Annotated in this window: 53 protein-coding genes and 4 tRNA genes (2 of these 57 running past the window's edge); 14 read left to right on the top strand and 43 right to left on the bottom strand. The window is 47.2% G+C overall.

All coding sequences use genetic code 11. The features are described 5' to 3' along the window. The 8 genes from AAA946_RS06290 to AAA946_RS06255 form a co-directional block, all read right to left on the bottom strand. Positions 1 to 329, bottom strand: partial view of a BCCT family transporter gene (locus AAA946_RS06290; RefSeq protein WP_338164095.1) — the 5' portion only. The gene continues 1,243 nt to the left of window position 1, outside the view; the window shows 329 of its 1,572 coding nt (coding positions 1-329); its start codon is at positions 327 to 329; its stop codon lies beyond the left edge, outside the window. A 330-nt stretch (positions 330 to 659) separates the two neighbouring features. Further along, a complete protein-coding gene (locus AAA946_RS06285) occupies positions 660 to 1,136 on the bottom strand; it encodes a MarR family winged helix-turn-helix transcriptional regulator (protein ID WP_338164094.1) in 477 nt (158 codons plus the stop codon). Positions 1,137 to 1,243: 107 nt separating this feature from the next. Continuing rightward, complete coding sequence (locus AAA946_RS06280; protein WP_338164093.1) at positions 1,244 to 1,879, bottom strand: response regulator transcription factor; 636 nt, start codon at positions 1,877 to 1,879, stop codon at positions 1,244 to 1,246. Further along, the gene (locus tag AAA946_RS06275; protein WP_338164092.1) at positions 1,879 to 3,228 is read right to left on the bottom strand and encodes a cache domain-containing protein; all 1,350 of its coding nucleotides are present in this window, start codon (positions 3,226 to 3,228) and stop codon (positions 1,879 to 1,881) included. The genes AAA946_RS06280 and AAA946_RS06275 overlap by 1 nt, the downstream gene beginning before the upstream one ends. Positions 3,229 to 3,350: 122 nt before the next feature. After that, positions 3,351 to 4,634 carry a TRAP transporter large permease gene (locus AAA946_RS06270; RefSeq protein ID WP_338164091.1) on the bottom strand — a complete coding sequence of 428 codons (1,284 nt, stop codon included), beginning with the start codon at positions 4,632 to 4,634 and terminating at the stop codon, positions 3,351 to 3,353. A gap of 10 nt (positions 4,635 to 4,644) precedes the next feature. Continuing rightward, positions 4,645 to 5,187 (bottom strand): TRAP transporter small permease subunit, encoded by a 543-nt coding sequence (locus AAA946_RS06265; RefSeq protein WP_338164090.1) that lies wholly within the window; start codon positions 5,185 to 5,187, stop codon positions 4,645 to 4,647. Positions 5,188 to 5,292: 105 nt separating this feature from the next. Next, a complete protein-coding gene (locus AAA946_RS06260; RefSeq protein WP_338164089.1) occupies positions 5,293 to 6,387 on the bottom strand; it encodes a TRAP transporter substrate-binding protein in 1,095 nt (364 codons plus the stop codon). Between the two features lie 390 nt (positions 6,388 to 6,777). After that, a complete protein-coding gene (locus AAA946_RS06255; protein WP_112461504.1) occupies positions 6,778 to 7,140 on the bottom strand; it encodes a MarR family transcriptional regulator in 363 nt (120 codons plus the stop codon). 210 nt (positions 7,141 to 7,350) lie between these two features. Between AAA946_RS06255 and AAA946_RS06250 the strand changes: the two genes are divergently transcribed. Further along, a complete protein-coding gene (locus AAA946_RS06250) occupies positions 7,351 to 8,022 on the top strand; it encodes a DUF2982 domain-containing protein (protein WP_338164088.1) in 672 nt (223 codons plus the stop codon). On the opposite strand, the gene AAA946_RS06245 is transcribed toward AAA946_RS06250, so the two are convergent. The 8 genes from AAA946_RS06245 to AAA946_RS06210 all read right to left on the bottom strand — a co-directional run bounded on the left by AAA946_RS06245 (position 8,019) and on the right by AAA946_RS06210 (position 16,605). Further along, complete coding sequence (locus AAA946_RS06245; RefSeq protein WP_338164087.1) at positions 8,019 to 8,672, bottom strand: MBL fold metallo-hydrolase; 654 nt, start codon at positions 8,670 to 8,672, stop codon at positions 8,019 to 8,021. The genes AAA946_RS06250 and AAA946_RS06245 overlap by 4 nt on opposite strands. A 178-nt stretch (positions 8,673 to 8,850) precedes the next feature. Next, positions 8,851 to 10,506 (bottom strand): L,D-transpeptidase family protein, encoded by a 1,656-nt coding sequence (locus tag AAA946_RS06240; protein WP_338164086.1) that lies wholly within the window; start codon positions 10,504 to 10,506, stop codon positions 8,851 to 8,853. Positions 10,507 to 10,594: 88 nt separating this feature from the next. Continuing rightward, a complete protein-coding gene (locus AAA946_RS06235; protein ID WP_338164085.1) occupies positions 10,595 to 11,716 on the bottom strand; it encodes a DUF1513 domain-containing protein in 1,122 nt (373 codons plus the stop codon). Further along, on the bottom strand, positions 11,697 to 12,728 hold the full coding sequence (locus tag AAA946_RS06230) for an imelysin family protein (protein ID WP_338164084.1): 1,032 nt from the start codon (positions 12,726 to 12,728) through the stop codon (positions 11,697 to 11,699). The genes AAA946_RS06235 and AAA946_RS06230 overlap by 20 nt, the downstream gene beginning before the upstream one ends. A 9-nt stretch (positions 12,729 to 12,737) precedes the next feature. Beyond that, positions 12,738 to 14,135, bottom strand: a complete 1,398-nt coding sequence (locus AAA946_RS06225; RefSeq protein ID WP_338164083.1) for a di-heme oxidoreductase family protein — start codon at positions 14,133 to 14,135, stop codon at positions 12,738 to 12,740. A gap of 64 nt (positions 14,136 to 14,199) precedes the next feature. After that, positions 14,200 to 15,459, bottom strand: coding sequence for an imelysin family protein (locus AAA946_RS06220; protein ID WP_338164082.1), 1,260 nt, complete (start codon positions 15,457 to 15,459; stop codon positions 14,200 to 14,202). A 160-nt stretch (positions 15,460 to 15,619) separates the two neighbouring features. Beyond that, entirely contained in the window at positions 15,620 to 16,216 is a 597-nt protein-coding gene (locus AAA946_RS06215) for a GTP cyclohydrolase II (RefSeq protein WP_338165780.1), read from the bottom strand. Between the two features lie 215 nt (positions 16,217 to 16,431). Continuing rightward, positions 16,432 to 16,605 carry a hypothetical protein gene (locus AAA946_RS06210; RefSeq protein WP_338164081.1) on the bottom strand — a complete coding sequence of 58 codons (174 nt, stop codon included), beginning with the start codon at positions 16,603 to 16,605 and terminating at the stop codon, positions 16,432 to 16,434. A gap of 226 nt (positions 16,606 to 16,831) precedes the next feature. On the opposite strand from AAA946_RS06210, the gene AAA946_RS06205 reads away from it, so the two are divergent. Both AAA946_RS06205 and dbpA read left to right on the top strand, forming a co-directional pair. Beyond that, positions 16,832 to 17,302, top strand: coding sequence for a WbuC family cupin fold metalloprotein (locus tag AAA946_RS06205; RefSeq protein WP_338164080.1), 471 nt, complete (start codon positions 16,832 to 16,834; stop codon positions 17,300 to 17,302). Between the two features lie 120 nt (positions 17,303 to 17,422). Beyond that, on the top strand, positions 17,423 to 18,805 hold the full coding sequence (dbpA, locus tag AAA946_RS06200; RefSeq protein ID WP_338164079.1) for an ATP-dependent RNA helicase DbpA: 1,383 nt from the start codon (positions 17,423 to 17,425) through the stop codon (positions 18,803 to 18,805). A 77-nt stretch (positions 18,806 to 18,882) separates the two neighbouring features. On the opposite strand, the gene AAA946_RS06195 is transcribed toward dbpA, so the two are convergent. The 5 genes from AAA946_RS06195 to ltnD form a co-directional block, all read right to left on the bottom strand. After that, complete coding sequence (locus AAA946_RS06195) at positions 18,883 to 20,337, bottom strand: GntP family permease (protein ID WP_338164078.1); 1,455 nt, start codon at positions 20,335 to 20,337, stop codon at positions 18,883 to 18,885. 107 nt (positions 20,338 to 20,444) lie between these two features. Beyond that, positions 20,445 to 21,224 carry a 2-oxo-tetronate isomerase gene (otnI, locus tag AAA946_RS06190; protein ID WP_338164077.1) on the bottom strand — a complete coding sequence of 260 codons (780 nt, stop codon included), beginning with the start codon at positions 21,222 to 21,224 and terminating at the stop codon, positions 20,445 to 20,447. Beyond that, positions 21,224 to 21,871 (bottom strand): 3-oxo-tetronate 4-phosphate decarboxylase, encoded by a 648-nt coding sequence (gene otnC / locus AAA946_RS06185; RefSeq protein WP_338164076.1) that lies wholly within the window; start codon positions 21,869 to 21,871, stop codon positions 21,224 to 21,226. Before otnC ends, otnI begins: the two co-directional genes overlap by 1 nt. Continuing rightward, positions 21,868 to 23,139: a 3-oxo-tetronate kinase gene (otnK, locus tag AAA946_RS06180; RefSeq protein ID WP_338164075.1), complete on the bottom strand. Its 1,272-nt coding sequence runs from the start codon at positions 23,137 to 23,139 to the stop codon at positions 21,868 to 21,870. Before otnK ends, otnC begins: the two co-directional genes overlap by 4 nt. Positions 23,140 to 23,141: 2 nt before the next feature. Beyond that, on the bottom strand, positions 23,142 to 24,050 hold the full coding sequence (ltnD, locus tag AAA946_RS06175) for an L-threonate dehydrogenase (RefSeq protein ID WP_338164074.1): 909 nt from the start codon (positions 24,048 to 24,050) through the stop codon (positions 23,142 to 23,144). Between the two features lie 272 nt (positions 24,051 to 24,322). On the opposite strand from ltnD, the gene AAA946_RS06170 reads away from it, so the two are divergent. After that, positions 24,323 to 25,108 (top strand): DeoR/GlpR family DNA-binding transcription regulator, encoded by a 786-nt coding sequence (locus AAA946_RS06170; protein WP_338164073.1) that lies wholly within the window; start codon positions 24,323 to 24,325, stop codon positions 25,106 to 25,108. Positions 25,109 to 25,154: 46 nt separating this feature from the next. Here the strand turns inward: AAA946_RS06170 and AAA946_RS06165 are convergent, their stop codons facing one another. The 6 genes from AAA946_RS06165 to AAA946_RS06140 all read right to left on the bottom strand — a co-directional run bounded on the left by AAA946_RS06165 (position 25,155) and on the right by AAA946_RS06140 (position 31,432). Continuing rightward, the gene (locus AAA946_RS06165; protein WP_338164072.1) at positions 25,155 to 25,718 is read right to left on the bottom strand and encodes a ferredoxin-type protein NapF; all 564 of its coding nucleotides are present in this window, start codon (positions 25,716 to 25,718) and stop codon (positions 25,155 to 25,157) included. Positions 25,719 to 25,747: 29 nt separating this feature from the next. Then, positions 25,748 to 26,356 carry a TorD/DmsD family molecular chaperone gene (locus AAA946_RS06160; protein WP_338164071.1) on the bottom strand — a complete coding sequence of 203 codons (609 nt, stop codon included), beginning with the start codon at positions 26,354 to 26,356 and terminating at the stop codon, positions 25,748 to 25,750. A gap of 81 nt (positions 26,357 to 26,437) precedes the next feature. Next, on the bottom strand, positions 26,438 to 27,280 hold the full coding sequence (locus AAA946_RS06155; protein ID WP_338164070.1) for a DmsC/YnfH family molybdoenzyme membrane anchor subunit: 843 nt from the start codon (positions 27,278 to 27,280) through the stop codon (positions 26,438 to 26,440). A 1-nt stretch (position 27,281) separates the two neighbouring features. After that, entirely contained in the window at positions 27,282 to 27,896 is a 615-nt protein-coding gene (locus AAA946_RS06150; RefSeq protein ID WP_338164069.1) for a DMSO/selenate family reductase complex B subunit, read from the bottom strand. Between the two features lie 10 nt (positions 27,897 to 27,906). Continuing rightward, positions 27,907 to 30,354 (bottom strand): DmsA/YnfE/YnfF family dimethyl sulfoxide reductase, encoded by a 2,448-nt coding sequence (locus AAA946_RS06145; RefSeq protein ID WP_338164068.1) that lies wholly within the window; start codon positions 30,352 to 30,354, stop codon positions 27,907 to 27,909. A 265-nt stretch (positions 30,355 to 30,619) separates the two neighbouring features. After that, entirely contained in the window at positions 30,620 to 31,432 is an 813-nt protein-coding gene (locus tag AAA946_RS06140) for a LysR family transcriptional regulator (protein ID WP_338164067.1), read from the bottom strand. A 106-nt stretch (positions 31,433 to 31,538) separates the two neighbouring features. On the opposite strand from AAA946_RS06140, the gene AAA946_RS06135 reads away from it, so the two are divergent. Both AAA946_RS06135 and AAA946_RS06130 read left to right on the top strand, forming a co-directional pair. Further along, positions 31,539 to 32,192: a glutathione S-transferase family protein gene (locus AAA946_RS06135; protein WP_338164066.1), complete on the top strand. Its 654-nt coding sequence runs from the start codon at positions 31,539 to 31,541 to the stop codon at positions 32,190 to 32,192. Between the two features lie 64 nt (positions 32,193 to 32,256). Continuing rightward, positions 32,257 to 33,186 carry a DUF808 domain-containing protein gene (locus AAA946_RS06130; protein WP_338164065.1) on the top strand — a complete coding sequence of 310 codons (930 nt, stop codon included), beginning with the start codon at positions 32,257 to 32,259 and terminating at the stop codon, positions 33,184 to 33,186. Between the two features lie 77 nt (positions 33,187 to 33,263). On the opposite strand, the gene AAA946_RS06125 is transcribed toward AAA946_RS06130, so the two are convergent. After that, complete coding sequence (locus AAA946_RS06125) at positions 33,264 to 34,478, bottom strand: phosphoribosyltransferase family protein (RefSeq protein WP_338164064.1); 1,215 nt, start codon at positions 34,476 to 34,478, stop codon at positions 33,264 to 33,266. 1,395 nt (positions 34,479 to 35,873) lie between these two features. On the opposite strand from AAA946_RS06125, the gene AAA946_RS06120 reads away from it, so the two are divergent. Further along, positions 35,874 to 36,809 (top strand): hypothetical protein, encoded by a 936-nt coding sequence (locus AAA946_RS06120; protein ID WP_338164063.1) that lies wholly within the window; start codon positions 35,874 to 35,876, stop codon positions 36,807 to 36,809. A gap of 672 nt (positions 36,810 to 37,481) precedes the next feature. Here the strand turns inward: AAA946_RS06120 and AAA946_RS06115 are convergent. Then, positions 37,482 to 37,697 carry a TIGR02450 family Trp-rich protein gene (locus AAA946_RS06115; RefSeq protein WP_338165779.1) on the bottom strand — a complete coding sequence of 72 codons (216 nt, stop codon included), beginning with the start codon at positions 37,695 to 37,697 and terminating at the stop codon, positions 37,482 to 37,484. Between the two features lie 208 nt (positions 37,698 to 37,905). Here AAA946_RS06115 and AAA946_RS06110 point away from each other — a divergent pair, with 208 nt between their 5' ends. Genes AAA946_RS06110 through AAA946_RS06085 form a run of 6 tightly spaced genes read left to right on the top strand, consistent with a single transcriptional unit; the run spans position 37,906 to position 43,781 of the window. Next, positions 37,906 to 38,610, top strand: coding sequence for an ABC transporter ATP-binding protein (locus AAA946_RS06110; RefSeq protein ID WP_338164062.1), 705 nt, complete (start codon positions 37,906 to 37,908; stop codon positions 38,608 to 38,610). Continuing rightward, on the top strand, positions 38,607 to 39,845 hold the full coding sequence (locus tag AAA946_RS06105) for an ABC transporter permease (protein WP_338164061.1): 1,239 nt from the start codon (positions 38,607 to 38,609) through the stop codon (positions 39,843 to 39,845). Before AAA946_RS06110 ends, AAA946_RS06105 begins: the two co-directional genes overlap by 4 nt. Then, positions 39,838 to 40,623 (top strand): outer membrane lipoprotein-sorting protein, encoded by a 786-nt coding sequence (locus AAA946_RS06100; RefSeq protein ID WP_338164060.1) that lies wholly within the window; start codon positions 39,838 to 39,840, stop codon positions 40,621 to 40,623. Before AAA946_RS06105 ends, AAA946_RS06100 begins: the two co-directional genes overlap by 8 nt. Further along, positions 40,620 to 41,960 (top strand): hypothetical protein, encoded by a 1,341-nt coding sequence (locus tag AAA946_RS06095; protein WP_338164059.1) that lies wholly within the window; start codon positions 40,620 to 40,622, stop codon positions 41,958 to 41,960. Before AAA946_RS06100 ends, AAA946_RS06095 begins: the two co-directional genes overlap by 4 nt. Next, positions 41,960 to 42,997 (top strand): sensor histidine kinase, encoded by a 1,038-nt coding sequence (locus AAA946_RS06090; protein WP_338164058.1) that lies wholly within the window; start codon positions 41,960 to 41,962, stop codon positions 42,995 to 42,997. The genes AAA946_RS06095 and AAA946_RS06090 overlap by 1 nt, the downstream gene beginning before the upstream one ends. A 13-nt stretch (positions 42,998 to 43,010) precedes the next feature. Continuing rightward, entirely contained in the window at positions 43,011 to 43,781 is a 771-nt protein-coding gene (locus AAA946_RS06085) for a LytR/AlgR family response regulator transcription factor (RefSeq protein WP_338164057.1), read from the top strand. A gap of 6 nt (positions 43,782 to 43,787) precedes the next feature. Here AAA946_RS06085 and AAA946_RS06080 read toward each other — a convergent pair whose 3' ends face one another. Further along, on the bottom strand, positions 43,788 to 44,672 hold the full coding sequence (locus tag AAA946_RS06080; RefSeq protein ID WP_338164056.1) for a LysR family transcriptional regulator: 885 nt from the start codon (positions 44,670 to 44,672) through the stop codon (positions 43,788 to 43,790). A 133-nt stretch (positions 44,673 to 44,805) separates the two neighbouring features. Here AAA946_RS06080 and AAA946_RS06075 point away from each other — a divergent pair, with 133 nt between their 5' ends. Then, the gene (locus AAA946_RS06075; protein ID WP_338164055.1) at positions 44,806 to 45,477 is read left to right on the top strand and encodes a type 1 glutamine amidotransferase domain-containing protein; all 672 of its coding nucleotides are present in this window, start codon (positions 44,806 to 44,808) and stop codon (positions 45,475 to 45,477) included. Positions 45,478 to 45,545: 68 nt separating this feature from the next. On the opposite strand, the gene AAA946_RS06070 is transcribed toward AAA946_RS06075, so the two are convergent. From AAA946_RS06070 to uvrC, 13 genes are all read right to left on the bottom strand, one after another. Beyond that, complete coding sequence (locus AAA946_RS06070; RefSeq protein WP_338164054.1) at positions 45,546 to 46,493, bottom strand: DUF3179 domain-containing protein; 948 nt, start codon at positions 46,491 to 46,493, stop codon at positions 45,546 to 45,548. A gap of 64 nt (positions 46,494 to 46,557) precedes the next feature. Next, positions 46,558 to 47,007 carry a DUF1499 domain-containing protein gene (locus AAA946_RS06065; RefSeq protein ID WP_338164053.1) on the bottom strand — a complete coding sequence of 150 codons (450 nt, stop codon included), beginning with the start codon at positions 47,005 to 47,007 and terminating at the stop codon, positions 46,558 to 46,560. A gap of 124 nt (positions 47,008 to 47,131) precedes the next feature. Further along, entirely contained in the window at positions 47,132 to 47,686 is a 555-nt protein-coding gene (locus AAA946_RS06060) for a DUF1439 domain-containing protein (RefSeq protein ID WP_338164052.1), read from the bottom strand. A 123-nt stretch (positions 47,687 to 47,809) separates the two neighbouring features. Beyond that, positions 47,810 to 48,943 carry a carboxynorspermidine decarboxylase gene (nspC, locus tag AAA946_RS06055; protein ID WP_338164051.1) on the bottom strand — a complete coding sequence of 378 codons (1,134 nt, stop codon included), beginning with the start codon at positions 48,941 to 48,943 and terminating at the stop codon, positions 47,810 to 47,812. Positions 48,944 to 48,997: 54 nt separating this feature from the next. Then, a complete protein-coding gene (locus AAA946_RS06050) occupies positions 48,998 to 50,242 on the bottom strand; it encodes a carboxynorspermidine synthase (protein ID WP_338164050.1) in 1,245 nt (414 codons plus the stop codon). Between the two features lie 21 nt (positions 50,243 to 50,263). Beyond that, positions 50,264 to 53,161: a pyridoxal phosphate-dependent class III aminotransferase gene (locus AAA946_RS06045; RefSeq protein ID WP_338164049.1), complete on the bottom strand. Its 2,898-nt coding sequence runs from the start codon at positions 53,159 to 53,161 to the stop codon at positions 50,264 to 50,266. Between the two features lie 500 nt (positions 53,162 to 53,661). Continuing rightward, a complete protein-coding gene (locus AAA946_RS06040; RefSeq protein WP_338164048.1) occupies positions 53,662 to 54,384 on the bottom strand; it encodes a riboflavin synthase subunit alpha in 723 nt (240 codons plus the stop codon). A gap of 246 nt (positions 54,385 to 54,630) precedes the next feature. Continuing rightward, positions 54,631 to 54,706 (bottom strand) — tRNA-Gly (locus AAA946_RS06035). A gap of 27 nt (positions 54,707 to 54,733) precedes the next feature. Then, positions 54,734 to 54,820 (bottom strand) — tRNA-Leu (locus tag AAA946_RS06030). Positions 54,821 to 54,885: 65 nt separating this feature from the next. Beyond that, positions 54,886 to 54,961, bottom strand: a tRNA-Gly gene (locus AAA946_RS06025). Between the two features lie 18 nt (positions 54,962 to 54,979). Continuing rightward, positions 54,980 to 55,053, bottom strand: a tRNA-Cys gene (locus AAA946_RS06020). 357 nt (positions 55,054 to 55,410) lie between these two features. After that, a complete protein-coding gene (pgsA, locus tag AAA946_RS06015) occupies positions 55,411 to 55,965 on the bottom strand; it encodes a CDP-diacylglycerol--glycerol-3-phosphate 3-phosphatidyltransferase (RefSeq protein WP_338164047.1) in 555 nt (184 codons plus the stop codon). A gap of 48 nt (positions 55,966 to 56,013) precedes the next feature. Continuing rightward, positions 56,014 to 57,671: the 3' portion of an excinuclease ABC subunit UvrC gene (uvrC, locus tag AAA946_RS06010; protein WP_338164046.1), read on the bottom strand. 178 nt of this gene lie beyond the right edge of the window; 1,658 of the gene's 1,836 nt are visible here — the last part of the coding sequence; its start codon lies beyond the right edge, outside the window; the stop codon is at positions 56,014 to 56,016.

The raw sequence follows: 57,671 nt of genomic DNA, 5'->3' as shown, positions 1-57,671 counted from the left end.
AATGAGTAATCGGCAACCGCATCGGTACCGCCCAAGCGGATCTTACCAAACGGAGTTAATATCAAACCTAAGCAGAAAATAACGAAAATGTTACCTGACCACATAAATAGCCAGTCAAATTTATTGATGATGCTCCACTTAATACCATCGAGTGCGGTCTTTGCTGTTTCAGCATCAACAATCACGGTCAGTACTAGAAGCAGTGCGATAAAACCTGCACTAATTCCGAAAACAGGGTTGTGAACATCAAACCCCCATTTTTGGACATTATCCTGTCCAATGGTGTAGTCAGTACTATCAATACTGTACTTATCAATACCCTTTGTCATTAATCCTCTCTATGACCAAATTGCTTCCAACTCAAAGCATTTAATGTTCCATATTACGGCGATATTGGCATACAAAAATCGCTGAGAACACGCATTAATTTACTTTTCGGCGCACTACTCTACCAAATTATAAGTGTAATTTCACAATATGTGATTTTTATGGCGATATTTTAGGCACCGACACTTGAACATAAAAAAGGTTAGTGCTCAAAAGAGTCTCAAATAAAACGGGGACACGTGGCGTTAGCGAAGCGCTAACTGGCGAGCGTAAAGTGAGGAAAAACTAGGCTCGGTAAAACGATAGAAATATCGGCCGAACCTAGTAAAAAATCAGTTTTTTGAAATATTGCTATCAAGCTGCAGAACGGGAGCTGCATCAAGATCATCAGCATTCATCATTAGGGAAATACGTTGAATCGACGACAACAGTAACGTCTGCTCCCAGCTTTCCAGCGCTTGAAACTTTTGTACAAAGTTATCTTGCAAAGGTGGGGGCGAATTTTTCAATACTTCTTCGCCTTTTTCAGTCAACACCGCATGAACTTTTCGCTTATCTTGCTGACTGCGAACACGCATCACATATTCCTGGGCTTCCAAACGATCAATAATCGTCGTAGCGGTCGCTTGGCTAATATTAGTGGAGTTCGACAACTCACGAATGGTCACATCCCCCATATCTCGGATCGTATTCATGAGGATCAGTTGCGGCCCTGTCAAACCACACTGCTTCTTAAGCTTTTTTGAATGTAAGTCGATGGCCCGAATGATTTGGCGTAGCGCCACTAGAACTTCTTCATGTTTTTCCAAAATCAAATCCAAACTTTCTCTAATATTGCGGGCACTTTATAACAGAAGTTACACCTAGATGCGTTGGAAATTTGGTAAAAATCCGTAGCGGTCACAGCATTAGCCAACTAAGAGAGCCCCTTCTCTAACGCATACTTTGCCAGTTCCGCCGTCGAATGCAGGTCCAACTTGTGCTTAATATTCTGGCGATGTGTTTCTACCGTTCGATAAGAAATATTCAACATTTGAGCGATTTTTTTACTGCTGCACCCTTGTGCCACCAGCTTTAACACTGACTCTTCACGGCGGCTAAGAGGGTTGGATTTCACTGCGGTTGGGGTAATGTCTTGCGAGAATAAAGTTTGAGTGACGGATTCACAAAAATACGTCGACCCTTGATGAACGGTTTTAATCGCTTGCACCATTTTCTCAGCTGAAATTTCTTTGAGCATGTAACCCACAGCCCCCGCCTGCATTACCTTCATAATGTATTCACGATTATCGTGCATGGTAAGCATTAACACCCGAACGCTCGGCAACTCAGTTTTTAGGACCTCCGTTGCTTCTATGCCATTCATTATCGGCATACTCACGTCCATCAGCACCACATCGGGCATCGACTGTTTGATAACTTCAACCGCTTCCATGCCATTGCTGGCAGTCGCCACCACATGAATGTCTGGTTCGCGCTCTAAACGCGCCATAAAACCTTCGAGCACCACTTGATGATCATCGACAATAACAACACTAATTAGGTCGCCCATCACACCGCTCCTTCTACCTTCAACAACACGGTTATTTCCGTTCCTTTACCGTATTCACTAATCAGCTCAAACTCAGCACCAATAAATTCCACTCGCTCACGCATGTTGCGTAGCCCAATCCCGCGGCTATTCATCGCACTGTTCACATTGAAACCGACACCATTGTCGGACACCATCAATTGCAGCACATCACCAAATTGCTTCAGAAATACCGTCACTTCCGTCGCACTGGCATGCTTCTCAATATTATTTAACGATTCCTGTACTACTCGATACAGTGTAGTTGCCACTTCCGATTTCAGTTTGGGCGTATTAGCATCCAGCACTAAGTTAGTGTCGGCCATCGAATAGTTTTTAAAGTCTTGCAGCAAAGTCGTAATAGCCGCTTCAAGTCCAATGTCATCTAACGCACTTGGCCTTAGGTGGTGGGATATTCGTCTGACTTCCATAATCGCTTCAGACAACGATGTCTGCGATTGCTTGAGATGATCCATAGAGCGCTCATCAACGCTGCCCGTGTCCATCAATTCTAAGTGGCACTTGCTCGACACCAACAGTTGATTGACACCATCATGCAGCTCACGAGCGAGATGTTTACGCTCATCCTCCTGAAACATCACTGTCTTATGAGCGAGCTCCTTGAGGTTTTTGTCCGCCAATTTATGCTCATGCCAATTGATCGCCAGTGTTAACACAATAATCACCGCCACCGTAACAGCAAAAATGGTGACAATGGAAAACATGGTGGTTTCAATATTTTTGTCGATGGCCGCACGAAGCACCGCCACTTCTTGAGCGACATCTTCAATGTAAAGTCCCGTGCCGATCATCCATTCCCATTTGTCGAGCCAGGCCGCATAGCTAAGCTTGGTCACCGTCTCCCCGCTCGATGGCTTTTGCCACAAGTATTGGTGGAAGCCGCCTCCAGCCTGAGCCTGAAACAGCAACGCTTCAATAAGATAATCACCATCTTGGTCTTGCAGTTTAAGTAGGTCGCGGCCGACCAACTCTGGAAGTATGGGGTGTACGAGGTTGGTGCCATTTTTATCATAGGCAAAGAAATAACCGTCGGTGCCGTAGCGGAGACGGTTTAAAATCGCTTTCACCTCATACTGCGCTTCTTGCTCCGATAAGGTAGGGTCAAGGTAGGCTTGACCAATCGCATCAAACGCCAGCTCAACACTGTCTTTCAATGCCGCTTCTTTGGTGCGAATCAAACTCTCGCGAAAAATGCTGATTTCCTTTTCACCCAACGCTTTCGCTTGATAAAGAGTTATCCAACTGACGCTTGCGGTCACAATAACCAGCGGTATCAAGGTCAATAGGATAAGCTTGGCTTTTAACGGCATAGAAATCCTTTACTACATTCGCCTTTGCACTTACGAGGAAAGCTGCACTAAGTGCAGCTTTATTTACCTTACCAACGAGTGGCTATGAAATGAAACGCAATGCCGAGCTTACGCTAAGGCGATCACATTCCATAGAATTCTGGGAACATGAGTATCGAGGCCAGCACCGCTATTTGAATCGCAATGAACGGCATCACCCCTCGATAAATATCTCGAGTGGTCACCCCATTTGGTGCTACCCCTTTAAGATAAAACAAGCTAAACCCAAATGGCGGAGTTAAGAACGAGGTTTGCAAGTTCATTGCAATCAAGATGGCGAACCAGGTCATATTGATGCCAAGTAGCTCAGCAACCGGAGCGATCATAGGCACAATGATGAAACAGATTTCTACGAAGTCGATAAAGAAGCCAAGGATCAAGATGACAAGCATCGTGATGATCAGGAAGCCCCATTTTTCGCCCGGCAGTTCAAGCATCCACTCTTCCACCAGCATATCACCGCCGGTGTATGTGAACGCCATTGAGAACGCCGTCGCACCCAGCAATATCGCAAACACCATCGCCGTAACTTTGACCGTCTCTTTCGACGCATCGTAGAGCATGCCCCAGCTAAACTGACGATAAAGCAGTGACAACACAATCGCGCCTGCACCGCCCAATGCCGCTGATTCGGTCGGCGTTGCAATACCAGCAAAGATAGAGCCCAACACCACCACAATTAACGCCAAAGGTGGAATGATGGCTTTCAGTGCCGTCTTCACTTCCTCAGAGCGCGAGATAGATTCATCACGTGGAATGGGTTGAGCGCTCTCTGGGTTAAGCTTGGCGAAAATAAGAATGTAGATGACATAAGCGCCAACCAGCACGAAGCCAGGCCACAACGCTGCTTGGAACAGGTCACCAACAGGCACACCTAATACATCTCCAAGCAAGATAAGTACGATAGATGGAGGAATAATTTGTCCAAGTGTACCCGAAGCGCAAATGGTGCCGCAGGCAAGCCCTTTGTCGTAGTTGTACTTCAGCATAACGGGTAGAGAGATAAGTCCCATCGCCACTACCGATGCGCCTACTACCCCTGTGGATGCCGCTAACAATGCGCCCACTAAAACCGTTGAAATCGCAATACCACCACGAACGCCACCAAACAAACGCCCCATCGACTCCAAAAGCTGCTCAGCCAAGCGTGTTTTTTGAAGCACCAAGCCCATGAAGACAAACAGCGGCACCGCCATCAGTACCGTATTCTCCATGATGGATTGAATTCGATATGGCATAAAGGCAAACATCTCCATGCCTTCTGCCCAAACACCAAAAATTAATGCAATGCCGCCAAAGGTAAAGGCAACTGGAAAACCGAGTAGTAGCGCGAATAAGGCTACAAAAAACATCACAATACCGATCATGAGACTGTCCTTATTCTTTAGCGTCGGAAGGTTTTGCGTACATTAAATGCGGATTAAAAAGCTTGTTCAAAGAATGAAGCACCAATCCACAGCCGGCGATGGCCATAAACAAAAATGACAGTGGGATCATCGCCTTGATAATCCAGCGATACGGCAGACCACCCGGGTCGCCCGAGGTCTCGCCAAGCGCAAAACTCTCTTTGGCAAAATCGATACCGTACCAAGCAACCAAAAGGCAAAATGGGAATAGGAAAATAAAGGTGCCTAATAGGTCAATAATCGCCTGTGCTTTGATAGATAGACGCTCATAAAACACGTCGACTCGAACATGCCCGCCCGCTTTGATGGCGTAAGGTACGCCTAGCAAGAACACGGCTGAAAACAGGTGCCATTCCATCTCTTGGAAGGCAATCGAAACATCATTAAATACGTAGCGCATGACAACGTCATAAACCACGTTTGCTAAAAGAAGAAGAAAAAGAATACTTGATAGCCAGCCGAGCGCATCGGCTACCTTGTTAAACAGTCTTTCAATATAAATTAAACTACGCATACAACTTTCCGCCTATCCGCCATGATTCGTTAATAGTTATGATTTGGGCGTATGACAATGGGTATAAAAAAGTGGCGCAGGAGCTACGCCACTTGAGTGGGGGGGTTAGTCGTCGAACTTGTTAAGGTACGCTTTCGACGCAATATCAGTCCAAGAACGCACTTGCTCTAGGTAAGCCGATTGTGATGCTTGGATCTCTTTCGCCAATTCATCTTTTTCAGCGTGCTGCTTAAGCAGTTTGTCGTTGGCATCGCGAAGTGCATCCATTACCTCTTTCGGGAAGTCTTTCACTTTCACGTCTGGGTAATCCGTTTGGATAGTCGCCCAGTTCTTACCACTTTCATGAGTCGATTGGATGTACATATCGTACGCGGCTGTCTTCATTGCAATTTGCAGAATCGCTTTTAGATCATCAGGCAGCTTATTCCAAGTACGTTTGTTAACTAGGAATTGAAGCTCTGTTGCTGGCTCATGCCAACCTGTGTAGTAGTATGGCGCAATCTTGTGGAAGCCCATGCGAAGGTCAAGCGAAGGACCTACCCACTCTAGCGCGTCAATCGTGCGACGCTCTAATGATGTATACAGCTCACCCGATGCGATGTTCGTAGGCTTAGCTCCTACCTCTGCTAGGATTTCACCCGCAAAGCCAGGGATACGCATTTTCAGGCCTTGTAAGTCTTCAACACTGTTGATTTCCTTTTGGAACCAACCGCCCATCTGAACGTCAGTGTTACCGCCAGGGAAAGACAGCAAGTTATGCGGGTCGTACACTTTTTCCATTAACTGCATACCACCGCCGTGATAGAACCATGCGTATTGCTCAGGTGCCGTCATACCGAAAGGCATAGTCGTAAAGTAGAGCGTATTTGGCACCTTGCCTTTCCAGTAGTAAGACGCAGAGTGGCCCATGTCGTACTGACCAGATTTCACCATATCAAACACACCGAATGGCGCCTTGTGTTTGTTAGATGAATCGATACGAATTTGCAGACGACCGTTAGACATTTCCTCGGCCATTTTCGCCATGTTCTTCGTTGCATCACCAAAAATTGGGAAATTTGGCCCCCAAGTTTCTGCAAGTTTTAGGCGATAGACTTTATCGTCAGCGCTGGCATTACCGGCAACAAACGCCAGGCAGGTTGCCGCTACGATGGCCGTGCTCTTCATGACACGTGATACTGATTTCTTGATTAGACTCATTATTCAGTTCCTTGAGTAGGTTCCTTTTTGAAGTCAGTAACTGACTCCAAGCTTCACATTCCAAGTAACTATGAATGGAAAACCGAGCAAGGTGTATTAGTGAGAGCACGCAGTGATAAGGTTATAAATACGAAAAGTTCGACCTTGGTATTACGTAGAAATACGTAGGCCATGCCCTCATTATTTGTACTAATTATTAGGAATCAGACTGTTACCATTAAGTTAGACGAAACCATAACGAGATAAACACGTACGCATTTATTATCAGCAGGTTATTACACCATGGCTACTTTTGTGATATGTGTCGCTAACATTTACCAATATCAGCAAATGGCACGATCAAAAAAACCCCTCGAAAGGGGTCTTTTTGAAATTGGGTAAAGTGAACGCTTATAGCGCTTTGTAGATCACTTTGTTGCCCGCTAGCTGCTCTTTAGCTACCAAACCTTCTTCAAGAAGTTTCTTAAGAGCGCCAGTTGCCCAAGAGGCTGCTTTCGCATCTTCTTGGCCAGCAGCCAAGCCGATACCTTTCGGGTTGATGCCTTCAGCATTGTTAGCAACGATGTCTAGCACTTGTTGCTGTTTAGGAGTTAGGGCTACATCAACTTTTTTTGTCGCAGTTGCGGTTTCAACTACAGGTGCTTTCGCTACAACAGGCTTTGCTGTTTTTGTTGCAGCGGCTGTGTTGGCAACTACCGCTTTAATACGCTTTTGCAATTTTGCTTGCACTTTGCGCTTATGAGCAAGTCTCATCGAGTTTTCTCTCCAATTCACTGCATCAAGACAGTGGTCAAAATTTGAAGCGCGTTTTATACCAAAATTTTGAATGCTTTTGTAGGGTCTTGACACAAACTCGAGACAAAAATGCCGCTCTGAGCCAACAATGACTATTATTTAATCAATAAACTTTGTGGTTGTTTCATCAGTATAAAGTAAGGTAAAAACTCATTGATGGCATCGATTATGGACACATTACATCTTAGCAATCACCACTACACTTGGGATTCACCTACCGTTAAGGTATTGGCGGCGATAGGTGCATTGGTCTGTTTTTGTTTCCTTTTGCTTTCACCATCATGGGAGCATGCTTGGCTGTTTATTGCCATCTTTACTGGCGTGTCGGGCTTTGCTTACTTGATGTTGCAGCAGAGCCGAGTGACCTTTACATTAACCAGCACACACCTCCAACAACACCTGTTCAAAGGCGGCTGGGTGTTGCGCTGGGCAAATGTCGACAGCATAGGGATCTGCACGCAGCATCAAGAAGGCTGGCATAAACCCCTTCCTTGGATTGGCATTCGCATCAAAGACTATGGCCCCTACCTCGATGCCATTTGCCCACGTATCGCCACCAACATCTTACTGAGCCAGCGCGCGCTGCTCTATATCGGCGCACAACAAACTTCGCCGAAACAAGAGTTCGAAGACATTGTGCTCGACTCTGAACCATTCGTGGACGAACGCGGGATAGAGTACAAAGGATTGTTGGCAATGCTCGCCAATCGTATGAAACATCAAAGAGAGTTTTACGGGTACGATGTATTTATCGCTGAAGCGGATTTAGATAGAGCGGCAGAAGACTTTGTGGGGTTGGCTCGCCGCTACCAAGCAGCGGCAAGCCGGAGTGAGGTTTAGTAAAGAGGCATCTCGTCAGCAACGTACGGATTAGACACACGCTCACGACCGAACGTCGACTCTGGACCATGGCCAGGTACAAATTTCACATCATTACCCAGTGGCCATAGCTTGGTTTTGATCGAGTTGATCAGTGTTGCATGATCACCTTGTGGGAAATCCGTACGACCAATACTGCCATTGAACAGCACATCACCGACAAACGCGACCTTAGTTTCTTCATTAAACAAGCAAACATGACCAGGAGTATGACCCGGCGTGTGATAGACGCTTAACGATTGATTGCCAAACGTCACTACATCGCCTTCATCTAGCCATTGAGTTGGCTCAAACGCTTCCGTTAACGGCCAACCGAACATTTGGCTCTGGCCTTCTAAACCCTGTAGCCAGAAGTTATCCGCTTTGTGCGGGCCGATAATGTCCACTTTTAGCGACTCAGACATCTCTACCGTTCCACCAACATGATCAAGGTGACCGTGAGTCAGGACCAGCTTTTCAACCGATACACCAAGCTGTTCAACCAGAGCCAGCAACTGTTTCACGTCACCACCTGGATCAACCACAATACCTTTCATGGTTTCATCACACCATACGATAGAGCAGTTTTGCGCGAAGGTGGTAACCGGTACGATTTGATACTTAAGACTCATGATAAACCCTATATTTTGTAAACTGAGGCGACTATGACATCGTCACACAAGAATGACAAGTCTCTGCCTTGAGGCGAGGTACCAAAATTAGAGTCTGAGAGAGGCCAAAACTAATAAAGCCACTGTGAGCGAGTCTAAACAGTGGCTTTATCTTTTACTTGGCGAAGAAGTGGTTTAATTATCGATTGCTTGACAGAGCAGCCTCTTCAACCTGATTCCGTTTATCATCATAGCGGTAAACATCACCGCGGAAATGTGCTTTGCCATCCACCAGCCAAGCGGTTTGATAAATGATGTGAACAGGAATCCGCTCCTTAAAGGCCACAGCTTTGTTAGGAACTACCGATGCCACCTCTTCTAAACTCTTGCCCTGTACTTCAAGTAGCACTTCGGCAAACTGATCTGCATTCTCAACCCTGACGCATCCTGAGCTGAACGCTCGCAAACTTTCATCGAACAAATGTTTGCTAGGCGTGTCGTGTAAGAAGATGGCTTGTGCATTGGGCGTATTGAATTTGTACTGACCTAGTGCATTCAACTCCCCTGCTTTTTGGCGCATTCGGTATGGGAACTGTCTAGCGTTAACTTCACTCCAGTTGATCATGGTCGGATCAATGCGATTTTGGCTGCTCCACCCTTCTAATATTTCAAACCGCTGAGAAAACAGATAGGTCGGATCTTGCTTCACTTTTGGAATGATGTCTTTCACCATGATCTTCCATGGCACATTCCAAGTTGGATTCAGAATCAACGAGTCCATTTTGGTCTCAAGCAACGGCGTTTGACGACTGGTCCTGCCGACAATCACCCGCGATTCAAAGCGGGTCTCACCTTCATCCCAATACCTAAGCTGAAAATTGGGTACGTTAACCACAATGATATTCTGACGTTGCTCTGGCCATAATCTAGACCGTTCAGAGTTAAGCGCTAAGATCCTTAGTTTGTCCTCTGCCGATTTATTTAACCATTCAATGGTGTTAGGCCCAATAATACCGTCATCATTGAGCCCGTAGAGGCGCTGAAATTCACGTACCGAAAAGTCCAATGACTCATCAAATAGGTTGTCATCACGAACAGTCACCGCGATATCCGATGCTTGTAGCCGTTCTACTAATAAAAGATACTGCTGAGGCATCAAAACATCACCAAGTCGCAGCAGGCCCGCTTGCTCATACATAGGCACATCCAACTGAGACTGCACCACCAAGTCAATATAGGCGTTTTCAAAACCGGGCTGCTTAAGCATGGGGGACGCTAAACTCTGAACATACTTTGCCTCTGTACTCGCATCAAATGCCGACACCATCAAATCCACTTCAGTTGCAGAAGGCCTTGGCATCACATCACTCATATCCGAAGTGAAATACCACTCCTTACCCTTATCTGCCGCCGCAGCGACATAACTCATATAGAGTAGAAAAGTATCAGTGGTGAGTCTGTCATAAAGAATATGGTCTTGCTGCTGAAACGCAGCCTGCATCAGCGCCACACGACGCTCAAAAACAGGGCTAAAGCCCGCCAGTCGAACGACATCAAGCTGCAAATTGACTTGAGCGTTAAGCTCGACATCGGCCCACAATGTCGCACGCTCCAGACGGGAATAAACGTACTCAACAAGCTGCGGATAAAGAAAGTCTGGCTCTTGAACTTGCGTTGCCTCCAAACCACCAGAGGGTTGTGCCACGCTTGGTTGCAAAATGGGCTCGATGTGTTTTACCGAATAAGAGGTGAGCTCGCTCGAATCAGAGACGAGCTGATCTGGTGCCGCTGTAACAGCGACTGAGCTAGACAATGCCGAGACCAAGATACTCGGCAAAATGAACCAGTTTTGCATCTACCCACCTCCTCAGACAGAGTCTTAAGTATGGCAGAAATCACACTTTGAAAAGTGCTAATTTATTTTAAACCAATTAGCGTCTCATTTATGTGATAGCACTCCAATGGTTATCCCATTGAATCCCCGAGACAAAGGCGTGTTTAGTTAGATCAGCTTTTATTTTTACGATTTTTCCAGCGCCCGAACTAACATGAAATTCACCATTCCTCACGACAACACCGGATGCATCTGGTAACACGTTGATCTCCAATAGTTCTCGTGAGGCTTTATCCCAAATACCGTAACAGTTGCCTCTTGGAGACGTGGCTAGGATATGCGTTCTAGTCGCGGCAATACTCGCGATATAATGGTTAAATCGCGCCCACTGTTCAGGCTCTCCACCAAGCTCAATCAATGGCTCTCCACTACGATGCATCGCCACCAGCGGCACATAGTCATCAGGTTCACCGCGATATTGTTGACCACATAACACCGTTTGCTCACTATCATGAGCAAGATGACGAATACTCTTGTGGTGATCAGACAAGGTCACTTGATCGAGTAATTCACCAGACTCCGACAGATAACTAAGGCTTGGGGTCATCGTCTCGAGATTCATCGGTGTTCTACCTTGCGTATGAACACCGCCTACTCCTAAGACTAACCGGCCATCCGACATAGTTATGATCTCATGGGGACCGATACCAAACCCAGAAAACTCATCCACTTTTTTGTAACCCAGTTCTACATCGTATACGCCGATAATACCTTGACTCGTCGAGCGCTCGCCCTCCGTTGCATACAACCAACGACCATCGTTCGAGTATACGCCGTGTCCATAAAAATGGCGTTCTGGTGCCGCAGGAATAAGCGTATCTACCTCCCCTGACAAATAATCAAACACCATGGCATAATTTCCAGGACGACGCGCAAACATCACCGCATGAGGTTGATTCGGTGCGATGGCAATACCATGTCCCCTAGCCGGTAGAGGGATGTGACGTTGCGATTGCCCGCCCTGTGAATACACCACCGCTTCGAATTGCCCTTGGTGGCGAATCGCCCCACCAATCAGTACTTGGGGTGTATCTTCACTGTCCAAATGAGACACGTGTTTTGCGCTGCTACCTTTGGCTGCACAAGCCGCCAGCAATGAGGGTGTGAGCGTCCCCATTGCCAATGCTTTAGCAAAATTGCGCTTTGAAATATCAATCGCCATCGGTCGCATTAAACCCTATTACCACACCCAGTTTTATCGAGGCTTCTTCGTTAATGAGATACTTGAGTTGTTCCAACTTGTTAAACTGCGCCAATGCTGAACGATACCCTTCTTTGGTCTGAAGCATGTCGAACAAGCTTGACGCCTCTGGCCAAGTTTCCAACGTATCCTCAAACTGGTGAGTAATATCGTCGGCAAGCGTGGCTTCACCTCTGGTCCTCAAAATGGCATCCAATCCATTTCCCTTCGCCAAGTACAATGACTGCATGGCGACGATGTTTTGTTTTAAGTTAGACAGCGAATATTGTGCTCGCCACGATTCTGAAAAGTACGGGCGTGGCGAACCTATTTTGGCAAGCGGGCGCGATAGCTTTTTCATACTGTAATCAAGCTGATTAGACAGCAACGCCAAGTACTCTGCATGCCAGTCTTTCGTGTCTAACTCGGTCCAAGGGTTCACATTCCATGCTGTGAAAACTGTGTTTGAGCGGTCTACCAAGGAGTCCGAGACAGCGACAAGCAATGAGCACTCTTGCTTGTTACCTTGACTGATGGTTGACGCATTGTCGTAGAGCAACCATTCCACGGAACCCAGACCTTGCACCGTGACACTTTGAGCTTGAATAGCGGCTATATCCCAATGCTCTATCTTGGTGGCTGCCGCCATTTTTCTACCCGTGGTGTTTTTCTTATCGGGCCAAAACTGAATATTCCAATTTTGTTCCAGCGCTTCAGCAGGGCCTCGCTCCTGCCCCTGAAGGTGCATCCAGCTTTCCATCCCTTGTTGCCACGCTGTTTTGACATCCTCTAAGGAACGATTCGCGTTGCAGTACTGAACGGCGTGAGATCGTAGTTCTCGCATGGCAAGATTAAAGCGCTGAGCTGCGTCAAACTGGATCTCATAAACACTCTGGCTTTGGTGGTTTGTCGACTGAGCTCGGCGAGTCTCAACGCTGGTCGATGATTGGCACCCGGCCAAAAGCACCATTGCAGCAATGGCTATTGTTTTCTGATGGTACATAGCGCTCCCCTACAGCGAATTTAAGAACGCAAGCAGTGCTTCACGCTCTTTCTTGCTCATTGCTAGCACCTGATTTCTTGAAGCTTTCGCTTCACCACCATGCCATAAAATCGCTTCGGTCAGATTACGGGCGCGACCATCGTGTAGGAAATAAGTGTGACCGTTAACTTCTTGGGTATAACCAATCCCCCACAGCGGCGGCGTGCGCCAATGTGAACCGGATGCCGCATATTCTGGACGACCATCAGCCAATCCCTCTCCCATATCGTGGAGCAAGAGGTCTGTGTAAGGATGAATAGTCTGATTCGATAACGCGGGTAAGCCCTCTCGCTTTGCGGTTTGAATATTGGTTCGATGACAATTTTCACAACCCACTTTCTTAAACAGCGCTTCTCCCTCTAGCACACTCGGCTCGTTAATGTCGCGTCGCTGAGGAACCGCTAAGTGCTGGGTATAGAACTCTACAAAGTTAAGGATCTTATCGCTCACTTCAGGATGACCGCCACTTAGGCTTTCCGTACAGAGAGCCTGCCTGTCTGTGCAGTTTTCTTGGGTAAACAGCGAACTCGTTAAACCCACATCACCGTTAAAAGCGGCGGCATTTTGCTGCATCAAGTTTGGCTGACCCGCTTTCCAGCCAAATCGGCCTAGACTCATCTCATTGGCTTGAACATCCAATACATAGTTAGGAATACCAGCGACGGACGTCGCATCTTGCTGTTGCTGCTGAGCAAATTCGAGAATGGTCGACTCTGGTATAGATTCAAGCAGCCCCAGACCTATCATGGGTGGCGCGACGCGTGCAGACATCATCACTTCCGGATGCATCTCACCATACGCCAATTCAACAATGTTCAAATTTGGTTTACGAAGCATAACGATGCTGCCATCTTCGAATCGAACCGCGACCTCATCGTAAGTAATGTGTATTTGACCTTCAGGTTCCATATCCGGAAGCGCAAAATCTTGCAGTTGTCCACCATATGTCGGCTCGGGAATAACGCCGGAGATTTTCTCCGCTTTTTTCTGCTCTTCAGTCACAGCAGGAATGCTAAGGCGAACTAGCATAGACACCGCATGTTGGTCGTTTGCCTCTGGCGGGTGACCGCGGCCATCTTTAATATGACAGTTCTGGCAACCATTGGTATTGAACAGTGGACCTAAGCCATCACGTGCATCCGTTGATGCCGGTGCTTGAACCCAAGGGTTTCTGAAAAAACTGTTACCGACACTGAAATCGAGGCGCTTGCTCATTGGCAAATTCGCCGCAGGCATGGAATAGGCGTTGGCGCCCTCTTTTTTAACCGTCGTTTTGCCACCAGAAAGTCGCGTCGGCTCAGATTGTGCGAAAGCAGAAAGGGAAATTAGGGTTAAAAGTGTAACCCAGACAGTATTTGATCTAGACATACAGCACTCACAAATAGAACAACAAAGGGGGCAGATGCCCCCATTTCATAGATTTTTATTATGGTTAGAACTCGTGGTCAGCCGTGTCTGGGCTTAGGCTGTCGATACCGACAATGCCAGCAGCACGCTCAATTGAGCCTGTTTGCGCGACAAGAGCAACAATAGTTTCATTGACAAGTTTGTTGCCTTGCGGGTTGCTTGAAGCAATCAGTTGGTCAAAGTATTGATTGTCTTTTTCGGCAGAAGTCACCAGTTTACGAACTTGAGCGCGAGCCAAGTCAAATTGTTTTTGGATTTCTTTCGCCGCAGTTTTGTCTTTTTGTTCAACAAGATTCGCGATACTTGGACCATCTACCAAAGTACCGTCTGCACGAACATACGTGCCCGTGTAAACGTTGTAGATGCCTTGCTCGTTGTAGTAGTGAGAGTTATGCGTATTGTCCGAGAAGCAATCGTGCTCATCCTCTGTCGAATTCGCTTCTAACGCCACCTTCATTCGCTCACCCGCCAGTTCACCGAGTGAAAGTGAGCCCATACCAAATAGCATCTTACGCAGGCCATTATCTGCTTTATCCGCAAGAAGCTCAGCACGATAATTCCCTTTTTCAGATGCGGACCACTGCTTCTCCATCCACTCTAGGTCTTGAATGAGAAGCGCAGACGCCGCTTTTAAGTACTCAGCACGACGCTCACAGTTGCCGTTAGTACAGCCTTCACCAATAACATAGTCCGTGTAAGGGCGCTCACCCGCACCAGCATTGGTACCGTTCAGATCTTGCCCCCACAAGAGAAATTCGATTGCGTGGTAACCTGAGGCGACGTTGGCCTCAGAGCCACCCACTTCATTAAGATCAGCAATCGCTTTGGGTGTGATGTTTGAGACATCCAAAGTAGTAGCGCCAATCTTTAGCGTTTGGTTAGCAACGATATTGGCCTGTGCGCCTTCATTGCCGAGCTCATATTGGTAGTCGGTGCTGACATAATCAATCAGCCCCTCATCTAATGGCCAAGCGTTAAGCTGACCTTCCCAATCATCAACAATCGCGTTACCAAAGCGAAACACTTCTGTTTGCTGATAAGGCACACGTGAAGCAAGCCAAGCTTGTTTAACATCAGCAAGGCCTTTTTCCGATGGAGAAGCTAAAAATGTGTTAATTGATGTGTCCAGCTCTTGAGCGGTAATACGAGCATCGGCAAACACAGCATGCGCAAGATCGGCATAATGTTCGACAACTTGATCTTTAGTCACTGCTGAAAAAGCAGAGGTAGACGTGATAAGAAACGAGGCGGCAATTGCGCCCTTCACTGCGGTTGTTACATTCATGAAAGCATCCTTGTTGAGCTTAATTCTTATTATTTAGTGCGAATTATTATCATTAGCACTATCAACCGCGATAATACCTAGTTACAATTTATTTTCAAGGACGAATACAAAAAAACCTCACAAATGTGAGGTTTTAGTTTCATGGATTTAACAACTGGGCTTACAGTTCTAGGCGATGCTTACCGTGCGAAACCTTAGCCTTCAAGTAACTCTCGTTACCATCTTTAACGTGAGCACTGGTGTTGACGACATCTTCGATGTTAATACCATGCTCGCGCAGCTCGCGGATCTTCTTCGGATTATTAGTCACCAGGCGGATGGAGTGTACGTCCAACGCCTTGAGCATTTGCGCCGCTTCAGTGAAGTCGCGTAAATCATCGCCGAAGCCGAGATGATTGTTCGCTTCGTATGTGTTCATGCCTTCAGACTGCAACTTGTATGCGTCTAACTTGTTGTACAAGCCAATACCACGACCTTCTTGGCGTAAGTATAAAATGATGCCGCCTTCACGCCCCATCTTTTGGATGGTCTCCTCAAGCTGTTCACCACAGTCGCAGCGAGACGAGTGAAATACATCTCCCGTCAAACATTCAGAGTGCATTCTCACTAAAGGTTGTGCTTGGCCTTTGTCTGCTGCTTTAAAGATAATAGCAACGTGTTCTTTGTCAGTCTCTAAGCCGCGAAAAGAGAGCATTTCCGCGTCAATATCGCTTTTAGCACCGACTTTTAATTGTATTCTGGCACGTACTTCCGCCATCGTATTTCCTACTAGATTTTCTGAGGCTATCAGTGAGCTTATCTCAGCCATAGTCTGTTTCTCCAATATGGGAACTATGGGGGCTAATACCGCACTTTTCAACAATAAGATCACCATTAAAAATGTTATATTATAACAATTGATAAGTTTGTAAAACGAAAAAAGCCCCGAGTGAATCACTCAGGGCTTCGAAATCTTTGGAGTTAGTGCGCTGATTATGCTTGCTTTTGCTTCCATACTGCAAGTTGTACCCAGACATTTTCCAGTTCAGCTAACTCTTCTTTTGTTAACAGAGACATGGTTTGCGAGGTATTTGATGCGCTAGCACCATTTGAAGATTGAAGGTGCGCGTAAAAGTCTTTTTTTAATTGGCTGATCACTGCTTCCACTGCTGTTCCACCTTACGATTAGACACTCCGATGCTTAGTCATCATACCACTCTGATCAGATCGTACAGCTTTTTTGAGCATCTATGGAACTACGGTCACATTTCAGCTTGGATTTTCGTGGTTTTTTCTAAAACTTTACGCTACTCGGACGATAGCGCTATTTTTGTACTGAACTTTTTTGATGGCGCTGTACAATATCAGCACACCAACTAATAAAGTAAAAGCAATGTTGAAAATCATCAGTAACCAAGACTTCGACACGTTTTCTGAAAACGCGAAACAAGCTCCGCGCAAGCGTAGCCACCATAACCTACATGAACAATTGGACGCAGGTGTACAACGCCTATTCATCTCAACTGAGCCAGACACTTACATGCGCCCGCACCGTCACAGTGAAGAGCACAAGTGGGAGCTGTTTTTGGTACTTAAAGGTCAGCTCGACCTGCTTATTTTCGATGACGAAGGCAACGTAACTCAGCGTCACAGTCTATCTCCAGAAACCAACCGCGCTATCGAAATCCCACCAGGTACTTGGCACGGCTATGCATGCATGGAGTCTGGTACTGTCGGTCTAGAAATCAAAGAAGGCGCGTACATCCCAACGCCTCAAGAAGATTTCGCACCTTGGTCTCCTGCTGAAGGTGAAGACGGCGCTGATGCGTACCGTGACTGGATGAGAACGGCGCAACCTGCGTAAGCCTCAACCCTAACCTAACCACTTCGCTGGTTAAATGTCCTCAGTCAGCCATGTTTTTGCTGGTAACATCGACCATAATGTTGATAATACTCGCTCCCTAACGCTGACTGAGGATACCTCGTGACCACTCCGGCATTTTCCACACTAAATCTACCTACTGAATTACTGGGCACTTTGGATAGCCTTGGCTACACCAAAATGACTCCAATTCAAGCAGACTCACTACCAAAAATCCTTGATGGCAAAGACATCATCGGTCAAGGAAAAACCGGTTCAGGTAAAACGGCGGCATTCTCACTTGGCCTTCTTGCAAACCTCAAGGTAAAACGCTTTCGCGTACAATCATTGGTCCTTTGCCCAACGCGTGAGCTCGCTGATCAGGTTGCAAAAGAAATCCGTACCCTAGCGCGTGGTATCCACAACATTAAAGTGCTAACGCTTTGTGGCGGTATGCCAATGGGGCCACAAATCGGCTCTTTGGAGCACGGCGCGCACATTCTTGTCGGCACGCCAGGTCGTATCCTTGATCACCTTGAGAAAGGTCGCATCAACCTAGAAGAGCTCAATACATTGGTATTGGATGAAGCCGATCGCATGCTGGAAATGGGCTTTAAAGACGCGCTTGATGCCATCATCGATGAAGCGCCACGCGATCGTCAAACGCTACTGTTTAGCGCGACGTTCCCTGAGCAAATTCAAACTATTGCATCAACGGTGATGAAGCAGCCGGAGATTGTGAAAGTTGAGAGCAAGCACGATCACTCAAGCATCAAGCAGTTCTTCTATCAAACTGATACCACAGAAGAGCGTGACAATGCGTTAGAGAATCTATTACTGACACACCAACCAGAGTCTGCGGTTGTGTTCTGTAACACCAAAAAAGAAGTGCAGAACGTGGCGGACGAGCTTCACCATCGTGGCTTTAGTGTGATTGATATTCATGGTGACCTTGAGCAGCGCGACCGAGACCAGGCGCTGGTTCAGTTTGCCAACAAGAGTGTCTCTATCCTTGTCGCAACCGATGTTGCTGCACGCGGCCTAGATGTCGACAACCTAGACGCTGTATTCAACTACGAGCTATCACGCGACCCTGAAGTGCATGTGCACCGTATCGGTCGTACTGGTCGTGCCGGTAACAAAGGCTTGGCATTTAGCTTCTATAGCGAGAAAGAGTTCTATCGTGTGGCGCGTATCGATGAGTACTTAGATATGCCTATTGAACCAAGCACGCTGCCACCAGCCTCTTCAAATCGTCCTTATCAGTCAAAGATGACCACGATTCAGATCCAAGGTGGTAAGAAGCAGAAACTGCGTCCTGGCGATATCCTTGGCGCGTTGACGGGTGACAAAACTCTGTCAGGCAACCAAATTGGTAAGATCAACATGTTCCCAATGAGCGCGTATGTTGCAGTGGAAACATCAATTGCTAAGAAAGCGCTAGGTAAAATCACCAACGGTAAGATGAAGGGGCGTAACTTCCGCGCTCGTATTATTCGCGCTTAACCATGCCAATTGCCCAACACAATAAAGGCCCTCAAAAGTGAACACTCTTGAGGGCCTTTTTCATCGTGTTTGAACTGTTAACTCACGGCTTCTACTTGAGCCTGCTGCTTTTCTTTCGACTTCACCCAAACAATCACTGCCGCTAAAACTGCGATAGGTACTAGTGGGTCGATCATCGTGCCCCCTTTACCAAATACCAAGTTCAGCATCATGATAATCGAAGCACCAATCGCCCAAGCAACCGTCGAAGATACAGACCAAATTTTCAATTGATCAGTAAGCTCCGTGATACCAAGCGTACGGTTGATGATATGGAAGTATGAGTCGTTTAAATGAGAGAAACCGACAGGGCCAACTGCACACGCTAGTGCAACAAAGACCGGATCCAGACCAAGTGTTTCTACCAGCGGTAAGGTCATGGTAGCCGCAACCATCATCGATGCTGTCGCCGAACCTTGAATCAGACGAAGCATTGAAGCAATCGCAAGTGGAACCAGCAAAGGAGGAATACCACTGCTCGCAATAGCTTCAGCAACTTGTGGACCAGCACCAGACGCTTTTAGCACTGATCCCATTGCACCGCCACAGCCAGTAACGACCAAGATTAAGCCCGTGGTTGCTAGCGCATCATCCATTGAGCCAACCATGTCTTTTCTTTCAATGTGACGTGTTAGACCGTAAAGCGCCATAAGCACACCAATACCTACTGCCACAACAGGATTACCTAGCAGCGACAACACCGTATGCAAGGATGAATCGCCTTTGCCCACCAAGGTGTTGATCAAGATAAATGCAATTGGTAACAGAATAGGACCGAACGATAGGAAGTTGCTCGGTAGATCTTTGTCTTGCGCTGCTTCAACTTTCTCTAGGTTTGCCCAATCCGCTTGATTAGTGATCCAGCCTTCTCCATTTGGTACGCGATAGTATTCATTACCCACACGGCGAATGTAGATCATAGACAGTAGCATCATTGGAATGGATACCATAAGACCCCAGAGCATGTACTCACCAAGATCAACACCAAGAATCCCCGCAACGGCCACAGGTCCTGGCGTTGGCGGAACCAAAGCGTGAGTAATTAGCAAACCAAGCGCTAGGGTAACGCCTAGCCCAACCGCAGATTTTCCCGTGTCTTTGGAAATAGCGCGAACCAACGAGTGTAGAATCACATAAGCTGAGTCACAAAACACGGGAATGGCCACTAATACCCCAGTGAAACCCAGTGCTAAATCTTCACGTCCTTTGCCACAGATTTTCACAAAGGTCTTCGCCATACGAACCGCTGCACCAGAGCGCTCAAAACAGGCACCCATAATGACACCAAAGGCGATAATGAGGCCGATTCCTCCCAACACGCCACCAAAGCCTGCTTTAATCGCGTTAATGAGCTCGGTGGGTGCCATACCGGCAAATAACCCCATAATGATACTGGCAATGACCATCGCTAGAGCGACTGGAATTCGCGTTTTCACTATCATTACCATCATGGCAATGATACCAATCACAATGCCTATCAATGCTCCATCCATTTTTTATTCCTTTTCTATCTTTCTTTGTTGTGTAGGGCAGCGCAATGACTGCGCTTCTCTATGCAGTGACATCAAGATAAATGCCACTGATTCTTATAATTAAATCGTTATTTCAAGTAGCGATGAACCCAGCTCAGACCGGCTTCAGTTTCTTCTCGAGGGTGATATTCACAGCCAACCCAACCGCTGTAGCCAGATGCATCTAACACCTCAAACAGGTGTGAATAACATATCTCGCCTTCACTCGGCTCATGCCTATCGGGTATCGATGCGATTTGTACATGTCCAGTAAAAGCGGCTAAATCTTTAATCAGGTTGGTTAAATCACCATCCATGATCTGTGCATGGTACAAGTCAAGCTGCAGTTTAACGTTTGGCCTATCCACCAAACGTATAAGCTCTACCGCCTCTCGCTGATGAGCAATGAAATAACCTGGCACATCACGAACGTTCAGTGGCTCAATCATCACTTGGATACCATGGTCAGCAAGCAGGTCAGCCGCAAAACGAATATTGGCGACAAAGGTGTCTACATGCTGCTGTCGTGAAAACCTTGGGTCAACAATGCCCGACATGGCATGCAGCTTTTTGCACCCCAATGCCTTGGCGTACAGCAGCGCAGTTTCTACACTGTTTTTGAACTCTTGCTCACGACCAGGAATCGCAGCAAAACCGCGTTCTCCTGCGCCCCAGTCGCCAGGCGGCAAGTTGAACAATGCTTGCTCTAGCCCATACTGTTGCAATTCTGTCTGTAACGCTTCGGGTTCAAAATCGTAGGGAAATAAAAACTCAACGGCTTTAAACCCAGCCTGATGTGCTTTTTTAAAGCGCTCCATAAACGGCACTTCGGTGAACAACATACTGAGATTGGCGGCAAACTTTGGCATTATTTTCGACTCCCTTTAAGATCATCCACTTCTTCAGCGGTCAAATAACGAACACTGTGATCGTTTAACAAAAATGCAAGCTTTGCGGTCTCTTCCAACTCTTCGGCGTTATCCACTGCATCCTCAAGATCAATACCTGTGACGACTGGGCCATGATTAGCCAGCAAGAACGCACGATAATCTGCCGCACGCTTTGCCAACTCCTCTGCGATCCTAGGGTCGCCTGGGCGTAGATAAGGAATCACCGGCAACTCACCAATTCGCATGACGAAATAGGGCGTAAACGCCTTTATTGCATTTTGATTGTCAATGTCTTGCAAACATGACAAGGCGGTTAAATAAGTAGAGTGCAAATGCACTATCGCGTTGCAAGTGGGGTTGTTGCGATAGATCGCGAGATGAAAAGCGGCCTCTTTCGACGGTTTCTCACCCGATAAATGGCGCCCATCAATATCCACGACAGACAGTTCACTTGCCACCAAACGGCCAAAGGACGATCCCGTTGGCGTTGTCAAAAAATGGCCATTCGGCAGTTTGAGAGATAGGTTTCCAGCGCCACCGGTGGCATATCCCCTCTCAAACATTGAACGGGCTAGAGAGACCATCTGATCACGCAATTGCTGCTCGGTTTTGCGCTCTTGGCTCATGATTTCACCACCTCGCAAAAAAACGATTGAGCGCCAATAAAGAAGCCTTCATCACCAAAATTTCCAGATTTGAGCGCCAAAGAGAGCTCGCCATCGATAGACTTCACCCAAGGCACACCAGGGGCGATTTGCGGGCCGATGTGGAACCCTGATACGGCTAGGCTTTGTGTCACCACGCCCGAGGTTTCTCCACCTGCAACGATAAAATTCTTCACCCCTAATCGCTGTAAGCGAATCGCAAGCTCACTAAAGAACTGCTCTACCGCTTGGCTGGATCGCTCAACGCCGTAGCGCTGCTGAATACCCTTCAGTGCATCAATATCTGCAGTCGCATAAACAAGCGGCGCAACATCGGATTCAAGGGCTGTCATCACCCAATCAACAGCTTGCTCAAGGTAATTGTCGTCACTTAGGCAAGCATCGACATCGATAGCAAAATGAGGAGCAACCTTTTTGTAGGCTGAAACCTGCGCATTCGTCATGGTCGAACACGAGCCTGACAGAACAACTGTCGGTGCCTTTTGAGGATAACCCGCTTGTTTAGCATCACTTTGGTCCACCAAGTGCTTTGCCCAATTCTTGGCAAGACCTGCCGCAAGTCCCGATCCCCCCGTTATCAGCTTCAGCGATTTAGCGGCCTCACCAAGTACGGTTAGGTGAGCATCGTTCAGCGCATCAACAACGGCATATTGCACGCCTTGCTGTTTCAGTTGCTCAAGACGTTCAACCACGGCTTGCGTGCCTTTTTCGATAACTGGGTAGTTGACTAAACCTGCCTGTCCCTTAGATTGTGCATTCATCAATCTAACCACATTAGCGTCCGTCATTGGGGTCACTGGATGGTGACGCATGCCTGAATCACTCAGCAGTTCTTCGAACACGAACAAATGACCGTTGTAGACTGTTCGGCCATTCACCGGCAATGCCGGGCAGACAATCGTGAAATCCTCATCAAGCTCTGCAAGCAACGCATCGGTCACAGGACCAATGTTGCCTTTCACAGTGCTATCAAACGTCGAACAATACTTAAAGTAGTACTGTTGACACCCTTGAGATTGCAGCCAGCGCAATGCCTGTAATGAACATTCCACGGCCTCATTAACGTCGCACGAACGAGATTTAAGGCTAATCACCACCGCATCAGCATCAACCTCGGTTAAATCGTGCGGCACACCATTGAGTTGAACGGTGCGTAAACCGTTCTCGACCAGAAAGCTTGCGATGTCCGTCGCGCCTGTAAAATCATCGGCAATAACACCTAATAACATAACTAGCTCTCCACCTTGTTAACGCCAGGTAGCTCAATGCCATCAAATATTTTGATCACAGCGCTGTCATCTTCCTGTCCGTAGCCAGCATTGCTTGCGCTAACAAACATATTGAGAGCCGTGCTTGACAATGGCAGTGGAAACTTAAGGTCTTTCGCAGTGTCAGCCACCAAGTTGAGATCTTTAACAAAAATATCAACCATGGATTTAGGGCTGTAATCGCCATCAACCACATGCTGCATGCGGTTCTCAAACATCCATGAGTTGCCCGCAGCATTGGTGACCACGTCATACATCAAATCTAGAGGTATGTTGGCGCGCGCAGCCAAGGCCATTGCTTCTGCACCTACTGCAATATGAACACCTGCCAACAGTTGGTGAATGATCTTCACGGTCGCGCCGAGCCCAATAGCCTCGCCAATGTTATACACTTTGGCCGCCGTCGCATTTAATACCGGAGACAGTGCTTCGAAAGTCGATAAGCTGCCCGCAGCCATCACCGTCATCTCACCCGCCAGCGCTTTCGCTGCACCGCCCGACACAGGAGCGTCAAGCATCACCAATCCATGCTCATCCAGCTTTGCTTCAATCTGTTTAGCATCTTCAGCAGAAATAGTTGCAGAAACCATAATGGGAGTGTTTGGGCGAAGTGCCGCTGCTAATCCTGAGTCAAACAGTACCGTATTCACTTGCTTGGCGTTGACGACTAACACCAACACCGAGTCAAGTTCACTTGCAAACTCAACTGAATTTGTCGATACCGCCTTGGCGCCATAGTTACCAAGCTCTTCCAAAGCCTGACTATTGAGATCAAAACCATAAACATCTAACCCTGCTCGAATACAGGATTTAGCGGCCCCCATGCCCATGGAGCCTAAGCCAATAACACCAACCGATTGAATTTCCTTCATAATTACTGAGCCTTTTGGGTAAGTTTCAATGTCGAATAATTGTTAATTCTTGTTCATGGGTGTAACTATATGTGAAAACTCAGCAAACAGCCCTGTTTAACATCACATTTTTAACAAAACTTCACAATATTTACCAGAAAAAGCCAAGGAAGAGAGAGATAAGCCCCGTGAATAGCTCGATTGCATATTGAGCTAACATTAATTCACACATATTCACATAAAAACTAAATACTGTTATGATAGAAACAACGTAACGTATTGAAGGAAAAGACATGATCCCCGCTGAACGCCAACGAACCATATTGTCCTTGCTCTCGCATCAACAGGTCATTAGCATCACAGAGCTCGTCGAGCAGTTAAACGTGTCTCATATGACGATCCGTAGGGACATTATGAAGCTTGAGTCTTCAGGAAAAGTCATTTCAGTATCGGGTGGGGTGCAACTGACACAAAGTCTTCACAGTGAACTGTCTCACGATGCAAAGGCAGAGCAGCATGCCAATGAAAAAGCGTTAATTGGTAATATCGCTGCGGCATTGATCCCTCATCAAGCAACGGTCTATTTAGATGCAGGGACCACATCTCTTGAAGTGGCTCACCAGATTGCTAGCCGTGAAGACATCTTGGTCATCACTAATGACTTTGCTGTGACCAATTACCTGATAAGCTTCGGGAAATGTGAGATCTACCATACTGGTGGCAAGGTCGATCGGGAAAACCATTCCAGCATTGGGGTCAAGGTGGCAGAGTTTCTTTCCGGCATGAATATTGATATTGCGTTTGTGTCCACTTCATCGTGGAATCTAAAAGGCTTATCGACACCAAGTGAAGATAAAGTCTCAGTGAAGCAAGCCATCACTCGCTCCGCACAAGCCAGCTACCTGATTTCCGATTCTTCCAAGTACGGACGAGTAGCCAGCTTCCATGCACTGGATCTTGGACGCCTTGATGGGGTAATTACCGACGCCCACCTACCAGATTGGGTGGAACAAGAGATAATCGATAAGGGTTTGCGAATTTATACTTCGTTACCAGAGTTTCAAAAATCGCCTGTTTAAAAAGTCATTGCCATGTGAACAAAACAAGTCATTACTGACTTTAACGTTACAATCGCAATGTGATGGATGAAAATGGGCAGCCCTGCTTACAACGTCCGCATCCATCGCACTTGCTTTCACTGACGGTAGGTAAACTCAAGTCTTCCAGTTCTATGGCGTTTTGAGGACATGCTTCCTCACACAGATAACAATCACCAAACAGTGCGTTTTGACAGCTTTCTGAGAAGCTCGGTCGCAAGCCATTATCCAGTACACTTCCATGCAACGCGCCAGTCGGGCAGCTTTTACCGCACTCACCGCACTGACTGCAATACCCATAATCCATCGTTAACTGCGCTAATCCACCTTCAATAGTAATGACCTGTTCAGGGCAAGCCTTTTGACATTCACCGCAACCATCACAAATTTGCTGAAACAGCACTTCGTCTATCGCTTGTGGCGGTCTAGGTAGCACTCTAACTACCTTTTCAGCATTCAACTTTGAAGCAAGGGAGTCATCAGTCTCAGCCGGATTACGAGTCGCGCCATTTGTCAGAGCGCGAAACAAGCCACGTCGGCTTATCGTCTTGTGCTCTATATAGGCTTTTACGTATTGCTCATCACGACTCATAATTTTCTCACCATTGATAGGCATATTTTTTAACGATATAACTTCACAGCATTTGGCGTAATATCAAGCACATCCTGTACCACTTCACACCATAAAGAAACCAAGCCTGCCAACTGTTTGTAACTGTTGGTTGTCGCATGCTGTTGTACCAATTCAAAGTAGCGATAACACCAAGTTAGCAAGTGCTCGGTCAACAACGTTTTTACCGTTTCAACATCTTGCTGTTGCTCGATAAGTTGGCTAACCGCAAACAACATCAAACCAATTTGGTCTTCTGGCTCGCGCATGCCGGTATCAAGCTCAATGCCGTACTCACGCAAAAACTGGCGATACGCAACGGTACTGTCACCAAAGATCACTTCTTCTTTGTCGGTGTACACAGAGCCCCAAGGCGGCGCCAACATCACTTCTCCTCCTTCAAACAGTAAGAAGAAGTCCTGGTTTAGTGCGTCTGGCAGTTCGGTTTGAGCTGTTTTACACCAGGCTTGAATGTCGCTGTTCTCCAGCGCTTCATCTTCCGACAAAGCTTTGATCAAAGCTTGGTTGTTGCTATCAGTAAGCGGGAAATACAAGAGTGAGCCAAACACTTTGGCCATGGTCTGTAGACTTTGAAGATCAATAACGTCTGATTGTGACATGAACTGAGATTACCAAGTTATTCTAAACAATAAAGTTGAGTGTAATAGAGGGCAGGCACAAGCGCCTACCCTCCTCACTCATTACATGCCCGCAGTCATATGAAGACCGAAGAACACGCTGCGACCAATAAGCTCTGCTACCATAACCATTGCAAAACCCACCACCGCGATTGGCATAGAGCGTGATTCAGAGCGCATTGCCCAAACCCAAGCCGCAATACCCGCAAACACCAGCACAAAACGTAGGTTTTGAATTTCGGCCATGTTTGGCACAAGCTCAGCTGCTGATACTATTGCTGAATGGATGCTAGGCAGTGAGCCCATCATAGAGATCGTCGTCATCACAAGCGCTAGGCCCGCAACAGACGCCACAATCGCCGTGATCTGACCAAGCTTAGGACACTCAAGTTTCGCACCACGCATCAGAATAAGTGACAGCATCACGCCGCACACCACTGCTGTGAGTGCAAAAGATTGACCGGTAAACGGCGTATCCCAAGTTGGAACGGTATCAATGATGTACACGTTGGTCATTGCGTACATAAATACCACGCCAATCACCATTGCTGCTACCAACAAGCCTTTGCGAATCGCTTCGCTGCCTTTGTCGATAACAGACAATAGCCAATAGATGCCACCCAAACCAAAGAACATTGAGCCAAACAAAATCTCGCGCGATAGCCACGAGGTTCCCACTTGATTCAACGCGTTAATTGCACGCATTGGGCTACCCAAGTGCATAGTCGAGGCCATAAAGCCTAGTCCCATGAATACCCAGATAAAGAACATGTTACGAGTGATGCCCGTTTTCACGTGCGCATCTGCTTTTCCAAACAATGTGATTAGACCCATCACAATAAACGCACCTACCGCGGTTTGTGCAAGTACAGTGAAGAAAATCAAAGGCCATTCATGCCATCCCATCTTAGACCTCCTTAGGGTTTGCTAGGTGACCAGTCGTGTCATTAGTTGGACGCGCATGACGGTTTGGCTTGATCACAATATTAGGTTTCGTCAGTGACGAAGACGGAAGCGGTGCCACATCGGCATTAGTGCCGTATTTCGCACGAAGCTCAGCAATTGGACCAAACTCCAGCGCTCGAAGCGGGCATGAGCCGACACAGATAGGCTCAAAACCGTCTGCTACGCGCTCAAAACAGCCGTCACATTTGGTCATGTGGCCTTTTTCTTTGCTGTACTGAGGCGCGCCGTAAGGGCACGCATTGGCACAATGTTTACAGCCGATACATACCTTTTCATCAACAACGACAAAACCATCTTCACGCTTGTGCATTGCACCCGATGGACACACCTTAGCACACGCTGGCTCATCACAATGGTTACACGCAATAGAGGTGTAGTAAGCAAACACGTCCTGACGATAGGTACCATTCTCTTCTACCCAGTTACCACCAGCGTATTCATACACACGGCGAAAACTGCGGTCGACACCCAAATCTTTAAAGTCTTTGCAAGATAACTGGCAGGTTTTACAGCCAGTGCACTTACTCGAGTCGATATAAAAACCGTATTGTTTCATGAGTTAGTCCTTACGCCTTCTTAACCAGTTGAACTTCGACAAGGTTTGTGTGTTGCGGGTTGCCCTTCGCCAATGGACTTGGCTTTTGAGACGTCAACACGTTGATTGAACCATTGTGGTCCACCTTATTACCATCTGGTGCGTACCAAGCGCCCTCACCCAGTGCCACTACACCCGGCATCATTCGAGGCGTCACTTTTGCGTTGATTCGAACTTCACCACGATCGTTATAGATCTTGATGCGGTCGCCATTCTTAATGCCACGACGCTCAGCATCTATCGGGTTGATCCACATCTCTTGGCGCGCGGCTTGTTTGATCACATCAACGTTGCCGTAAGTCGAGTGACAGCGAGCTTTAAAGTGGAAACCTGTCAATTGAAGCGGGTACTTGTTACGTAGAGGCGAGTCCCAGCCTTCAGACGTACTCACATAGATAGGTAGCGGGTGAATCACATCGCCTTCAGGCAGTTCCCACTCCGCAGCGAGTCTTGCTAGTTCTTCAGAGTAAATCTCAACCTTGCCAGACGGTGTCGTCAGCGGGTTGTTCTCTGGATCTTCACGGAATGCTTGGTAAGCCACATAGTGCCCATTCGGGTCACTACGCTTAACGATGCCTTGCTTGCGAACCGTTTCAAAATCTGGAAGTGTTGGGTCTAGCTTCAAAGTTTCCGCGTATAAATGACGCAGCCAGCCTTCTTGATCTCGACCTTCAGTAAACTCTTTACCTACACCCATACGCTCAGCCAGATCCGAACAGATTTGGTAAATGCTGCGCGCTTCGAACTGAGGCTCAATCGCTTTGTCTGCAAAGATGAAGTAAGGCATGTTCGCCGCTTTGCCATCCATACAGAAGTCCGCCTGCTCTGACGTGGTCAGGTCTGGTAGGATGATGTCCGCATATTTCGCCGAAGACGTCATATGGTTATCAATCACTACAATCATCTCGCACGCTTTGTCATCTTGTAGGATGTCGTTAGTACGGTTGATATCAGAGTGCTGGTTGATAATGCAGTTACCTGCGTAGTTCCAGATGAACTTAATTGGCACGTCAAGCTTATCTTTACCGCGCACACCGTCACGCGTTGCCGTCATTTCTGGGCCGCGCACAATCGCATCTGTCCAAAGGAACATAGAGATAGACGTTTGAATTGGGTTTTCAAGGGTCGGGAAACGAACAAACGGAATGTTGTAATCCGATTCACGAGCGCCAGAGCCGCCGCCATGAATACCTAAGTTACCCGTTAACAGTGCCAGCATAGCAATAGCGCGCGAGGCAATCTCACCGTTTTGAGTACGTTGTAGACCCCAACCTTGATAGATAGCACACGGCTTGGTTGAGCCGATTTCGCGAGCCGTCTGGATAATGATATCAACAGGAATACCAGTAATAGGCGCAGCCCATTCAGGAGTCTTCTCGATGCCATCTTCGCCAAGGCCAAGAATGTAAGACTTATAGTCGCTGTTTGCTGGTGCCGAGGCTGGTAAGGTCTTCTCGTCGTAGCCAACGCAGTATTTGTCTAAGAAAGCTTGGTCAACCAAGTCTTCTTTGATCATCACATGCGCCATCGCAGAGATAAAGGCCGCATCCGTACCGGGTTTAATTGGGATCCACTGATCTTCGTGACCCGCCGCTGTATCGTTGTAACGCGGATCGATCATGATCATGCGGGCGTTCGATTTCGCTTTGCTCTCAATTAAGTGGTGGATCAAACCGCCACCAGACATGCGCGTTTCAGCAGGGTTATTACCGAACTGAACAATCAGCTTGCTGTTCTCAGTATCAGAGAAAGAGTTACCGTTAGCCCAGCCACCGTAGGTGTAGCTCAGGCCTTTCGCAATCTGTGCTGTCGAGTAGTCACCGTAGTGGTTCAAGTAACCGCCAGTTAGGTTCATCAAACGAGCGATCAAAGACTTACCTGGAGGCCAAGACTTAGTGACCGTGCCGCCAAGCGTACCCGTACCATAGTTCAAGTAGATCGCTTCGTTACCGTATTCTTTTTTGATGTGATCTAGGCTATTGACGATCTCAGTGTAAGCTTCATCCCAAGAGATGCGCTTAAACTTACCTTCACCACGCTTACCAATACGCTTCATTGGGTATTTCAGACGGTCCGGATTGTAAACACGGCGACGCATTGAGCGACCACGCAAACACGCACGGACTTGCACATCTTTGTTGGCGTAGTTATCGGTACCGGTATTGTCGGCATCGACCCATTTGATCTCGCCATCGACTACGTGCATGCGCAGTGGGCATCGACTACCACAGTTAACAGTACAAGCGCTCCAAACAACCTTTTCATCACTTGGTGCTGATTGGGTTTCTGCGTGTGCAGATTTGAAGGGGAGAGAGATGGCACTTGTCGCTGCCGCGAGACCACCGATGGCCGACGAGGATTTGATGAATCCTCGACGCGTCAACGACGGCGTCAATAATTGCTTCAGTTTATCGTTCATATAGACATGCTCAGTTATAGTTATGCATCATCACGGGCATGTTACAAACGAAAAAACTGGAAACAGTTGACGAAAATCAACTCTACTACTTAATAGGTAATTTCTGACAAAAACTTGTCATTTAGTAGAATATTTTTAGAACAGACGTTTATAAAAACAAATAAATTATCACATTCACGTTCAACCACAGGATATATTGAGAATTATTCCAAGCATGTAATACGAATAAATCGTATTACATGCTCATCTATCTTCCCTAACCGAGCTAAATTTCGGCAATAAACAACTGTGTAAGCAGAGGGTGAGCGGATGCGCCTGTAAGCAGCACAATGTCGACATTTGGCAGTGATGGCATGTTATCTAGGATAACCACATCCTTATTGACGCTCAGCTGGCCCATAGCGCCGACACCAAGCCCTGCAGAAACCAACGACCGTTGGGCGGATGCCGTATTGCAGCATGCGATGAGTTGATGGCTCACACTTCGTTTCGTCAAGCTATCGACTGCGGCAGCGTGGTACTTACAGTCAGTTTGAAACAGCACCAAAGGCAGCGGCCTTTGAGAGACATCAAAATTCTCAGCAGCAATCCACACTCCGCGATCGGACTCAAGCCAATAGCCCTCTTCGCTATCTGGTGCTCTTGTCACTATCGCCGCATCGATTTTCCCCTCATCGAGCCATTCTCTTAGCACGACACTGGGCTGAGAATAGACTTGAACAGAGCACGTCGGCTCCGTTTTAGTGATGGCACTGATCACTTTTGGAAGAATGGTTTCATTGTAATCTTCTGGGCAGCCGAGCCTGAGTGAGGTTTTGTTTTGATACTTCTGCACTTGATGCAGCGCCTTGTCATGCAGCGCCAAAATTTGCTCCGCATGCGCTTTTAGCGCTAAGCCTGCTTCCGTGAGCATCATATTACGTCCCTGACGCTCAAACAGTGGCGTCCCCGCTTCGCTTTCTAGCTTCTTCATCTGGGCGCTAAAAGCCGACTGCGTTCGATTGATCTGTTTCGCTGCCCGAGTAAAACTGCCCGTTTCCGAAAACGCCAGATAACTGCGTAGCGCTTCAATATCCATATCTCTCTCCACCCATCGATTCCATTGATGGCACTCATTAAAACTATGCGTTAGTCACCCATCAAACCATTGATTATGATGAAAATCAAACCAGAAAGGAGGCGACATGAAACTGTATATTGCAAACCAAAACTACTCGAGTTGGTCACTACGAGCCTGGCTTATCTTTGCTCAAAACAATGTAAACGTGGAAGTGGAAAAGCTGACTCTATTCACTCCCGAGTTTTATCAAACACTTGCCGAAGTCACGCCAACAGCCAAAGTACCTGCCCTTGTCGACTCCAACATTACTACATGGGATTCGCTAGCCATCATGGAGTATGTCAACGAGCGATATCTTGATGGTCGTTGCTGGCCGGCGTCTATCACAGAGCGCGCCAAAGCACGTGCTGTAGTCAGCGAAATGCACTCAGGTTTTATGGCGCTTCGTAATGAACTACCAATGAACTGCCGCGCTCGTCGCAAAGTAGAGTTAAGCGAGGCTGCTTGTACGGATATCAAACGAATCGATGAAATGTGGTCAGAGCAAATGAGCCAGTATCCGGACCAATGGCTATTTGGCGACTGGTCCATTGCCGATGCTATGTATGCGCCTGTTGCACTCAGATTTAGAACCTATGGTATTGAGCTATCCGAGCCTGCAAAACGCTATCAACAGAAAGTCCTTTCGAGCGCGGCGATTTTACGATGGCTTGCAGAGGCAAGCTCAGAGACAGATATCGTGATGGAAGATGAAGCAGGCGAAGAAGTCTGCGCCTAGCGCTTAACATCAACTACAATAAAGCCATGGAAAACAGGTAAATACTACATAAAGGAACCACTCCATGGCTGGCGCAAGTTTACTGACTCTTATTGATGATATTGCTGTACTGATGGACGACGTGGCAGTCATGTCCAAAGTCGCGGTAAAGAAGACCGCTGGCGTGCTCGGTGACGACCTAGCGGTCAACGCAGAGCAAGTCAGCGGCGTCTCTACAGAGCGTGAACTGCCAGTGGTCTGGGCGGTAGCGAAAGGTTCACTGCTTAATAAAGTCATCTTGGTGCCAGCAGCACTTTTGATTAGCTTAGTTGCCCCTTGGCTTATAACACCGCTTCTCACGCTTGGTGGCGCCTTTCTCTGCTATGAAGGCTTCGAAAAAGTTCACCATTGGTGGAGCCATCCCGGCGAAACGTCAACAGCAACCAGTAATCATCCAGCTCTAACCATGAGCGAAGAAGAACTTGCCGATTACGAAAAACAAAAGGTGAAAGGCGCCGTTCGCACCGACTTTATTCTTTCTGCTGAAATTGTGGTGATTGCACTGGGTACTATGATGACACAGTCTCTTACCATGCAAGCGATAGGCTTGAGTGTGGTGGCGGTATTAGTCACCGCTGGTGTTTACGGTTTGGTGGCGGTCATCGTAAAACTTGATGATGCTGGGCTATGGCTTATCAATAACAACCCCAACAAGAGTTCAATAAAACAAAAGCTTGGCATTGGGCTGCTGCAGTTTGCTCCGTGGTTAATGAAAGCACTGGGTATTGTTGGCACTATCGCGATGTTTTTGGTTGGCGGCGGCATCATTGCCCACGCCCTGCCTTGGCTGGAGCACTTAAGCGCCGCTCAAGCGGACACATTTAATCACATCCCTAGCCTAGATCTATTTTGGGAGAGCATTGGCGCAAGCATGATTCACCTCGCAAGTGGTGCAGCCCTTGGCGCGGTATGTTTTGCGCTGCACCAAGTTTTTATGGCGTTCAAAAATAAATAAACGGCACACTCTTTATCGGAATGTGCCGTTACTAAATAGCTAATCTATCGCTGTACTTAATCGATAGAATGCGCAGGTTAGTGTTTCAGCTCAGACAGCTGATCAGAGAACCAAATCTTGCGCTGGAAACGCGGGTTTTTAGAAGACATATCGATCTTATATGGATTTTCTTCTTCCAAACGCTGCGGGATGTCCAAGATCTTGCTTAGCTCCTGCGCCAAGTACTTCTCAATCTTCAGCACCACCATCTTCTTACGCAGACGGCCTTGCTCATCGCGGTTAAGAATGGTCGGCATAGTATTCAGCGTCAGAATCTCGCCTAATGCAGGATGAGACATACGCTCACGACCTTCGGTACTGGCGTAGAAATGAGAGACGGTAAACACCATGTTCTCAGGTTTAAGCTGCTGCAGGAACTGGCACGATTTCACCACGGTTGACCCAGTGCGAACCATGTCGTCAAACAATACGATGCTGGAATTTTCTAGCCCTTCGAAGGTGTCTTCACTCTCTTTGTGCAGGGTGATTTCTACCTTACGTTCAGCGGTACGCTCTTTATCCAACATGATGAACTTGGCTTTGCTCAAACCAATTCGGTTGTACATCTCTTTAACGAAATCACGTGCCCCTTTGTCTGGCGCACAAAGTACCAAACCTTCGCCATCTGGGCCGTAATTCAAGATGTTAGAGTTAAGCAGGTAGTGGGCGTAAATTTGGTAAGGAATGAGGTTATAGAAGCGGCCACCAAATACATCGCCGAACATCTTTTGCACGGAATCTGAGTGGTTATGTACCGTCACCACATCATCAACACCAGACAGTTTCAACAACTGCGCATAAAGCTGCGCGGTAAACGGCTGGCCATCAAACTTCTTAATGTCCGACACAGAGCGCTCACCACCCGTATCACCAAGCTCAGGACGCGCGCCACGATCTTGCGCAGAGAAGAAAAGGTCAGGCTCCACCAGCACCACGCGACTCGCACCATTCTCTTTAGCAGCACGCGCAATAATAAAGTTGTGCATCGCTAGCTCTTGGCGACTGGTCACAAGGTTGCCGGTACTAACGATAACGACCGTCTTACCTTCTAAGCTGTTACCGATATTGTCCATGTCATCTTCATCGGAGATAAAGCGCGGGCAAAATTCGGTATTCATGAAGTGCTTCATACTGATGACATCAGAGATGTCCTCATGCTGCCCCATCGCATAAGCGACATCAATGGCAAACGGGTTATCGGAAGAGTTACTGACAATCACTATATCGCTAGATAGTGGATTTTGGCTGCTCATGGCATTCCTTATTGATTCGGAAAGTGAGTGGGTTGTGATGGGGGTATTCTAGCGGGAAAGCAAGCAAAACGGCAGGGGGGAAGGGTAATTTATGGTAAGAGGAAGGTTGAAATGCTAAGTGACTTTTGACAAAGCACTCCTGCTTCGATTGTTGTGAATCACGCTGAGCTATCAGTCACCCTCACTCAGGTGAGGATCTTGCAGAGCATAATAGCTCTCTAAGTGAACCAAAGACGGTTATACCGCGATAGGCTCTGTCATTCATAGCTATACCTTTGCAACTATCAACAAAGACTTCGTCATTCCGCACTTGATGCGGATCTACTCAACGCGCACGCCAGATTTTTAAGGAGTTCTCGTTAGCTCATTTTTGGATAGAAATGCTCTACATCCCTTCATTTCTAACATACCCCATATATCCGTCATCCTCACGAAAGTGAGGATCTCTTACCGCGTGTAATTGACTGAAAATATTCGACTAAGTCACGTAATTCAGCTTCGCGACGCGCCGCATGAGATCCCCTTTTTCAAGGGGATGACAGTGATTTTTTTTGGGGGGGAGGAAGCGCGAAATGGGGCATTTTTGTGTTACATGCCCCGCTAGCACACATCTGGACAAAAATGCTCTACATCCCTTCATTTCTAACATACCCCATATGGACGTCATCCTCACGAAAGTGAGGAGCTCCTACCGCGTTTAGGTGACTGAAAATCTTCGACTAAGTGACGTAAATCAGCTTCGCGACGCGCCGCATGAGATCCCCTTTTTCAAGGGGATGACGGTGATTTTTGGGTTGGTTTGAAACGCAAAATGGGGCAAAGACGTGTTTGCCGAGATAGGCGTCAGCACGTCCTTCGACAGAAGTTCTCTACATCCCTTCATTTCTAACATACCCCCATATAGCCGTCATCCTCACGAAAGTGAGGATCTCTCACCGCGTGTAGGCAACTGAAAATCTTCGACTAAATCACGTAAATCAGCTTCACGATGCGCTGAATGAGATCCCCTTTTTCAAGGGGATGACAGTGATTTTTTGAGGATGGTGTGAAACACGAAAAGGGGCATTTTCAAGTTAGTAACATGCCTGGATCAGTTATTCTGTGATTTGGTTCATTAAAGAAGTAGTAGACGTCACGCCCTTTACTAAACTACCCGCAGGAGCTCGCTTATTGAGCAGAACCACAACAGGTCAAACCAATGAAATTACATGTAATATATTGATATAAAGATTAAAGTTAAGCTTTTGCACTGAGGCTAACATGAGTAAAACAATACTTCTGAAAGAATACTTTGGGCTAAGTCTCAGAGTTAACCTAGAAGTACTATCATTGGTTTACTGACTAAATTCCTTCTTGATAACATCACTCTATATTCATTTTATAAAAGGAATTTTCATGAATAAATTGAGTACGTTATTAATAGTCACTTCCCTTTACGGATGCTCTAGTTCAGAGCCCATAGGCCCCAAAAGTGAAGCACTTTTGCTCGCAGAACAGACCTCACTTATGCAACCTCAGACCGTCCTTTGGCAGACTACTGAAAGTCCGCTTAGAGATTATTCTGTTGACGATATACACGAAATTGAAAAAGCTTTTGCAGATAAGTCCCCTGGAGATGTTTCGCTTGTGATTGGCACACTGAGTGTACTTACTGGGAATTTAACAGGTGTCATCGACGTTGCTGGCGGGGCCGCAGGTAATATTGCTACAGCCAACCACCCAGCAGCTTACTCTCATTGGCTGATTGCTATGCCTAGTGAACAAGCTGAAAATGGTCTGCGAGCTAAAAATCTTGCACAAGAGACGATACAGCATCATGCCATTACACTATTAGCTGAATATGGGGTCGATCTCGAAAAGGTAGTAGTAAAGCCGGAAAGTTCTGCGTCTTTAACCGGAGCGAAGATATACCAGGAGACAGAGTATAGAATTAAAGGTACTGATATCAGTTACGGATTTTATGAGCGTGAGTTCTATGCTCACAATGAAAAATACGGGTTAGTTGAAGGTCACACATCGCTAATTTCAGCCGAGAATCAATATGTCAGCTCACACGATACTAAGCTTTCAGGGGTGTATGGTTTTAATCACCAATATCTTATCAAAAACAAAATCGCACCATTCGATAGACCTGATGGGTTAGATATTTTCCTGAAAGAGCTAACTTCGCGCTTGCCTCAAGGGTACATGTTTTATCAATCACCTAAGTTCAGCAAAACACTTATCCCCGCTATATATACAGATGGCAAAAAACACGAGTTCCTAAAGCCTGATGCAGCCGCTTTAGTTGAGGTTAAGAAATCGCAAGTCTTGGCAACAACTTCGAATTAAGTGCTTTAGAAGCCAGCGTTATGGACGCAACGAGACGTTCATAATGCTGTTCTTTACCCACCTAGAGATACTGTACGCTCATTTACGCTGCTCGTAACTCGCTATTGTCCCGAAGCGACCTTACCAACATAAAAAAACATTTTACTGCATGATTCTTGTTGCCTTCACATGAGCAGAATTAGGGTAAATTCCGGTTGTCTTCGAACACGCATGTTATAGCTGAAAATGATAATGGGGCATTTTCGTGTTACCCCCTCCAACCAGCACGATTCTGCACAAAAGCTTGTTGGTTATTCTAAACCCTTCTCTCACAATATATTCCTCATCCTCACAAAAGTGAGATTCTCCTACCACGTGTAGATAACTGAAAATCTTCGACCAAGTCACGAATCTCAACTTAGCAACGCGCTGAGTGGGATTCCCTTTTTCAAGGGAATGACGCTGTTATTTGTTGGGGTTGAAACGAGAAAAGTGGCAAATGTTCGTTACGAAAATTGAGTATTGACAATCGATCAGTAACTACTGGTATAGCAACGTCAGTGAACTGAATTTTCAGCATTAAAAAGCCGGTCAGTGCCCGCTACGGTAAGATGTCTGCCTGCACAGGAAAGACGGTCGGTACGTGGAGTTTGAAGAATACAGTCCGAAGACCGACGAGCATATAACGATCTCTCACTTCCACCCCTGCAACCAACTCCCCCTATCCTTCAACTCACGCCAGTCCATCTCTATCGCTCGCTTCGACATAATCGCCTCTAACTGACAACCAATCACCACGCCTTCATCATCGCGCTCTACTTCAACCACAATAAAGTGCTTCTCTTTCTGTTTTGGTGTCACTGCGGTCCACTTGCTATTCAGTAACTTGTTGGGATTAAACTTATTTATCGTCGAACTCATGTTTCTCAATGCCCATTGTGAATCTCTTCTCTTTCAACGTAGCCACTGACAATTCGATCATTTTCTTGAAAACCATTTATCCCCATTACTAACCGTTTATCTCCAAAAATCACCATTTGTCGCATCACGAAGCGGCGCCCTGCTCGACTTAGTAAATTGAACGCACACCAATCGAAAAGTATCGCAAGGAGTCGATATGATTACGTTCCACCAACTACACAAACGCTACATCATGGGCGCAAACGATGTAGAAGCGCTTAAACACATTTCCGGCACGATTCAGACTGGTGAAATCGTCGCTTTGTGTGGGCCGTCGGGTTCAGGGAAGAGTACATTACTGAATATCTTAGGGCTGCTCGACACCAACTATGACGGCGAGATTCATTTCGCGAGCAATACCATGAGTAAAGACGCTAAAGCACTAACCCGCTTTCGCCGTGAGAATATTGGTTTCGTGTTCCAGCGCTTTAACCTAATCCCAGTAATGACGGCACTGGAGAATGTCGCTTACCCGCTCATGCTCAACAAAGTCTCTTACCAAGAACGCATGCAAATTGCCGAGCAATGGCTAGAGCGTGTGGGACTTGGTGAGGTCAAGCACCATCGCCCCGACCACCTTTCCGGCGGCCAGCAGCAGCGCGTAGCCATCGCCAGAGCACTAATTCACAACCCACAGTTGGTCATTGCCGATGAACCAACCGCCAGTCTAGACAGCAAATCCGCAGGGCAAATCGTCGAGTTAATGAAGAAGCTTAGTCATGAGCAAGGCACGACTTTCATCGTCGCCACGCACGACAGTCGTATGTCCAGCCGCTGTGACCGCACCATTGAACTGGTCGACGGCACGCTCTCTTCCATGCCACAACATCAGCCGATTGAGCTAAGTAAGGAGATCGCATGATTTCAGCACAACTACAGGGCTTTAAAACCGCAAGCCTATATCTGGTTAGAAACAAGCGCCGCACACTGTTGTCATTAATCATCGTTGCGATTGCTATCTTTGCGCTTACCGCGGCAGCGGGTTTTGGCTTGTTTACCTATCAATCACTCGAGCGCTCCACCGCGAACGATGTTGGCCATATTACCTTAAGCCAACCCGGCTACTTTGAGCGTGAAGAAGAAATGCCACTGCAAAATGGTATTGCTCAGTACCAAACGCTTAACGGACTGCTCAGTCAAACACTCGAAACCAAGGGAATTCAACCAAGGATCTATTTCTCTGGTTTGATATCCAATGGCCGAAAGTCCTCTATTTTTGTCGGCAATGGTGTTGAGCCCAGTGAGTTTGTTCTGCGTGAAGATTTCATTGGTTTGCAAACTGGCAGCGCGCTTACCGAATCCAGCGAAGACGGCATTATGATCGCCAATGAACTGGCCAATAACCTGTCTGTTCGCGTTGGGGATTGGGTAACGCTGCTTGCGACTACGACGGATGGTGTGCTCAATGCGATGGATTTCCAAGTTGTGGGCACCTACAGTACCGGCGTTCCTGAACTCGATAAACGCCAGATTCATGTTCGTCTATCGAGTGCACAATCTCTGCTCGCCAGTGATAAAGTCAGCGCAGTGTCTATCTACTTAAACGACACCAGACTGACAGACTCGGCCTCAATAGCAGTAACTAAAGCACTCGACAGCGACCCTGCCTTTGCCAACTTACAACTCACCCCATGGTACGAGCGCGCGTTTTTCTACAACAAGGTTCGCGGCCTCTACAACGGCATCTTTGGTGTCCTCGGTATCGTGCTTGGCTTAGTGGTATTTGTGGCGCTATTTAACACGATGTCGATGACCGTGTCTGAACGTACACGTGAAATTGGCGCTCTGTCCGCAATGGGCAGTTACCCACGAGAGATCATCGCCATGTTTGTCCGTGAGTCGATACTCATCGGTATGGTTGGTAGCGTTGCTGGCGCCCTGTTTGCCTGGTTCACCACGCTGTTTCTTCAAGTTGCCAATATTCAAATGCCACCACCACCGGGGCGAAGTGAAGGCTACCCATTGGAGCTCGTATTCTCATTGAACGTTGCTACCTACGCGGGCATCGCCGTCATCATCATCTGCGTGTTTGCTGCGTTTATTTCCGCACGCAAAGGTACCAAACGACCTATTACGGAGGCACTTGCTTATGTTTAATTGGATTCAAAAACAGCCGCTATTAATAGCATCACTAGTCACAATCTGTGCCAGCTGGCAAGCGCAAGCCAACACAATATCTAAAGATACCAGCGCTGCAGAGATACTATCGATCGCCGATGACTACCGCCTAGAGGACGCAGCTTCTAAAGTGGTTACCGAAGTTGCGCTCTATCAAGATGGCGAGCTTGATAAGACCCGCCAATATGAAGTGTACTTGAGACCAGACCGAGAATCTTTGGTGCTATTTAAGTCCAAAGTCGAGCAAGGTCAAAAGATGTTGATGCTTGGTGACAACTATTGGCTAGTGATGCCAAAAAGTCGTAGACCCATCCGCATCACACCGATGCAAAAACTGTTAGGTGATGCGTCTGTGGGCGATGTCTCCACACTGACTTGGAGCCAAGATTACACAGGTGAAATCGTCTCAGAGCAAAGTAATATTTCCGGTGCTGATTCTGAACCTACACTTCGGCTTTCTCTAAAGGCAAAAACAGCGGGCGCGAGCTATCAATCGATTGATCTTTGGGTCGAGAAACAGAGCGGTTTTCCAGTGCGAGCAGACCTCTACCTTACTTCTGGCAAACTGGCCAAAAAGGCACTATTTGAATCTGGAGAGCGTGAAGGCCAAAGACGCGTAGTCACTATGGTCTTGCTCGATCAAATCCAAACCGACAAAAAGACGGTTATCGACTACCAAGAGGTTACGCCGCAGCAGCTCGCCGACAAGTACTACAACCCGGCGTATCTGTCTAAAAATAAGCGAGTCGAGCTATGAACGCCCAACCTTGCTTAGAGCATGGCTTGAGACACAGCTTACCTGCACCCAAGCGCATAGCTTGGGTGCCTGCGGCGCTAGTTCTTCTCCTAAGCGCCAACTTAGCAAGCGCCTCTGACTCTTCTTGGGATGCACTCGATATTGAAACCGACTATCAAGTGAATTTGCAGTCCATTGGTGGCGGAGAGAGTGCATTCTTGCCAGAGCAAAGCGATCGCAGCCACGAGCAAGTCAATGCCCTGCTCGATATCAATGCGCAGTTCCATTCTGTTAGCGCCAATGTGGCTCTACTTGGCACATCAATATATGACAATACACCTGACGGCCATGACCAACGCCAATTCGATACAGTCATCTCTACACTGACTTATGAGGCCAGCGTGACTTTCGGTGATTCTGAATGGGACGTTCTCATGGGTAAGGCACGTATCGACTGGGGTGTGGGCTATGGCTACCGCGTGCTGGACATTTTCACCCCTTATCGCCGTAACCCTGTGGGCATACAGATTGAAGAAGGCGCAGGCACACTGGCGCTGTCTCACTATGGACTTGAATCGGAATGGACGCTCATCACCACTGATTCAAGTTGGAGTCAGCTCGACACCTCTGAGTATGGCCGCGCTACCGAGCAGCAAGGACTGGGTGGTAAATATTATCGCTTACTGGGTGATCTTGAGCTGCAAATGATTGGCTATTACGACAATGTTCGTCAGGGACTCCTTGGTGGCAGCCTAGTCAATGTATTCAACCAAGCATGGTCAGCACACGCCTCGATTTCCTATTCGCGTCGCTACCAAGGCTATGACATCACACCAAATCAACCGGCGAGTCTCACCGAGAAAAGCAATGCCAGCCAAGTATTAGTAGGAAGCACTTGGTCGCACGAGTCTGGCCTAAGTGTAATTGGAGAGTATTGGTACGACTCGCGAGCCTGGAGTCAATCTGAATGGGATAGCGCTAATCAGTACGCCAGCTCTAATGACCCGAGATTTAACCCCACCTCTCAATCTTTTGCACTTGGCTACAGCCAGCAAAACATCGTACAGCACAACGTCATGCTGCACGGTCGGCTTGACCCTATTTTCTGGCGTCAGTGGCAGTGGAGCAAAGACAGTCACCTACTGCGTAGCATGCACCCGCGACTGGATATCATGATAGCACCAGAAGATGGCGGCATTATCGCTACACAGTGGCTCGATTTTGATGTGGTTGATACTGGCGATACCAGTTTTAACCTCGAACTTGCAGCACGATTCGTGACCGGGGCAACGAATAGCGTGTATGCAAATTTACCGGATACCTATAACATATTGATTAATCTAAAAGGACGTTTCTAATGATGACTATTCCAATGGCGGAGAATGGCTGGGCTCGCTCACTGTTGTTCACAACTCTGTTCTGCGCCTTAATTGCTGTGATCACCGCATCCATTTGGTCGGCACCTTATTATGAGAACCTGATGATAAGCCTTGGCTATGGTTACAGCGCCGTGTTCATCTCTTGGGCGCTTGCTCGTTTTGTGCCGACACTGAATCAACAGCGCACTCTATCGCTCGCCATAACGCTATCCTCAGCCGTCGCGCTTGGTACGGTAAATGCCTATTTTTGGGTGAGTAAATATCCGGGATTCGATGTGTGGAACGGCATAAAGCCGATCTTTTTCCTTGGCATTATATTTACCTCAATCTGCTTCTACTTTTTTCATGCTCAAGAGCAGAAAATGAGACTGCAACAAGCTCTGGAACAAACCAAGCGTGACCAAATCGAGCAAGAAAAAGCCTTAGTCGAATCCGAGCTTAAGCAGTTGCAAAGTCAAATTGAACCGCACTTTCTGTTTAACACCCTTGCCAATGTCAGCGTGCTCATTGATGCCAACCCTGAGCAAGCCAAAGTGATGCTCGATAAGCTGACCACTTTGCTGAGAGCGTCTATGACAGGACACCGTAGTAGTCATGTCACCATCGCCTCGGAAATGAAGTTATTGGAAGCCTACCTAGCTATCCAAGGGACGCGCTTAGGTGACAGACTAACGGCAACGTTTGATATTTCAGATGAAGCCAGCCATGTGATGATTCCGCCTTATCTACTTCAACCGCTGGTAGAGAATGCTATCAAGCACGGTATTGAACCTAGTGTCAAAGGGGGCAAGGTTGCCATTGAGGCACAAAACAAAGGCAATCAATGCATACTAAAGGTCGTAGATAACGGACTAGGTCTCTCAGCCAATAGCGATAATGCGGGTCATGGTATCGGGATCAAGAATGCAAAATCTCGGCTCAATGCCATGTATCAAGGCAGAGCCACGCTAACAATCACTGAGAACGCACAAGGTGGCGTAACCGCCACCATTATTTTACCGCTCGACGCTCAATAATTTTGGATGAATTATGATAAAAGCACTGATTGCTGACGACGAACCGCTCCTTCGATTCCACCTCGACAAGTTGTTGGCTGACGCTTGGCCTGAGCTCGACGTCGTTGCGAAATGTGAAAACGGCGAACAAGCGCTTTCCGCTATCGAAAAGGAACACATCGATGTGGCGTTTCTAGATATTCAAATGCCGGGAAAAACCGGACTGGATGTTGCGCGAGAGATCGCTAAACGTTCATCAAACAGCGATAAACCAGCCCCTCTGATCATCTTTATTACCGCGTTTGATCACTATGCTGTCAGTGCGTTTGAAGCTAATGCGGTGGATTACTTACTCAAGCCCATTGATGAAACAAGACTTATTGAGGCTTGTGAAAAAGCCAAATCGCGCCTGTCTTCACATAGCGCAGCCCCTGAGCTTAGCTCGCTCATGGCCAACTTGGAAAAGCTGTCCCTGAATGCCACACCACAATTTTCTAAATGGCTTAAAGCCAGTAAGCAAGACGAAATTCATCTCGTATCAGTCGACGATATTGCCTACCTAAAAGCCGAAGATAAGTACGTTACCTTAGTCACCGATGACAAACGCGAATATGTGCTACGTAGTAGCATCAAAGAGCTATCAAACCAGCTTGATCCTGACTGTTTTTGGCAGATTCACCGCTCAACGATGATCAATCTTCATAAGCTCGAAAAGGTGAAAAAAGATCTCACTGGAAAAATGAACGCTTATGTGGCTGGGAGCAAACTTCCTGTCAGCCGCGCTCTGCAACACCTTTTCAAGTGAGTCACTTTATTCCTGCCAATCAGCGAAGTAATTCACTAAGTAATCAATCGCCATTCTTGCTCTTACGGGCAAGAAGCGGCGATTTTGGTAAACAATCCAGCTACTCGAACCTTTGCCCCAATAAGGCTCGAGAACAGGCGTTAATTTGCCCGTGGATAACGCATCCCCAAAACTGCTTCGCGGCAAATAAGCAATACCCAACCCCTCTTCACACGCTTGAAGCAGTGCGTTTGAATTGTTGCTTCTCCAACGACCACTTACACGAATAGCGCTCATCGGCTTGCCTTCTTTTTCAAACTGCCAGTGATCATTGTTGGCGATTATACAGCTATGTTGAGCAAGTTGATTGGGATGTGTTGGCTCACCATATTGTGATAAATACTGCTGACTTGCCGCAGCGGCCATCGGCCTGTCCACCAGCTTTCTTGCCACTAACCCCGAGTCATTCAAACGGCCATAGCGAATCGCAAAATCAACGCCATCTTCGATGAAGTTCACCATGCGGGTATTAAAATCCATTTCGACTGTGAGTTCTGGATATTGTTTGGCAAACGCCATGAGAGCTGGCGCAACATGATTTTCTGCAAATGCACCAGCAGCGCTGACGCGCAGCGTGCCACTGAGATCAATATGTTGAGAAGATAAACGCTCATTAGCTTGCTGTAACCCAATGACCAGCTCTTTGCACTGCTGGTAATACACCTGTCCTGCGTCCGTCAAACTGACCATTCGGGTCGAGCGCGCTAGTAATGCCACCCCCACCCGCTGTTCCAATCTCGAGACTTGGCGACTCACATGACTGGTGCTGCAACCAAGCTGCTTGGCCGCAGCCGAGAAACCGTGACTTTCTGCAACAGCAACGAACTCATTGATCCCTTCAAAGCTCTCCATAATGACCTCGGCAACGCCTATCTTTGCTATATAGCAATAATGTTTTTCCTAATTTGCCAATTATCACCCATATGGTTTGCAATTAATATTCATTCGTACAATAAAAAACCCGTCAGCTCAAAAGGAATGAATCATGAAAAAAGTACTGATCCCAGTTACCAATCACGCCACGCTAGGTGAAACCGACCAAGCCAACGGTACCTACGCGCCAGAATTAACCCATGCGCTCAGTGAAATCCTAGCCGCAGGGTTCGAGTATGACATCGCCTCAATCAAAGGTGGCAAAGCGCCACTATATGGCACGGATATCGAAGGTGACAGCGTCAATGCAGAACTGCTGGCGAACGATGACTTTCAAAACCGCATTAACAACACAATTCCAGCCTCGCAAATCAACGTAGAAGACTACGACGCTATCTTCTATCCTGGTGGCTTTGGTCTGCTGTCTGATCTCGCAACGGACGAATCTTTCGCAGCCATTGCGGCAAAACACTATGAGAATGGCGGCATTGTGTCTGCGGTATGTCACGGTCCTGGTGCTCTACTGCCAATCACACTTAGCAATGGTGAAAAGCTGTTGGCCTCTAAGTCGGTGACCGGTTTTACTCGTGAAGAAGAAGTCGACTTCGGCACCATCGATGCGATTCCATTCTTGCTGGAAGAATCTCTTGCACGTACCGCTAAGCAGTACACTAAGGTGCAGCCTTGGCAAGAGTTAGTCATCGTTGATGAGCGCGTGATCACGGGTCAAAACCCAACAAGTGCCCACGGCGTGGGTAAAGCACTGGTTGAAAGTCTTAGCTAATAAGCCGCAGTGTATACAGCGATAAACAACGAGCCCCAAGTACACTTATGTATTTGGGGCTTATTTTTTTAGGATGCATTAAAGACTTGGGTATCAGGATAAAAGGCATACCAAGCAAACCAAAATAGCAAAGTCGATGCTAAGGCCTGTCCGTCTTTGTCGGTTACCCAAGCGGACTGGTTCTGACTATCCCAATGAATGGTATAAATCTGGTTGCCAACCACGTACTCAAAACTCACCTTATCTTGCTTTTCTAACTCACTGAATGGAAACGCAACGGCACTATCGCCGAGCAATACGCCCAACACCATCTCTTTCTGGTGGTATTGGCTTGGGGCTTGGTTTGCCACGGGAAAATAGATACTAGGATGCTTGGCATAACCCGCGTAAGGGTCGCGTTGGTAGTCACGCCGATATCCTGTTTCCGTCGATAACACCTGTGTTTCAGGATTGCGCTGCAACCAAGTTGACCAACGAGACAAAGACATCGGGATCTGCTTAAGCTTGCTGCCAACCAACGCCCCTGCCACTGCTTCACCATGGATTTGCGACCAAAGCGACTCGGTTTCCCGGTCATACATCAGCACGTCTGAGCTATACAACAAGCCCGACACACCAAACTCTAGCTCACGCTTTCCACTCCCCTCTGGTTTACTACTAAACGCCATCCCGCTACTACAAAGTGGACAGTAGCTCACTACGACTCGCTTTCCACCCACAGTATCATTGACGATCTCATGCCAGTTCAGAATGTTCAGTGGATAAGCTTTGGCTTCGCCATTGATCATCAAACCCAACACCACATCACGTGCCTTTACGCTTTTGGCGTTCTTGCCTAATTCAAACTTCGGATCGGTAAGTGCAGGGATGCCATCCCGAGGCGGCCCTCCACTTTGGACTAGATCCAGAGGTACGCTGGCGTTGTCTAACTCAAAGCCATTGAGGGATTTTGCAGATCCTAAAGAAGGGGCGAGCAGTAATAAAGCAAATGAAAGTACAGGAAGAATAGAACGCATGTTGCTCTCCTCACAGCGGCAGTTAGTCAATTAGACCGTCTGTGAGGAGAATCGCTTTCAGAGATCAGCCGTTGGTTTGCTGGAACGCTTGAACAAACTTTTCATAACGGGCGCGGTTAACACCAGCGTCGCTGTAACCAGTGCGCGACTGAGAGCGGTAATGCATGACGCCATTTTTAGCATCAAAGTAGAGCTCCACATCATCATGAAAGCGCATTAAAGGCGTGGTAAATACCGTGTGAACATAATCGCCGCTGTCCGTAATAATCTCATTGCGACCCAATGCTTGCAGTGCTGCCAACGCACGCGCTTTCGCCGTAGCTAAATCATCAAAGGCGATAGGTTTGACCTGCTTTTCAGGAATATTGGTTTGCGAAGAGACAGCATTGGGCGTGGAAGGCATTCGAGCCAGCTGCCCATCATCCACACCCAAGTAGGATGGCATGGTGTTGTTTTTATAAAACATGTAACCGATTAGAACGAGTATCAGAGTGGTGAAAATTTTGCTGATCATGAACAGTCCTTTTGATACTGGCATAGAATTCAATCCCTTGCCATTTTTCTAACTAATTGAATAAATTACTCATAATAGTCTAACGTGGTCAAACCAGATCACAAATTGATTCAAAAACCTCGTATTACTCAAAAAAATCGAGAACCAGCTTATTATTTTCAACCGACACTTTCGGGCTCGATGATTTGAGCAAAGCCTGCTTGACGGTAGTTTCATCCAGTTGATAGACCGGATAACTCGACACCGCACTGCCAATCAAGGAAACGGCGGGCTTGATCAATTGGCGAATTTCGGGGGCGAGTACCGACCCATCTTCATCGAGCCTCTCGAGTCGTAGCGATTTTAGAAATACTTCCCCGGTCTCTTTTTTATACTCAGGCACAGCACTGAATTCGATATCCAAATCTAAGTCGACATCTTGCTGATTCAACATTTGTAGCTCCGCCGTAGTGTTGGCAAACACTGCGACGCGATCTTTATCCGAGCGACCAATGGTGACGCGCAAATCATCGACCGAGACTTTGGCGTACAACACATCTTGAACACCAACAGACTGTTCAAGCTTGAGATTGTCATTGAGGTACTCCGTCATCTCTTGCTCTGTAATGCTGTAGCTGACACATCCAGAAAGAGCGAAAAGTGCAATGGCGGAAAAGAGAGTTCGATAAGTTCGAGTCATTTGGAAGGCTCCTGATGAGATAAATCGCGCATGCCCTATGTTGTTAAAAGATAGGGGCTTATAAAAAAACAGGCAAGCCCTAAGTGCTTGCCTATTCTCTCTAGATTAACATCTTGAGCGCGATTAACTCACCGACCATTGAGACAGTGAACGTTTAAAATCGTCATAACCAAACTCATTGAGTTTCTCGATTTCGCCAGTTGAGCGCTCACAATAGATGGATGGCATTTTCAATCCATTGAACCAGTTGAGTTTCACCATGGTGTAGCCCGCGCTATCCATAATATGCAGCTGCTGCCCAACGGTTAACGGCGCATCGAAATTAGCGACACAGAACTGATCACCAGCAAGACAAGAGCACGAACCGATAACATACTCGTGTGCACCTTCTGGATTGGCTTCTGCAATTGACGCAGGCTCATCATAGATAAGCGTATCCAAACGGTGGGCCTCAGTTGCAGAGTTAACGATGGCTGTTTTCTTCTCGTTCTCAACGATATCGACCACAGTTACTACCAAGTCCGTCGTTTTGGTAATGATCGCTTCACCCGGCTCAAGATACATCTGAACGCCATGCTTCTCTGAGAAGGCTTTGAGTGCTGCACCAAGCTTATCAATATCGTAACCTGGCCAAGTGAAAAATACGCCGCCGCCCATGCTCACCCAATCAAGCTTATTAAGGTGCTCACCAAACTGCTCGGAAATCGCATCAAGTAAACCGATGAACGCATCCACATCTTTGTTCTCACAATTCATGTGGAACATGACGCCATCGATACTCTCAAACACTGCTGGATCGATATGGTCAGCTTGTACACCAAGGCGAGAGTACTTACGCGCCGGGTTAGCAAGATCTTGCCCTGCATAGCTAACGCCAGGGTTAAGCCTTAAACCCAAAGACGCTTTGCCTTCAACAATATGACGGTAAGCCGCTAACTGAGACTGGGAGTTGAAGATCATCTTGTCACAGATATCCGCGACTTCACGTACATCGTCTTCGGTGTAACCCACGCTGTAAGCATGAGTTTCACCACCAAAGGTCTCATGACCCAGTTTTACCTCGAATGGGCCACTACTGGTTGAGCCGTCAAGGTAAGGTTTGATGATGTCAAAAACACCCCAAGTTGAGAAACATTTCAAGGCTAGAACAAGCTTAACGCCAGAGATCTCTTTGAGGTGCTTCGCTTTTTCTAGGTTGTCGATCAACTTGGATTCGTCGATCATGAAGTATGGGGTTTTGAGTTGGGATTTGTTCATTTTAATGGTCCTAGATAACTAGGTCCTAGGCTCTAGGGCCTAGGACCTTAATCCTTACTTAAGGATCTGGATGTCTGGCGCACCCACTTCCAACTCTTGAACGTGCCAATCCAGACCAATCTCTGGCATCGTCTCCAAGAACGGATCTGGGTCTAGCTGTTCCATGTTAAACACACCAGCCTCTGCCCATTTACCACGGAAGTATTGAAGTGCCGCAGTGATTGCTGGAACACCTGTGGTGTAAGAAATCGCTTGGTGCTCAACATCTTCGTACGCCACTTCGTGGTCAGCGTTGTTGTAGATGAAGACTGAGCGCTCTTTACCGTCTTTCTTACCTTGAACCCAAGTACCGATACAAGTTTTACCTGTGTAGCCAGGCGCTAGAGAGGTAGGGTCTGGAAGAAGCGCTTTAAGAACGTGCAGTGGTTGCACAACCGTGCCATCGTGCAGTGTTAGCGGCTCTGGGCTTAGTAGACCGATATCGCGCATGCAGTTGAAGTAGTTTAGGTAGCTGTCACCGAAACCCATCCAAAACTCGATACGTTTTGCAGGGATAAACTCTTGCATTGAACGAACTTCGTCGTGTGCCATAGAGTAAACCTTGTGCTTACCGACTAGTGGGAAGTCAAATTCAAGCATACGAGAGTGACATTCAACTTGCTTCCACTCACCGTTTTCCCAGTAGAAAGAGTCACCTTGGATTTCAAGCATGTTGGTTTCTGGGTCGAAGTTGGTCGCAAACTTCTTACCGTGATCACCGGCGTTAACGTCCATAACATCGATAGTATCGATCTCATCGAACAAGTGCTTCACTGCGTATGCGGCAAAAACACTGACTACACCTGGATCGAAACCGGCCCCTAGGATGCCTGTGATACCTGCTTCTTTAAACTTGTCGCGGAAGCCCCACTGCCAGTCGTATGCCTGTGGTACTTGCTGGCCTTCAGAACATAGGTCTACCGCAACCGACGTATCTAGGTAAGACACCTTCGCTTGTAGACACGCTTCCATGATGGTGATGTTCACCCACGGAGGACCGGCGTTGATCACGAGATCCGGTTTTACTTCGTTGATCAAAGCAACCAGTGCTTCAACGTCGTCTGCGTTAACCGCACGTGATTCAAGCTTTTTACTTGGGTCTTTAAGGTTGTTTTTGCCCTTGATTGACTCAATGATTTTTTCGCATTTCGCTACAGTGCGCGAAGCGATAGTGATATCACCCAGTACATCGTTGTTTTGAGCCGCTTTGTGTGCGACTACCCAACCAACACCACCAGCACCAATTTGTAGAATTGCCATTTGTTTCGTTTCCTTTTTCTCTTAGTGAGAGTTAGTTAGCTCAAGGGCTAGTTGATGAATATTGTTTAGAAGCGTCTCGAAGTCCGATAGCTTCAAGCAAGGGTTTAAGATCGTAAATTTCAGTGCCGAGTGACCGTTTACGACGGTTTCCCCTAATACCGCAACGCCGCGAGTCAGCGCTTCGATACGAATCGTTTTGTTAAGCTGCTCTAAGTCAGCAGCCCCACTGTTTGTCGCTCTGAAGAGCACAGTCGACAAAGACGGCCTAGCTAAGAGCTCAAACTGCGGATGCGCTTTAACAAGCTTAGCTACTTGTTGAGTTTGATCCATGAGATGATCGTACATCTCTCCAAGCGCATCTGGACCAACGTTTTGCATCGTCATGAAGACTTTCAAAGCGTCGAAACGCTTCGTTGTCGCAATGGATTTATCGACCAAATTTGGTAGCTCATCATGTTCGCGATTAAGATAATCGGCATGATGAAGCAGATATTTAAAGTTAGCTTTGTCTTTAAGAAGGAGTGAGCCGCAGCTGATTGTTTGATAGAACAGCTTATGGAAATCGACACTCACGGAATCGGCTTTTTCGATACCTTGGAGCTTGTCTTTATGGCTGCTCAAAATCAGAGCGCCACCGTAAGCACTGTCAACATGGAACCAAAGACCAAACTGAGCGGAGATATCAGCAAGTGCAGCTAGGTCATCAATTGCACCGTGGTCAGTGGTGCCAGCGGTGCCAACCAATGCAAACGGAATGAGTCCTTCTTCCTTGAGTGCTGTGATGTCAGCGAGCAAAGCATCTGCCTTAATCGTGCCATTGTCGTGAGTTGCCACGCAGTGCACCGCTTTTTCGCCAAGACCAAGCAACGACGCTGACTTTTGTACCGTGAAGTGTGATTTGTCTGAGCATACGATACGCAGTTTATCGGCGTAGCTTGGCAGGCCCAGTTTCTGAATAGAGTGACCGTCGGTGATGTCAGCAATACGGTCACGAGCGAGCAGTAAACCCATCAAGTTGCTTTGCGTCCCACCACTGGTGAAAATGCCATCCGCATTGTCGCCAAGCTCATAACGCTCGCACAGCCAGTCCAACACCTTTTGCTCAACATACGTTGCAGCAGATGCTTGATCCCAAGAATCCATTGACTGGTTTAGCGCCGCAATCATCGCTTCCGCCGCTACCGCAGGCATTAGCGGAGGGGTATGAAGGTGAGCAATACAATCTGGATGCTGAGTAAAAATAGAATGCTCTGCTACCAGTCCTGCTGTTTCATCCACAACACTTTGTAGGTTGCTGTTTTGGCTATCAAGATTCACATTATTGATAAGAGTTTCGAGCGTTTGCGGATCCAATCCAGAGTAAGGTTTGCTTACCTTCTCAAACACTTCTTTCATCGCTTGAGTGGTGTGATTCATCACCTGAGCAAATTCCGTTGCCCCTTGTTCACCGGTATGGATGAAGTGCTTACGCCAGCTAGATTCTCTCGCCTGTTGCTCTGTTTTCTCGCCTCCACCCGCGACAATGATCGCTTCTTCGATGGTACGCAGCGCAAAGTCAATTTGCTCAAAGCTGATGATAAGGGGTGGCAGGAAGCGAATGACCGAGCCGTCACGACCGCCCTTTTCCACCATTAGACCACGCTCCAGTGCAGCGTGTTGAATCGCGAGAGTCAGTTCGCCATCAGCAACTGGCTCACCAAACTTATTGTGTTCACCCGTTGGTTTGACGATTTCCATGCCTAACATCAGACCTTTGCCGCGAACTTCCGCAATGCAGTTCACGCGATCTTTGATTTTATTTAGACCAAGGCGCAGGTATTCGCCCGCTATACTCGCGTGCTCAACAAGGTTGTCTCGCTCGATGATCTCAAGTGCTTTTGCACCAGACACCATCGCTAATTGGTTACCACGGAATGTGCCAGTGTGCTCACCCGCATTCCACGTATCGACCTTTTTGTTGAACACCAAGATCGACATTGGCAAACCGCCGCCAATCGCTTTGGATAGACAAAGAATGTCTGGACTGATCCCCGCTTCTTCGAAAGCAAATCGGTAACCCGTTTTGCCCACGCCGCATTGGATCTCATCCAGAATCAGTAGGATTTCATGCTCATCACAGATCCTGCGCAGCTCTTTGAGCCAAAACGCTGGAGCTGGAATCACACCGCCTTCACCTTGCACAGGCTCAACGATGATCGCCGCAGGTTTCATGATGCCCGCTTCATCATCATTCAGCAGGCGCTCGATGTAGCGGATGCTTTGTTTAGCGCCCGCATCACCACCCAGCCCAAACGGACAGCGCAGGCTGTATGGGAATGGCATAAAGTGAACGTCGGACATCAGACCGGTGCGACGCGCCTTAGTACCAAGATTACCCATCATGCCCATGGTACCGTTAGTCATGCCATGATACGCACCGCGGAAGGCAAACATGGTGTTGCGACCTGTAGTTTGCTTAGCAAGCTTGATGGCTGCTTCCACGGCGTCAGCCCCAGAAGGGCCGCAAAACTGAATCACTGAATCCGCAGCAAACTGCTCCGGCAGGAAGGCTTTAACGCGTTTGATAAAACGGTCTTTGGCTTCTGTGGTGATATCGAGAGTTTGATATGGCAGGCCAGAATCTAACTGCTCTTTTAGGGCTTGGTTTATTTCAGGGTGGTTATACCCCATCGCCAAGGTACCTGCGCCAGCTAGACAGTCTAAGAAGATCTGACCGCGAGTATCTTCCACTAAGGCACCATAGGCGCGCTTAATGGCAATCGGGAGACGTCGCGGATACGAACGTACTTCTGATTCATGCTCAGCTTGGTCTAGTAGAACTTGATCTGGGGTCAGATCGTAGGTGCCTTCGACATGCGGAACTTGCACGGAAATCGAAGACGCGAATTCTTTGGAATCAAATTCGAATGCTGTACTCATTTACTTGTAACCTGATTTTACGCGTACAGAATTGGCTGTTACGCGAACAACAAAACGAGCCCCACCTGAATAACAGATGTGACGAAGCCCAACGCAATCGCGCTAGGAAAATAGATCGATGTTGAGAATCAAGGCTCTGTAATACTACGGTTTACGCGCAATACACAGTTTGGAAGTACAAAGCTGATTTTTGAGTGAGAGTTAATATGTTTCAATGTTGGGTTTCCCATAAATATGCCTGTCCAGGCATCAGTATCCCGTCTACTGATTATTGGCATAATCAGTACCTACCCTACGTCGTATCACAATCAGCTTGAATGGTTACGACGCGTATCCCCCAGATTCATTCCGAGATTGGGCGGGAAAGTAACATAGAACTCATTATCATCGCAACCGTTTTATCGACGAAAAAGTTGCTCATTTTTTAAAGCATTTGTTAACGATATCAAACCGCTACCATAAAAAAAGCCGCCTCAAATGAGGCGGCTTTTTAAGCGTTTTTACTGATCTTTCTTATCACTCAGACTCTTAGTAGTCGCGTGACCAATGGTATCTACGTCAACACCGTTTTGCTCTAAGAATTTTTCAAACATAGGAAGCAGTGGCCCTAACGTTTCTGCGATAGTGTCTCTCACCGTATCAACGACAACTTGTGTGCCGCGTTCAATTTCGATATTAACGTCATCACCCACGTCTTTACCTTCGAAAGTGGTCATACGGCGCGTTTCTGGGATCAGCCAGACATCGAACCACCCTTCTTGCTTGTCGACTTCAGAAACAGTCAGACTTGCGCCATTGATTGCGATGTAGCCTTTAGGGAACACATACGGCTTCCACTCTTTTGGCAGTTGAAACTTGATGCGATAGTTGTCTTCTTGCTGTTCTACAGCCACTAAAGGCGTTTTAAAGTCCACGTGTCCAGACAAAGGGTGACCGCCGATTTCAGCACCATCTTTAGCCGCACGCTCCACATTGATCACTTGACCTTGCTCAAATGAGCTCAATGTGGTGATGTTAAGACTCTGCAACATTACATCGAACGACAAACGCTTGCCGGTTTGGATCTCGGTTACCGTTAAACAGACACCATCCACTGCGATGCTGGCGCCAATTTCAACATCGACACAAAAGCCTTCTTCAAAGTCGATTTCAAAAGTGCGGATACCATTAAGATCTGTAATTTTATCAATAGTGGCGACGGATTGAATAATACCGGTAAACATAGATGCCTCGATTCACGATTGGAGTGCTTTTAGTACGGACATCATTGCAAAAAGAATCAGTAAGATAAAGACCAAAAGTGGAAAAGTGTCAGAACGAGAAAACCCCAGCATTTCTGCTAGGGCTTTAGTGTTTGGAGCGACTCGACCGGATGCGGGCACGAGGTTCACCTCATTCCCAATACAGCAGCCTTGATTAAATGGCTAAAAACAAGAAAACCCCAGCATTTCTGCTGGGGTTTTAGTGTTTGGAGCGACACACGAGGTTCGAACTCGTGACCTCAACCTTGGCAAGGTTGCGCTCTACCAACTGAGCTAGTGTCGCATGTGTCTTTTCAGACTTAATTTGAGATGGTGCCCCGGGCCGGACTTGAACCGGCACAACGCGAACGTCGAGGGATTTTAAATCCCTTGTGTCTACCAATTCCACCACCAGGGCACGCAAAATCCTTTGCGATGGAGACACCATCTTGATACCGCCTTCAAGGCCATATCACTATAATTTGGAGCGACACACGAGGTTCGAACTCGTGACCTCAACCTTGGCAAGGTTGCGCTCTACCAACTGAGCTAGTGTCGCATATTCTCAAAGAGAGAATGGAGGCGCCTCCCGGAGTCGAACCGAGGTCCACGGATTTGCAATCCGCTGCATAGCCACTCTGCCAAGGCGCCTTCTTGTTTCTCTTGAAGCTTTGCTCTTCACTTTCGTTTTGAGCAGTTCCTCTTGAGTACGGGAGGCATTTTACGCAATCAGGAAAATGAGTCAACACGTTTTTTGATATTTTGAATCGTTTGACCAAGAAATACCCAAAAACCGCTAATTTGCTCAATTTTCTAGCAAAAACATGTACATTTAGGTCTAGAAAACTTGTCAACTTACCAAAAGCCGCCTAACCACGACGTTTGATTTGAACCGACTTATAGGCCTTCTAGCACCTACTCCTTATAATATTAAACTGCGCTAAAAAGCAAAAAGGCGAGCTTAATGCTCGCCTTAGTCATAAATACTGTTGTTATTAATCGCGTTGACTACTTATCTGCGTTAAGTAAATCATCTTTAGCCGCCGCTAGGTACTGCATCATTGACCAGTAAGTCAAAACAGTTGCGACGTAGAGCGCCACATAGCCAACCCAAACCATCCAATCATCGTAACGCCAAATGAGAACCCAGAGCGCAAACATTTGAGAGACAGTTTTGACCTTCCCTACCCAAGATACGGCCACACTCGCTCGTTTGCCAATTTCAGCCATCCACTCTCGCAGCGCAGAAATAATGATTTCGCGGGCAATCATGGTTACGGCAGGAATGGTGACCCAAATGGAATGATAGTGTTCGGTGATAAGAATGAGTGCGGTTGCCACTAGGACCTTATCCGCCACTGGATCGATGAAAGCACCAAAACGCGACGTTTGCCCAAGCTTTCTCGCTAACATTCCGTCGAGCCAGTCAGTAAAGCCTGCCACCCAAAAAATCATAGCGGCGGCAAACGGCGCCCAACTATACGGAAGATAGAAAGCAACGACGAACACGGGGATGAGAAATAATCTCAACAAAGACAGAATGTTAGGGATGTTTAAACGCATATTATTATCGGCTCTATTTTACTGCCTGTTTATGTTGCGGGATTTTGGTCACTGTTTCAATGCTTGATGGATGTTTTCTGCCAAAGAAATGCTAATTCCTGGTACTTTGGCGATTTCTTCTACACTTGCACGCTTTAGTTCTTGTAGGCCACCCATGTACTTTAGTAGTGCCTGACGTCGTTTAGGACCAATGCCTTCAATTCCCTCTAATGGGCTAGTGCGACGAGCTTTGGCACGTTTCGCCCGGTGGCCAGCAATCGCATGGTTATGACTCTCATCACGGATGTGCTGGATAAGGTGCAGCGCTGGGGCATCACTTGGCAAGTTAAACTCTCGCCCTTCTGGCGTGATCAATGTTTCTAGACCCGGTTTGCGCGTTACACCTTTGGCAATACCAATCAATAACGGACGCTTCGGCCAATCATCCCAATACTCAGACACAATCTCAACCGCACGATTAAGCTGACCTTTACCACCATCAATAAAAATGATGTCAGGGATCTTGTCGACATCGATCTGTTTCGAATAGCGGCGCTCAAGCACTTGTCCCATCGCAGCGTAATCATCGCCACCCGTAATGCCCGTGATGTTGTATCGGCGATATTCCTGTTTTATTGGACCTTCTTGATTGAACACCACACAAGAGGCAATCGTATTCTCGCCCATGGTATGACTGATATCGAAACATTCCATACGATTGATGTTCTCAATGCTCAATGCCTCTTGAAGGGCTTTGAAGCGCTGATTGATGGTCATCTTATGGTTGATCTTGGTAGTAATCGCCGTAAGCGCATTGGTGTTCGATAGTTTAAGATATCGCCCTCTCGCTCCAGTAGGATTGATATGGAATACCACTTTACGACCAGCGATTTCTGTCAGTGCCTTAGATATATCGTCAACATCTTCTACCAGACTGTCATTAAGGATAATTCTCGACGGTATCGTCCGCGATTCAGAATGGTTAAGATAATACTGACTCAAAAAGCTGTAAAAGACTTCTGATTGCTCTGTATTGTTTGGGATCTTAGGAAAATGGCTACGACTGCCTAAAATTTTCCCTTGGCGAATCATCAAGATATGGACACACGCCACGCCATTTTCTTGCGCAAAACCCAGCACATCCATGTCATCGTCACTGTCTTCAGAGACAAATTGCTGCTCTTGAACACGTCGAATAGCTTGGATCTGGTCGCGATACTTGGCAGCGTTTTCAAAGGCAAGATTGCGACTCGCCTCGTCCATCTTCTCCACCAGCATCTGCACTACGTTCTTATCCTTGCCTTGCAAAAATAGACGCAGCAATCCGACCAACTCGTCGTATTCTTCATCAGAGATAATGGAGCTAACACACGGCCCTGCACAGCGACCAATTTGGTACATCAAACACGGTCGACTTCTATTGGCATAGACTGAGTCTTCACACTGACGAACAGGGAAAATCCTTTGTAACAGGTGTAGGGTTTGCCTCACAGCTCCAGAGTCTGGATAAGGGCCAAAGTACTCACCTTTCTTCCGTCTGGCCCCACGATGCATGGAAAGCCTTGGGTGTTTATGACCCGACAGAAAAATATATGGATACGACTTATCATCTCGGAGCAATACATTGTATTTAGGAAGGTACTGCTTGATGTAATTATGTTCGAGGATCAACGCTTCGGTTTCGGTATGTGTTACCGTTACGTCTATTTTGTTGATATTACTGACTA

The sequence above is a fragment of the Vibrio sp. 10N genome (assembly GCF_036245475.1).
Lineage (GTDB): Bacteria > Pseudomonadota > Gammaproteobacteria > Enterobacterales > Vibrionaceae > Vibrio.
Note: the sequence above shows the minus strand (reverse complement) of the source record. Positions and strands in the feature narration are given on the sequence as shown.

Bases quoted from the DNA above. Each gene is read 5' to 3' on its own strand.
- AAA946_RS06120 (WP_338164063.1), top strand. From the start codon at position 35,874: ATGAATAAATTGAGTACGTTATTAATAGTCACTTCCCTTTACGGATGC.
- AAA946_RS06040 (WP_338164048.1), bottom strand. From the start codon at position 54,384: ATGTTTACCGGTATTATTCAATCCGTCGCCACTATTGATAAAATTACA.
- AAA946_RS06070 (WP_338164054.1), bottom strand. From the start codon at position 46,493: ATGCGTTCTATTCTTCCTGTACTTTCATTTGCTTTATTACTGCTCGCC.
- AAA946_RS06215 (WP_338165780.1), bottom strand. From the start codon at position 16,216: ATGGCGGAAGTACGTGCCAGAATACAATTAAAAGTCGGTGCTAAAAGC.
- AAA946_RS06260 (WP_338164089.1), bottom strand. From the start codon at position 6,387: ATGAGTCTAATCAAGAAATCAGTATCACGTGTCATGAAGAGCACGGCC.
- AAA946_RS06235 (WP_338164085.1), bottom strand. From the start codon at position 11,716: ATGCGACCGATGGCGATTGATATTTCAAAGCGCAATTTTGCTAAAGCA.
- otnK (WP_338164075.1), bottom strand. From the start codon at position 23,139: ATGTTATTAGGTGTTATTGCCGATGATTTTACAGGCGCGACGGACATC.
- AAA946_RS06135 (WP_338164066.1), top strand. From the start codon at position 31,539: ATGAAACTGTATATTGCAAACCAAAACTACTCGAGTTGGTCACTACGA.
- otnI (WP_338164077.1), bottom strand. From the start codon at position 21,224: ATGCCAAAGTTTGCCGCCAATCTCAGTATGTTGTTCACCGAAGTGCCG.
- AAA946_RS06080 (WP_338164056.1), bottom strand. From the start codon at position 44,672: ATGGAGAGCTTTGAAGGGATCAATGAGTTCGTTGCTGTTGCAGAAAGT.
- AAA946_RS06165 (WP_338164072.1), bottom strand. From the start codon at position 25,718: ATGAGTCGTGATGAGCAATACGTAAAAGCCTATATAGAGCACAAGACG.
- AAA946_RS06275 (WP_338164092.1), bottom strand. From the start codon at position 3,228: ATGCCGTTAAAAGCCAAGCTTATCCTATTGACCTTGATACCGCTGGTT.
- AAA946_RS06280 (WP_338164093.1), bottom strand. From the start codon at position 1,879: ATGGGCGACCTAATTAGTGTTGTTATTGTCGATGATCATCAAGTGGTG.
- AAA946_RS06105 (WP_338164061.1), top strand. From the start codon at position 38,607: ATGATTTCAGCACAACTACAGGGCTTTAAAACCGCAAGCCTATATCTG.
- AAA946_RS06270 (WP_338164091.1), bottom strand. From the start codon at position 4,634: ATGATCGGTATTGTGATGTTTTTTGTAGCCTTATTCGCGCTACTACTC.
- AAA946_RS06125 (WP_338164064.1), bottom strand. From the start codon at position 34,478: ATGAGCAGCCAAAATCCACTATCTAGCGATATAGTGATTGTCAGTAAC.
- AAA946_RS06250 (WP_338164088.1), top strand. From the start codon at position 7,351: ATGGACACATTACATCTTAGCAATCACCACTACACTTGGGATTCACCT.
- AAA946_RS06065 (WP_338164053.1), bottom strand. From the start codon at position 47,007: ATGATCAGCAAAATTTTCACCACTCTGATACTCGTTCTAATCGGTTAC.
- AAA946_RS06240 (WP_338164086.1), bottom strand. From the start codon at position 10,506: ATGCAAAACTGGTTCATTTTGCCGAGTATCTTGGTCTCGGCATTGTCT.
- AAA946_RS06195 (WP_338164078.1), bottom strand. From the start codon at position 20,337: ATGGATGGAGCATTGATAGGCATTGTGATTGGTATCATTGCCATGATG.
- AAA946_RS06090 (WP_338164058.1), top strand. From the start codon at position 41,960: ATGATGACTATTCCAATGGCGGAGAATGGCTGGGCTCGCTCACTGTTG.
- AAA946_RS06045 (WP_338164049.1), bottom strand. From the start codon at position 53,161: ATGAGTACAGCATTCGAATTTGATTCCAAAGAATTCGCGTCTTCGATT.
- AAA946_RS06160 (WP_338164071.1), bottom strand. From the start codon at position 26,356: ATGTCACAATCAGACGTTATTGATCTTCAAAGTCTACAGACCATGGCC.
- AAA946_RS06155 (WP_338164070.1), bottom strand. From the start codon at position 27,280: ATGGGATGGCATGAATGGCCTTTGATTTTCTTCACTGTACTTGCACAA.
- AAA946_RS06095 (WP_338164059.1), top strand. From the start codon at position 40,620: ATGAACGCCCAACCTTGCTTAGAGCATGGCTTGAGACACAGCTTACCT.
- AAA946_RS06255 (WP_112461504.1), bottom strand. From the start codon at position 7,140: ATGAGACTTGCTCATAAGCGCAAAGTGCAAGCAAAATTGCAAAAGCGT.
- ltnD (WP_338164074.1), bottom strand. From the start codon at position 24,050: ATGAAGGAAATTCAATCGGTTGGTGTTATTGGCTTAGGCTCCATGGGC.
- AAA946_RS06075 (WP_338164055.1), top strand. From the start codon at position 44,806: ATGAAAAAAGTACTGATCCCAGTTACCAATCACGCCACGCTAGGTGAA.
- otnC (WP_338164076.1), bottom strand. From the start codon at position 21,871: ATGAGCCAAGAGCGCAAAACCGAGCAGCAATTGCGTGATCAGATGGTC.
- AAA946_RS06225 (WP_338164083.1), bottom strand. From the start codon at position 14,135: ATGTCTAGATCAAATACTGTCTGGGTTACACTTTTAACCCTAATTTCC.
- AAA946_RS06170 (WP_338164073.1), top strand. From the start codon at position 24,323: ATGATCCCCGCTGAACGCCAACGAACCATATTGTCCTTGCTCTCGCAT.
- AAA946_RS06230 (WP_338164084.1), bottom strand. From the start codon at position 12,728: ATGTACCATCAGAAAACAATAGCCATTGCTGCAATGGTGCTTTTGGCC.
- AAA946_RS06145 (WP_338164068.1), bottom strand. From the start codon at position 30,354: ATGAACGATAAACTGAAGCAATTATTGACGCCGTCGTTGACGCGTCGA.
- AAA946_RS06205 (WP_338164080.1), top strand. From the start codon at position 16,832: ATGTTGAAAATCATCAGTAACCAAGACTTCGACACGTTTTCTGAAAAC.
- AAA946_RS06265 (WP_338164090.1), bottom strand. From the start codon at position 5,187: ATGCGTAGTTTAATTTATATTGAAAGACTGTTTAACAAGGTAGCCGAT.
- AAA946_RS06245 (WP_338164087.1), bottom strand. From the start codon at position 8,672: ATGAGTCTTAAGTATCAAATCGTACCGGTTACCACCTTCGCGCAAAAC.
- AAA946_RS06130 (WP_338164065.1), top strand. From the start codon at position 32,257: ATGGCTGGCGCAAGTTTACTGACTCTTATTGATGATATTGCTGTACTG.
- AAA946_RS06140 (WP_338164067.1), bottom strand. From the start codon at position 31,432: ATGGATATTGAAGCGCTACGCAGTTATCTGGCGTTTTCGGAAACGGGC.
- AAA946_RS06150 (WP_338164069.1), bottom strand. From the start codon at position 27,896: ATGAAACAATACGGTTTTTATATCGACTCGAGTAAGTGCACTGGCTGT.
- AAA946_RS06110 (WP_338164062.1), top strand. From the start codon at position 37,906: ATGATTACGTTCCACCAACTACACAAACGCTACATCATGGGCGCAAAC.
- pgsA (WP_338164047.1), bottom strand. From the start codon at position 55,965: ATGCGTTTAAACATCCCTAACATTCTGTCTTTGTTGAGATTATTTCTC.
- AAA946_RS06060 (WP_338164052.1), bottom strand. From the start codon at position 47,686: ATGACTCGAACTTATCGAACTCTCTTTTCCGCCATTGCACTTTTCGCT.
- nspC (WP_338164051.1), bottom strand. From the start codon at position 48,943: ATGAACAAATCCCAACTCAAAACCCCATACTTCATGATCGACGAATCC.
- AAA946_RS06220 (WP_338164082.1), bottom strand. From the start codon at position 15,459: ATGAATGTAACAACCGCAGTGAAGGGCGCAATTGCCGCCTCGTTTCTT.
- AAA946_RS06050 (WP_338164050.1), bottom strand. From the start codon at position 50,242: ATGGCAATTCTACAAATTGGTGCTGGTGGTGTTGGTTGGGTAGTCGCA.
- AAA946_RS06100 (WP_338164060.1), top strand. From the start codon at position 39,838: ATGTTTAATTGGATTCAAAAACAGCCGCTATTAATAGCATCACTAGTC.
- AAA946_RS06085 (WP_338164057.1), top strand. From the start codon at position 43,011: ATGATAAAAGCACTGATTGCTGACGACGAACCGCTCCTTCGATTCCAC.